At 65.6% G+C, this 41346-nt stretch carries 32 protein-coding genes and 1 other RNA gene (1 of these 33 cut by a window edge); 15 read left to right on the top strand and 18 right to left on the bottom strand.

Features of this window, described 5'->3' with window-relative positions; genetic code table 11:
* On the top strand, window positions 1-1268 hold the 3' portion of the coding sequence (locus XcyCFBP4188_RS13545; protein WP_043910581.1) for a GH39 family glycosyl hydrolase. It extends 304 nt beyond the left edge of the window; the window shows 1268 of its 1572 coding nt (coding positions 305-1572); its start codon lies off the left edge, out of view; it ends in the stop codon at window positions 1266-1268.
* Window positions 1269-1480: 212 nt separating this feature from the next.
* On the opposite strand, the gene XcyCFBP4188_RS13550 is transcribed toward XcyCFBP4188_RS13545, so the two are convergent.
* A complete protein-coding gene (locus tag XcyCFBP4188_RS13550; protein WP_043910584.1) occupies window positions 1481-1753 on the bottom strand; it encodes a metal/formaldehyde-sensitive transcriptional repressor in 273 nt (90 codons plus the stop codon).
* Window positions 1754-1818: 65 nt separating this feature from the next.
* On the opposite strand from XcyCFBP4188_RS13550, the gene dmeF reads away from it, so the two are divergent.
* Entirely contained in the window at window positions 1819-2802 is a 984-nt protein-coding gene (dmeF, locus tag XcyCFBP4188_RS13555) for a CDF family Co(II)/Ni(II) efflux transporter DmeF (RefSeq protein ID WP_104592301.1), read from the top strand.
* An 89-nt stretch (window positions 2803-2891) separates the two neighbouring features.
* Here the strand turns inward: dmeF and XcyCFBP4188_RS13560 are convergent, their stop codons facing one another.
* Entirely contained in the window at window positions 2892-3719 is an 828-nt protein-coding gene (locus XcyCFBP4188_RS13560; RefSeq protein WP_167393549.1) for a ferredoxin--NADP reductase, read from the bottom strand.
* 35 nt (window positions 3720-3754) lie between these two features.
* On the opposite strand from XcyCFBP4188_RS13560, the gene XcyCFBP4188_RS13565 reads away from it, so the two are divergent.
* From XcyCFBP4188_RS13565 to XcyCFBP4188_RS13585, 5 genes are all read left to right on the top strand, one after another.
* Window positions 3755-4774, top strand: a complete 1020-nt coding sequence (locus XcyCFBP4188_RS13565) for an ABC transporter ATP-binding protein (RefSeq protein ID WP_043909068.1) — start codon at window positions 3755-3757, stop codon at window positions 4772-4774.
* Window positions 4771-5574 carry an ABC transporter permease gene (locus tag XcyCFBP4188_RS13570; protein WP_023905597.1) on the top strand — a complete coding sequence of 268 codons (804 nt, stop codon included), beginning with the start codon at window positions 4771-4773 and terminating at the stop codon, window positions 5572-5574. The genes XcyCFBP4188_RS13565 and XcyCFBP4188_RS13570 overlap by 4 nt, the downstream gene beginning before the upstream one ends.
* On the top strand, window positions 5574-6326 hold the full coding sequence (locus XcyCFBP4188_RS13575; RefSeq protein WP_006450845.1) for a DUF3800 domain-containing protein: 753 nt from the start codon (window positions 5574-5576) through the stop codon (window positions 6324-6326). The genes XcyCFBP4188_RS13570 and XcyCFBP4188_RS13575 overlap by 1 nt, the downstream gene beginning before the upstream one ends.
* A 118-nt stretch (window positions 6327-6444) precedes the next feature.
* Window positions 6445-7383, top strand: a complete 939-nt coding sequence (gene panE / locus XcyCFBP4188_RS13580; RefSeq protein ID WP_104592303.1) for a 2-dehydropantoate 2-reductase — start codon at window positions 6445-6447, stop codon at window positions 7381-7383.
* 243 nt (window positions 7384-7626) lie between these two features.
* Window positions 7627-8142, top strand: coding sequence for a hypothetical protein (locus XcyCFBP4188_RS13585; RefSeq protein WP_043889539.1), 516 nt, complete (start codon window positions 7627-7629; stop codon window positions 8140-8142).
* Window positions 8143-8206: 64 nt separating this feature from the next.
* Here XcyCFBP4188_RS13585 and XcyCFBP4188_RS13590 read toward each other — a convergent pair.
* From XcyCFBP4188_RS13590 to XcyCFBP4188_RS13635, 10 genes are all read right to left on the bottom strand, one after another.
* A non-coding RNA gene (locus XcyCFBP4188_RS13590) (sX9 sRNA) lies at window positions 8207-8282 on the bottom strand.
* Between the two features lie 65 nt (window positions 8283-8347).
* Window positions 8348-9046: a single stranded DNA-binding domain-containing protein gene (locus tag XcyCFBP4188_RS13595; protein WP_043910137.1), complete on the bottom strand. Its 699-nt coding sequence runs from the start codon at window positions 9044-9046 to the stop codon at window positions 8348-8350.
* A 68-nt stretch (window positions 9047-9114) separates the two neighbouring features.
* Window positions 9115-9522, bottom strand: a complete 408-nt coding sequence (locus tag XcyCFBP4188_RS13600; RefSeq protein ID WP_006452020.1) for an acyl-CoA thioesterase — start codon at window positions 9520-9522, stop codon at window positions 9115-9117.
* A 385-nt stretch (window positions 9523-9907) separates the two neighbouring features.
* The gene (locus tag XcyCFBP4188_RS13605) at window positions 9908-10234 is read right to left on the bottom strand and encodes a thioredoxin family protein (RefSeq protein ID WP_006452019.1); all 327 of its coding nucleotides are present in this window, start codon (window positions 10232-10234) and stop codon (window positions 9908-9910) included.
* Window positions 10206-10691, bottom strand: coding sequence for a flavodoxin (locus tag XcyCFBP4188_RS13610; protein WP_006452018.1), 486 nt, complete (start codon window positions 10689-10691; stop codon window positions 10206-10208). Before XcyCFBP4188_RS13610 ends, XcyCFBP4188_RS13605 begins: the two co-directional genes overlap by 29 nt.
* A gap of 6 nt (window positions 10692-10697) precedes the next feature.
* Complete coding sequence (locus XcyCFBP4188_RS22630) at window positions 10698-10967, bottom strand: hypothetical protein (RefSeq protein WP_139051519.1); 270 nt, start codon at window positions 10965-10967, stop codon at window positions 10698-10700.
* Between the two features lie 23 nt (window positions 10968-10990).
* Entirely contained in the window at window positions 10991-12034 is a 1044-nt protein-coding gene (locus XcyCFBP4188_RS13615; RefSeq protein ID WP_006448529.1) for a ribonucleotide-diphosphate reductase subunit beta, read from the bottom strand.
* Between the two features lie 176 nt (window positions 12035-12210).
* Window positions 12211-14712 carry a ribonucleoside-diphosphate reductase subunit alpha gene (locus XcyCFBP4188_RS13625; protein WP_006448528.1) on the bottom strand — a complete coding sequence of 834 codons (2502 nt, stop codon included), beginning with the start codon at window positions 14710-14712 and terminating at the stop codon, window positions 12211-12213.
* Between the two features lie 1266 nt (window positions 14713-15978).
* Window positions 15979-17019: a DUF475 domain-containing protein gene (locus XcyCFBP4188_RS13630; protein ID WP_006449433.1), complete on the bottom strand. Its 1041-nt coding sequence runs from the start codon at window positions 17017-17019 to the stop codon at window positions 15979-15981.
* A 106-nt stretch (window positions 17020-17125) separates the two neighbouring features.
* Window positions 17126-19834, bottom strand: coding sequence for a bifunctional acetate--CoA ligase family protein/GNAT family N-acetyltransferase (locus tag XcyCFBP4188_RS13635; RefSeq protein WP_006449434.1), 2709 nt, complete (start codon window positions 19832-19834; stop codon window positions 17126-17128).
* 201 nt (window positions 19835-20035) lie between these two features.
* Between XcyCFBP4188_RS13635 and XcyCFBP4188_RS13640 the strand changes: the two genes are divergently transcribed.
* The 3 genes from XcyCFBP4188_RS13640 to XcyCFBP4188_RS13650 all read left to right on the top strand — a co-directional run bounded on the left by XcyCFBP4188_RS13640 (window position 20036) and on the right by XcyCFBP4188_RS13650 (window position 24357).
* Window positions 20036-20821, top strand: coding sequence for a DUF4198 domain-containing protein (locus XcyCFBP4188_RS13640; RefSeq protein WP_104592304.1), 786 nt, complete (start codon window positions 20036-20038; stop codon window positions 20819-20821).
* Window positions 20822-20962: 141 nt separating this feature from the next.
* Window positions 20963-21874, top strand: coding sequence for an EF-hand domain-containing protein (locus tag XcyCFBP4188_RS13645; protein WP_006449436.1), 912 nt, complete (start codon window positions 20963-20965; stop codon window positions 21872-21874).
* Between the two features lie 143 nt (window positions 21875-22017).
* Window positions 22018-24357, top strand: coding sequence for a TonB-dependent hemoglobin/transferrin/lactoferrin family receptor (locus tag XcyCFBP4188_RS13650; protein WP_006449437.1), 2340 nt, complete (start codon window positions 22018-22020; stop codon window positions 24355-24357).
* A gap of 90 nt (window positions 24358-24447) precedes the next feature.
* Here XcyCFBP4188_RS13650 and mgtE read toward each other — a convergent pair whose 3' ends face one another.
* Complete coding sequence (mgtE, locus tag XcyCFBP4188_RS13655; protein WP_006449438.1) at window positions 24448-25815, bottom strand: magnesium transporter; 1368 nt, start codon at window positions 25813-25815, stop codon at window positions 24448-24450.
* Window positions 25816-26363: 548 nt separating this feature from the next.
* On the opposite strand from mgtE, the gene XcyCFBP4188_RS13665 reads away from it, so the two are divergent.
* Window positions 26364-28181 carry a monovalent cation:proton antiporter-2 (CPA2) family protein gene (locus tag XcyCFBP4188_RS13665; RefSeq protein WP_006449439.1) on the top strand — a complete coding sequence of 606 codons (1818 nt, stop codon included), beginning with the start codon at window positions 26364-26366 and terminating at the stop codon, window positions 28179-28181.
* A 135-nt stretch (window positions 28182-28316) separates the two neighbouring features.
* Here the strand turns inward: XcyCFBP4188_RS13665 and zwf are convergent, their stop codons facing one another.
* From zwf to XcyCFBP4188_RS13690, 5 genes are all read right to left on the bottom strand, one after another.
* Entirely contained in the window at window positions 28317-30143 is a 1827-nt protein-coding gene (gene zwf / locus XcyCFBP4188_RS13670; RefSeq protein WP_167393550.1) for a glucose-6-phosphate dehydrogenase, read from the bottom strand.
* Complete coding sequence (locus XcyCFBP4188_RS13675; RefSeq protein ID WP_006449441.1) at window positions 30140-31939, bottom strand: glycoside hydrolase family 15 protein; 1800 nt, start codon at window positions 31937-31939, stop codon at window positions 30140-30142. Before XcyCFBP4188_RS13675 ends, zwf begins: the two co-directional genes overlap by 4 nt.
* A 130-nt stretch (window positions 31940-32069) precedes the next feature.
* Window positions 32070-32405: a YecR family lipoprotein gene (gene yecR, locus XcyCFBP4188_RS23775; RefSeq protein ID WP_074065949.1), complete on the bottom strand. Its 336-nt coding sequence runs from the start codon at window positions 32403-32405 to the stop codon at window positions 32070-32072.
* A gap of 67 nt (window positions 32406-32472) precedes the next feature.
* Window positions 32473-35793 (bottom strand): ankyrin repeat domain-containing protein, encoded by a 3321-nt coding sequence (locus XcyCFBP4188_RS13685; protein WP_046932945.1) that lies wholly within the window; start codon window positions 35791-35793, stop codon window positions 32473-32475.
* A complete protein-coding gene (locus XcyCFBP4188_RS13690; RefSeq protein WP_043908999.1) occupies window positions 35786-36046 on the bottom strand; it encodes a YcgL domain-containing protein in 261 nt (86 codons plus the stop codon). Before XcyCFBP4188_RS13690 ends, XcyCFBP4188_RS13685 begins: the two co-directional genes overlap by 8 nt.
* Window positions 36047-36264: 218 nt before the next feature.
* Here XcyCFBP4188_RS13690 and XcyCFBP4188_RS13695 point away from each other — a divergent pair, with 218 nt between their 5' ends.
* From XcyCFBP4188_RS13695 to XcyCFBP4188_RS13710, 4 genes are read left to right on the top strand one after another with little or no spacing between them, the layout of a single operon-like run.
* Window positions 36265-37461 carry a beta-ketoacyl-[acyl-carrier-protein] synthase family protein gene (locus XcyCFBP4188_RS13695; protein ID WP_006450745.1) on the top strand — a complete coding sequence of 399 codons (1197 nt, stop codon included), beginning with the start codon at window positions 36265-36267 and terminating at the stop codon, window positions 37459-37461.
* Window positions 37461-38234: a beta-ketoacyl synthase chain length factor gene (locus XcyCFBP4188_RS13700; protein ID WP_006450746.1), complete on the top strand. Its 774-nt coding sequence runs from the start codon at window positions 37461-37463 to the stop codon at window positions 38232-38234. The genes XcyCFBP4188_RS13695 and XcyCFBP4188_RS13700 overlap by 1 nt, the downstream gene beginning before the upstream one ends.
* A complete protein-coding gene (locus XcyCFBP4188_RS13705; RefSeq protein ID WP_006450747.1) occupies window positions 38231-39052 on the top strand; it encodes a glycosyltransferase family 2 protein in 822 nt (273 codons plus the stop codon). Before XcyCFBP4188_RS13700 ends, XcyCFBP4188_RS13705 begins: the two co-directional genes overlap by 4 nt.
* Window positions 39049-40671 (top strand): NAD(P)/FAD-dependent oxidoreductase, encoded by a 1623-nt coding sequence (locus tag XcyCFBP4188_RS13710; RefSeq protein WP_104592306.1) that lies wholly within the window; start codon window positions 39049-39051, stop codon window positions 40669-40671. The genes XcyCFBP4188_RS13705 and XcyCFBP4188_RS13710 overlap by 4 nt, the downstream gene beginning before the upstream one ends.
* The last annotated feature ends 675 nt before the right edge of the window (window positions 40672-41346 follow it).

Consider the following 41346-nt stretch of genomic DNA (forward strand, 5'->3'; position numbering starts at 1 on the left):
ACTGGACCAAGCTGGATCAGCTCTACGACGCGCTGTTGGCCAAGCGCATTCGTCCGTTCGTGGAATTGGGCTTTACCCCGAGCGCGATGAAAACCTCCGAGCAGACGCTCTTCTACTGGAAGGGCAACACCTCGCATCCGGATCCGGCCAAGTGGACGCAGCTGATCGATGCCTACGTGCGCCACATCCGCGCGCGCTATGGCGCCGACGAAGTGCGGCAGTGGTATTTCGAGGTGTGGAACGAGCCCAACCTCAAGGATTTTTGGGAAAACGCCGACCAGCAGGCTTACTTCGCTCTGTATGCGAACACCGCACGCACGATCAAGGCGATCGACCCGCAACTGCGCGTGGGCGGCCCCTCCACCGCCGGTGCCGCATGGGTGCCGGAACTGTTGGCCTATGTGGCACAAAACAAACTGCCGATCGATTTCGTCAGCACGCACACCTACGGCGTGGACGGCGGGTTTCTCGATGAAGACGGCAAGCAGGACACCAAGTTGTCCGCATCGCCGGATGCCATCGTTGGCGATGTGCGAAGGGTGCGCGCGCAGATCCAGGCATCTCCGTTCCCGGATCTGCCGCTGTATTTCACCGAGTGGAGCAGCAGCTACACGCCGCGCGATTTCGTCCACGACAGTTACATCAGCGCGCCCTACATCCTGACCAAGCTCAAACAGGTGCAAGGCCTGGTGCAGGGCATGAGCTACTGGACCTACACCGATCTGTTCGAAGAACCCGGCCCGCCACCCACGCCGTTCCACGGTGGCTTCGGGCTTATGAATCGCGAAGGCATCCGCAAGCCGGCCTGGTTTGCCTACAAGTACTTGAACGCACTCAAAGGCCGCGACATTCCGCTGCGCGACGCACACGCATTTGCGGCGGTGGATGGCCAACGCATCGCCGCGTTGGTATGGGATTGGCAGCAGCCGGTGCAGGCGGTCAGCAATACGCCGTTCTATACCAGGCAGGTGCCCAGCACCGAAAGCGCGCCAGTGGTGTTCCGGATGACGCAGGTGCCGGCCGGCACGTATCAGCTGCAGGTGCGCAAGACCGGCTACCGGCGCAACGACCCGCTGTCGCTGTACATCGACATGGGCATGCCCAAGGACCTGGCGCCGCGTCAGCTGACCCAGCTGCAGCAGGCCACGCGCGATACGCCCGAGCAGGACCGCCGCGTGCGCGTCGGCGCCGATGGCGTGGTGGAGATCCGCGTCCCGATGCACAGCAACGATGTGGTGCTGATGACGTTGGAGCCGGCGGCGCGCTGACAGCCCGCGGCAGCACGCGTTTGTCACGGTCGAGCGCCTGCTCGACCACGGCGCGCATCGTTGATGGTGCATCGGTGCGCGGACCCTAATGAGCACGTGGCGCTACGATTCCAACGCACCGCATGCCTATCGTCGATGGCGGCGTGAGCGGTGTGGATTGGCCGCTCTGCTCGACGCGACAGCACCAACACCAGCGCCGTCAGGCAGGCCTGCTACTTGAGATACGTTTTGAGAATGGCCGCGATGTCCTCGACGGCAAGTTCTCTGTCACCCAATGTCTCCGGCGCCGCCACGTGATGCTTGAGGTGCTCGCTGAGCAACTCGACCATCAGCCCCTGCGCCGCGCCGCGGAACGCCGCAACCTGTGTCAACAACGCAGTGCAGTCCACGTCCTGCGCCAGGGCTTTTTCCAGCCCCTCCACTTGTCCACGGATCCTGCGCACGCGGGCGAGCAGTTTGGATTTGTCCTGATTCAGATGTGCCATTGCCATATACCCCCTAGGGGTATCTGAGATACCATAGGGGGGTATCGTAGCCAGAGCCCCTTCCGATGTCGATCACGCACGCCGCGCCGCACTGCGCGCAGTCGCACACCTTTGCCAGCGCAAACCCGCTGGCCGAACACAGCACCCGCAAGGCTGTCATCCTGACCGTGGTCATGATGGTGGTGGAAATCGTCGGCGGCTGGACGCTCAACTCCATGGCCTTGCTCGCCGATGGCTGGCATATGAGCTCACACGCGCTCGCCCTGGGTCTGGCGCTGTTCGCCTACCGCTTCGCGCGGCGCAACGCCAACGATGTGCGTTTCACCTTCGGCACCTGGAAGGTCGAAGTGCTGGGTGGCTACACCAGTGCGATTCTGCTGTTGGGCGTTGCCTGCCTGATGGCGTTCCAATCGGTGGAACGGCTGTTTTCGCCCAAACCCATCCAGTATCAGGAAGCCACGGTCATTGCAGTCATCGGCCTGCTGGTCAACCTGATCTGCGCGTGGTGGTTACGCGATTCGCATAGCCATGCGCATGGCCATGGTCATCACCATGGGCACGGCCATGAGCACGCGCATGACGGGCATGGGCACCACGATGGTCACGCCGATCTCAATCTGAGAGCGGCGTATCTGCACGTGGTCGCCGATGCCGCGACCTCGGTCTTGGCGATTGTCGCGCTGGTCGCCGGCATGCATTGGGGCGTGACCTGGCTAGACCCGATCATGGGCATCGTCGGCGCGGTGCTGGTCACCGTGTGGGCGTGGGGACTGCTGCGCAGTACCGGCCGCGTGCTGCTGGATGCGGAGATGGATGCCCCGGTGGTGGAAGAAGTGAAGCAGGTCATCGCCGAGCTGCCGCATGCGATCGACATCGGCGACCTGCATGTCTGGCGCGTCGGCAGCGATCGTTATGCTTGCGTCATCAGTCTGGTCACCGCGGCAGACATCGATGCGAAGCTGGTTCGCGAGGCGCTGCAGATTCACGAAGAACTGGTGCATATCACCGTCGAGTTGCAGCGCCCGGCACTGCACGCAGCGCGGGCGTAGCACCGCCTATGCGCAACCGCATGCACGTTGCATGCTGCACAGCGTGCATGCAGCTGCCGGCGCTATCGCTGCGCTGCGGACCTGGTTGCTCAGGTCTTCGAAGGCGCCGGGCTGACGTATTTCTCGCGGCGGATCTGCGCGTTCGGCAGGCCGGCTGCCTTCAAGGCTTCAATGCAGCTGTCCACCATGTCCGGATTGCCGCACAGGTAGGCAATGTCGCCTTGTGCATCGGGCGCGAATTCGGCCAGCTGCTGCTGCACGTAGCCATGCCGCACATCGGCATGCGGCTGGTCGGGCAGCTCGCGCGAGAAACACGGCACGTAGCGGAACTGCGGGTGCGCATCGGCAAACGCACGGAAGTCATCGCCGTACAGCAATTCGGCCGGGGTGCGCGCGCCCTGCAGCAGCACCACCTGCACGCCACGGCTGGCGATCGCCTCGGCCAGCAACGGCAGCATCGAGCGGTACGGGGTGACCCCGGTACCGGTGGCGATCAGCACATAGCGCCGGTTGTGGTCGCCCGGCGGCAGGCAGAAACGGCCATAGGGACCGCTGGCCTGCAACTGGTCGCCGATCTGCAGGCCTTCGAACAGCGCAGTGGCCGAGCCACCGGGCACGAAGCTCACCGCGATATCCACCGCCTCGCCCGGTCCGAACGCGTGGTCGTGGATGGTCGCCAGCGAATAGCTGCGCTTGGTCGGCGTGCCATCGGCGCCGCTGAAATGGATCTGGATGAACTGCCCGGGCTGGAAATCCAGCGGCTGCCCGTCGTCACGCAGGAACTGGCAGTGGGCCACGGTGGGCGCAATCATGCGCCGGTCGACAAGCTTGAGGGGGAATTGAACGGGCACGAACGTATTTAGGACAGTCTGTGATCGGGGCTTGCCCCCGCGGGCTTCTATAATAACGGCCTGCAACTCGCTGCGCCGTCACGCTGACGCGAAGGAACATCTTGAATTCCCCATCTCCGATCACCGCACCCGCGCTGCGTGTGTGCGATCTGCGCAAGACCTACGACAACGGCACCCAGGCGCTCAAGGGCGTCTCGCTGGACGTGGCGCCAGGCGATTTCTTCGCCCTGCTCGGCCCCAATGGCGCCGGCAAATCCACCCTGATCGGCATCATCAGCTCGCTGGTGAATCTGTCCGCCGGCCAAGTGGAAGTATTCGGCACCGATCTGGTCGGCCACCGCAGCGATGCGATGCGGCTGATCGGCCTGGTGCCGCAGGAGGTCAACTTCAACCTGTTCGAAAAACCCTTCGACATCCTGGTCAACTACGCCGGTTTCTACGGCATGCCGCGTGCCGAGGCCGAGCGGCTGGCCGAAGCGGAGCTGCGCCGCTCGCACCTGTGGGAAAAGGCCCAGGTGATGAGCCGCACGCTGTCCGGCGGCATGAAGCGCCGGCTGATGATCGCCCGCGCCATGATGACCCAGCCGCGGCTGCTGATCCTGGACGAGCCCACCGCCGGCGTGGACATCGAGATCCGCCGCGACATGTGGCGCGTGCTCAAGGAGATCAACGCGGCCGGCACCACCATTATCCTGACCACGCATTACCTGGAAGAAGCCGAGCACCTGTGCCGCAACCTGGCCATCATCAACCACGGCCAGATCGTCACCCAGGGCCCGATGCGCGAATTGCTGGCCAAGCTCGATGTGGAAGGCTTTTTGTTCGATATCGACGGTGACCTGCCGGCCGAATTGCCGGTGATCGAAGGCACCACGCTCACCGCCATCGACGGCCACACACTGGACCTGGACATGCCGCGCGCGATGGACCTCAACCGCGTGTTCGTCACGCTCGGCAGTGCCGGCATCCGGGTGCGCTCGATGCGCACCAAGAGCAATCGACTGGAAGAGCTGTTCGTGCGCTTGACCGGTGATGCGCCGGCGCCAGACGCCGCCGCACCCGCGACGCCCATTCCCAACGGCACACCGCCTGCGCAGCCGCGCAGCGGAGGCCAGCCATGAACGAGATCCGCACCGTGACCGAACCCACCAACGCACGCCGCAACTGGATTGCGCTGGGCACCATCGTGCGCCGCGAAGTGCAGCGCATCCTGCGCATCTGGGGCCAGACCCTGGTGCCGCCGGCCATCACCATGACGCTGTACTTCTTGATCTTCGGCGGGCTGATCGGCTCGCGCGTGGGCGACATGGGCGGCTACAGCTACATGCAGTTCATCGTGCCGGGCCTGGTGATGATGAGCGTGATCCAGAACAGCTACGGCAACATTTCATCGAGCTTCTTCGGCGCCAAGTTTGGCCGGCATGTGGAAGAGCTGCTGGTGAGCCCGATGCCCAACTGGGTGATCCTGTGGGGCTACGTCTCCGGCGCGGTGCTGCGCGGGGTCATGGTCGGCGCGCTGGTGCTGATCATCGCGATGTTCTTCACCCCGGTGCGCATACCGCATCCGCTGGTGACGCTGAGCACGGTGGTGCTGGGCGCGATCATCTTTTCGCTGGCCGGCTTCGTCAACGCGGTGTACGCCAAGAAGTTCGACGACGTGGCGATCGTGCCCACCTTCATCCTGACCCCGCTGACCTATCTGGGCGGCGTGTTCTATTCGGTGAAGCTGCTGCCGCCGTGGGCCGAAGCCGCCACCCACGCCAACCCGATCTTCTACATGGTCAACGCCTTCCGCTACGGCCTGCTCGGCAGCTCGGACGTGCCGATCTGGGTCGCCTACGCGCTGATGCTGGGCTTTGTCGCGGTCCTCAGCGCGCTGGCGCTGTGGTTGCTCAGGCGGGGCGTTGGTTTACGCAGCTGATGGTGCAGTTCAGCGACTACATCGTATTCGTCGATGAAAGCGGCGACCACGGGATGGCGAACATCGATCCGGCCTTCCCCTTGTTCGTGCTGTCTTGCTGCCTGATCAGCAAACGCGATTACATGGCTGCGGTGGTACCGGCGATTCAACGGATCAAGTTTGCGACGTTCGGCCACGATGCCGTGGTGCTGCATGAACGTGAGATCCGCCGGGATATTGGGCCGTTTTCGGTATTGCGCGATCGCGAAAGGAAACAGGCGTTTATCGATGTACTGACAGATGCATTGGCCTCCGCGCCGATGACGATTTTTGCCGCCGTCATCGACAAACGCCGCCTTCAGGATCGCCAGCGCGGGGAAAATCCGTATGAAATCTCGATGCGTTTCTGCCTGGAGCGGATGTACTACAAGCTCAGCAAGCAGGGCCAGGTTGCGCAACGCGGCGCACCATTGACCACGCACGTGCTGTGCGAGGCGCGTGGACATAACGAGGATCAGGACCTGGAATTGGCATTTCGCCGGATCTGTGGCGGCGACAATTTTTCTGGTGTCGAGATGCCGTTCGATCCGGTGATCTGCGACAAGAAAAGCAATGCGATCGGGTTGCAGCTGGCCGATCTGGTCGCGCGTCCGATCGGGATGCGGCAGTTGCGTCCCGACCAACCCAATCGTGCGTGGGACGTCATCGAGCAGAAGCTGGACAAGGATGCCACTGGCCGTTATCTCGGCTACGGGTTGAAATGCTTCCCGTAAAAACAAAAGGCCCCGGCGATTCCGCCAGAGCCTGATGCCGACCGAGAATCCCCGATCCGGTTGCGACTTTAACACCTTGCCCGACACGCTCCAACCATCAAGCTGAACGGAGATTCTGATGCATATCCTCATCCTCGGCGCCGGCGGCACCGGCGGTTATTTTGGTGGACGTCTGGCGCAGGCCGGGGTCGATGTCACCTTCCTGGTGCGCGATGCGCGTGCGGCGCAGTTGCAGGCCGATGGCTTGCGCATCCGCAGCCCGCTGGGCGATGCGGATCTGCCGGTGGCGCATGTCACCGCGCAGGACCTGCCGGCGCTGGTGGCGCAGCGGCCATTCGATCTGGTGATCCTCAGTTGCAAGGCCTACGACCTGGACAGCGCGATCGAGGCGATTGCGCCGGCCGTCGGCGAGCACACCACGGTGCTGCCGATCCTCAACGGTCTGCGGCACTACGCAGCGCTGGACGAGCGCTTCGGTGCTGCGCGGGTGTTGGGCGGGCTATGCTTCATCAGCGCCACCAAGGGCGAGCATGGCGAGATTCTGCACCTGGGCAAGCCGGCGGCGATGACCTTCGGTGAGCGCAGTGGCAGTGCCGCATCGGCGCGGGTGCAGGCGTTTGCTGCGGTGTGCGCGCAGGCAGGCATCACCCATGTGGCCAGCGAGCAGATCGCGCAGGAGCAGTGGATCAAGTACAGCTTCCTCACCGCGCTGGCGGCGGCCACCTGCCTGATGCGTGCGCCGGTCGGTGCGATCGTGGCCACCGACGACGGCCGCGCGTTGATCAACGGCTTGTACAACGAATGCCTGTGGGCCGCCGATGCGGCCGGGCAGCCGATTCCGGAAGCTGCGCGCGCCAAGGCGCTGCAGACCTTGTTGCAGGTGGATTCGCCGCTGAAGGCCTCGATGCTGCGCGATCTGGAAGCCGGCCAGGACGTGGAAGCGGCGCAGATCGTTGGCGACATGCTGAAGCGGGTGCGCGAGACCGGGCGTAATGCGCCGCTGCTGATGGCGGCGAATGTGCATCTGCAGGCGTATCAGGTGTTGCGGCATAGCTGAGGCGATCGGGTGTGCGGGTAGGTGGACGTGTGAACCGTACCCCCATCCGCCCTGCGGGCACCTTCCCCCGGTGGGGGAAGGGATTTAGGCGATGAGGTGATGCGTTGAGGTTGCACGGCGTATCGCTGCATGTCATGCGATGCCGCGCGCCGCGCGCGATAGAAATCGGCATTGCCACTGCCTTCGCGCTGCAACGACGCGTTGCACACGATGCTCTGCATCCCCTCGCCCGTCGTGCTCGCCATGAAACTGCTCAGCCACCTGTTCCGTGCCGGTCACTTCGTGATCCTGGCGTTTTTCGTGCTGTGCGCGGCGGGTCTGGTGGCGATGGCCGGGTTGGAGCTATGGCATGGGTTTACGCCCGGCGGCGATATGGTGGTGCGCGATCGTTTCAACGTGGTGCTGGAGGCGATCGGCCTGCTCACCGTGGCGCTGGTCACGCTGGAGCTGGGCCAGACCATCTTCGAAGAAGAAATCCTGCGCGATGTCAAAGTCAGCGGGCCCACGCGGGTGCGGCGCTATCTGTCGCGCTTTTTCGTGGTGATCGTGATTGCACTGGCGATCGAAACGCTGGTGTCCATCTTCGAGCTGATGCACGACGATCCGGCCAAGCTGCCGTACGCGGCTGCGGTTGGCCTGTGCGCGGCGCTGCTGCTGATCGCCTGGGGCGTATTCGTCAAACTCAACCGCAGCGCCGAAGAGCTGGAGCCCGAGGCGATGGAAGAAACCAAGCGCGAGGACCGCGAAGTCGAGGAGTAAGCACTTCGCGCGCGGCCGCATGGCGTTGCGCTATGCCGGTCGACAGGGCCGTCGTTTTTTAGTGGGCTAACAAAACGTAGCGAGTGGTCGTCAGATGGATGCGGACGGCGCGGAGGAACCGGAGTGTACGGGTGGTACATGCCGATTCCGAGCACCGGCCTCGCCCGCCTGGTTGTCGCGCAGTAGTTTTGATAGCCGCTCTTACTCAGGGTCGTGCAATGGCAGCCGCTGACCCTGGAGCACGTAGACGCATCGCCTCGGCGGATTCTTCCGTGCTGCGCTCCGGATCCGTATCGACCAACGCGATCGCAGCCCGGCGCTCGTGGCGCGACAGCAGGGTGATCCATCCGGCCTCGATCGTGGTGATGCTGCCCGCCGGGTCGCCGCGACCGACCTGATGCCCGCTGCTGCGTGGCTGGTCGGCCGCGATGTCCTGCGCGACCTCGGCGACCACACCACGCACCTTGATCCGGTCGCCAGTGCGTACGCGCGTGCCCATGCGCATCGTGTACTCGCTCTCACCGGGTACACCGATTCCGGTGTCATAGCCCTGATCGAGCACGAACACGGCGTCGGAGGTCGCATCCACGCCATCGCCTTCGTCCTGCACAAACCAGCCCACCACCTTGCCGCGATTGCCATCGCCCAGGGTTTCGGCAAGCTCCTGGCCAATCTCGTCGCTATCGCCCGCCAGGCTGCGGGTCACAATGCCTTCGATGGCCACCTTTCGCCCAAGCAGCGGACTGATGTCAGCGCTGCCCTGGATGCGACCGATCAGCACGCGATCCGGATCCATCGGCGCAACAGCCTGATCACTCTGGGCCGGCAGCGGCGCGCGGCACGCGCCGAGCAGCGCGGTCATCATCAGCACCGCCATCCAGCGCGGTGCGCGGATCCTTCGCATCGCATGACTTCCTGTGAGTAAAGAGACCGAGTCTACCGCGCGCACCACTGCCGCCTACCGCAAGCGGTTCAGGCCTGCGGCGCAGGCAACGGCGTCACCGTGGTCGGCTTGCCATCGGCGCCGAGCGCGATCATCACGAAGTGGCCGCGCGTGCACAGCTCGCGCGCGCCACTGAGCAGGTCTTCGGCGATCAATTCCACTTCCACCTTGATCGAGCTGCGCCCCACCGACACCACGCGCGCGATGGTTTCCACCATCTGGCCCTGGCGGATCGGCAGTTTGAAATCCACCTGATCCGAGCGTGCAGTGACTACCGAGCGCCGCGCATAGCGCGAGGCCGCCAGAAACGCGGCCTTGTCCATCCACGCCAGTGCCTGGCCGCCGAACAGCGTGCCCATGTGGTTGGTGTGGTTGGGGAACACGATCTCTGCCATGCGGACTTCGATCGGGGGAGGCGTCTGCGGGCTGTCTGACATGCGGGTTTCCAAAGAGGGGGATGTGCGGCCACTGCGTGCCAAAGCGATTGCAACAGCCGAGCGCGCGCCGGAGATGCCTTCAAGCCGCAACGGCGTCCGCCGGAACGCAGCGCCGCTGCTGTATCGCTGTCCGTTGTGCCTACGCCGGCGCAGATACGCGTTGGAGGAAATGCTGCCGGCTCAACTGCATCGGCCGATGGCTGGCAGTCTGCGTGGCGCATGCCCGCGCACTGCGTTGCGCGCGATATGTTTTTTATCGGGAAGGCGGTCGCGGCCGGGGCCGCTCCTACGAGAGAGCTAGTTCACGTCATCGTTCGCTTGTCGATACGGCGGCGTGTACCGAGATCTTCGATGACGCGCATCGAAGATGGGTTACATCGACGACTCAGAGGCTGCTCTTGACCGCGGTTTCCACCTGCGCCGGCGACTGGAAGCCCGGCAGGCGCGCCACTTCGCTGCCATCGCGATACAGCGCCAGCGTCGGGGTCTGGCGCAGGCCGAGGTCGCGGAAAAATTCTTCGCCCACCACTTCCAGCTTCACTTTCAACAAAGCCACGCCGTCGGCGGCGTCGCTGGCGGCAAACTTGTCCAGCGACATGTCGAGCATGCGACAGCCGGGGCAGTTGTCCTTGTAGAAATCCACCAAAGCGCGCGGATGCGCGGCCAATGTGGCGGTGTAGTGCTCAGGCGAGGTGACGGTAATGGTCTGCATCATGGAATTGATTCTTGCATTGGGCCAGGACCGCATCGGTCCAGGTAGCGATGGCCTGCGCATCGCGCACGCCGTGGGGCATCTGTTCGATGGTCAAACGCGGAAACGGGCTGGCGAAGAAGCGCGCGATGCGATGCACCGCACCGCAAAAAAAATCCTCGCCCCACTGTGTTTCGCCGGTGCCGAACACCGCCACCTGCGGTGGCTTGCCCAGCGTGTCGACCAACTCGACGATAAAGCGTTTCATCTCTGCCGGTGTACGGCCACCGTTGTCGGTCCAGCTACCGAGCAGAACCAGTTCGTATTGGCCCGGCGCGTGCGGCACTTGCGCCAGCGTCTGCACATCGGTTTCCACCCAGGTCACCGCATGACCAGCGGCTTCGCAGCGCAAGGACACACTGCGCGCAACATCACGCGTGTTGCCGCTAAGGGAAGCGAGAGCCAACAAGATCTGCACCTGAAATCACCAGCTAATTCGAATCGTCTTTTTCTCGACGTTGCCATCTTCAACGATTTCAGCTGCATAACCTTTTTCACGCACGGAATTAAGTGCAGCTTGCAACTCTTTATCCGAGACAGCACTAGCCAGGTATTGCCTAGTAATAGACCGCTCACCAGCTTTAGAACATGCATCTAAAACAGAAGCGATATCCGCAATAATCTGCTCAAAACTGACATCAAAACTTGATGAATTTGCACGCGCTTGATCAGCGCTAATTAAATTTGCAGACATCTCATTCTCCGTCGATGTAATTATTAAAGATCATCGAAGCCGTTGTCAGAATTCGTCTTCTTGTAGCTGGCATTGCGCATTTCGAAGAAATCGGTCTTGGTCTCGGTGAAGTTGTCGGCGTAGGCCTTGATCCACGGCATCACGTTGTCGTTGGCGCCTTCGTACAGCTTCTCGATGCCGAGCATGCCGGCCATCTTGTTGGCGCGGTACTTCACGTAGCGGATCATCTCGTCCACGTCGATGCCGTCGATGCCGTCCAGCACTTCGGCGGTCCACACCGTTTCCAGGTCGATCGCGTGCTCGAAGGCCTTGTGCACGTAATCGGTGAGCTGGTCGCCCTGCAGCGCCTGGTTCTCGCCGATGATGGCGCGGATCAGTTCGCTGATGAACTTGGAGTGGGCCAGCTCGTCGCGGTTGATGAAGCTGATGATCTTGCCGGTGCCGGTCATGCGGTTCTGGCGGACCAGATTGTAGAAATACGCAAAGCCGGAATAGAAGTTGATGCCTTCCAGGATCGAGGACTGGATCAGCGCGCGGATCAGCGTTTCGGCCGTCTTGTCGCGCAGGAAGTCGTCGTAGGCGCCCATGATCGGCGCGTTGCGCTTGATGATGGTCGGATGCGTACGCGCGAGCTCGAACACGCGGTTCTGGTCGGCCAGGCCGGTGATCGAGGCCAGCACGTAGCTGTAGCTCTCGTTATGGATCACTTCCTGCTGGCCGATGATCGCGGCATTGGCGTGCGCGGCCGGGTCGGTGATGTATTCGGCGACGTTGTAGATGAAGCGCGTCTGCGGCGAATCCAGCGTGGCCAGCAAGCCGATGATCGAATCGTAGGCGTTCTTTTCGCGCGCCGACAGCTCGTTGTACTGGCGCGCGTCGCCCTTCATGTCCACCTCGTCGGGGATCCAGAAGTTGGTCGACAGTTCCTTGTACGCCCGATAGAAGGACGGGTACGGGATGTCGTTCCAGTTGAGGATGCCGGAGGTCTGGCCATTGATGATGGCGGTGGAGCGGTTGGGGTGACGCGGCTCCAGGATCTTGATGCGCTCAAGCGGTGTTGCGGACATGGGTCTTTACTCGTCTTTCAGGCGTCGCGCGCGCGTGCAGCAGGGACGGCGGCAGCAATCGTTCTGGAGGAAAGCCCCCTGAGTCAGGGGGCGCGCCAAAGGCGCGGGGTGTGGAAGCTGATGAAGCAGGGTCCACGGTTCGCAACGCGAACCGTGGAAGCGAAGCGCGAATGCGCTTAGCTACTGCACCACTCGCATTCGCTGATGTCGATATCGTTGGAGCGCACGTAGTACGTGGTCTTCAGGCCTTCGCGCCAGGCGGTCATGTGCAGATCCAGCAACGTGCTCGCACGGATGGTGCTGGGCACGTAGAAGTTGAAGCTGATCGACTGGTCGATGTGGCGCTGGCGACGCGCGTTCTGGCGCACGCTGGCGAACTGGTCGACCTTGTAGGCGCCCTTTTCGTAGTACGGCCAGGTTTCCAGCGACAGGCCGGGCGCGGCGACCGGACGACGGAAGTCCTTCTTCTCTTCGTAGTAGAACGCGCTGTAGATCGGATCGATCGAGGCGGTGGAGCCGGCGATCTGCGCGGTGCTCATGTTCGGCGCAACCGCCAGCATCCAGGCATTGCGCACGCCATTGACGGCCACCTGTGCGGACAGCTCCAGCCACTGCGGGCTGTTGTAGTCGCGCGCACGGAAGTACTCGCCGGTGTGCCAGTCGCTGCCGCGGAACACGCTGTAGGTGCCCTTTTCCTTGGCCAGCTCCATGCTCGCCTGGACGGTCAGATAGTTGATGCGCTCGTACAGCTCGTCGCTGTAATCCTCGGCTTCCTTGGCGTTCCAGTGGATGGACTTTTGCGCCAGCAGATGGTGCCAGCCGAAGGTGCCCAGACCGATGGCGCGGTACTTCTGGTTGGTGATGGTGGCCTGCGGCACCGGCAGCTGATTCAGATCGATCACGTTGTCGAGCATGCGCACCTGGATCGGGATCAAGCGCTCCAGCACGTCGGCGCCCAGCAGATCGGCCTGGTCGTCCTGCGCGATGATCGCGCGGCCCAGGTTGATCGAAGACAGGTTACACACGACAAAGTCGCCCGCCTTCTTGGTGGTGACGATCTGATTGCCGCTGATGATCTCCTGCATCATCCGCGTCGGGCTCATGTTCTGCAGGATCTCGGTGCACAGGTTGGACGAATAGACCATGCCCTCGTGCTTGTTCGGGTTCTTGCGATTGACTTCATCGCGATAGAACATGAACGGGTTGCCGGTTTCCAGCTGGCTGACCATGATGCGCTTGAAGATTTCGATCGCCTTGACGGTCTTGCGCGTGATGCGCTCGTCGGCGACGACTTCTTCGTACTTGCGACGGAAGCTGCTGTTGGCGTCGCCCTTCTTCTCGTCGTAGAAGTCCTGCAGGTACCAGCCCTTGATCCGCTTCACTTCGTGCGGATCGAACAGGTACCAGTCGCCGCGACGCTCGACCGCTTCCATGAACAGGTCCGGGATGCACACCGAGGTGAACACGTCGTGCGCGCGCAGACGCTGGTCGCCGTTGTTCAGGCGCAGATCCAGGAACGACTCGATGTCGCGGTGGAAGATGTCCAGATAGACCGCGATGGCGCCCTTGCGCTGGCCCAGTTGGTCCACCGACACCGCGGTGTTGTTGAGCTGCTTGATCCACGGCACCACGCCGCCGGACGAATTGGACACGCCGCGGATCGCCGAACCCGACGAACGCACATAGCCCAGGTACGCACCGACGCCGCCGCCGTGCTTGGACACGCGCGCCACGTCGGTGTTGGAGTCGTAGATACCCTGCAGGCTGTCGTCGACGGTATCGATAAAGCAGCTCGACAGCTGGCCGCCGACCTTGCCGGCATTGGCCAGCGTCGGGGTTGCCACGGTCATGTACAGGTTGGACAGCGCCCAGTAGGCCTCGCCCACCAGCTGCATGCGGCGCTCGCGGCTGCCCTTGCCGTTGCCGATCTCGTCCTGCATAAGATACAGCGCAATGGTCAGCCAACGCTCCTGCGGCAGCTCGAACACGCCGCGCGAGTTGTCGGTGGCCAGGTAACGCGTAGCCAGCAGGTACAGGCCGTTGTAGGCGAACAAGGTGTCGCGCTCGGGCGCGATCATCTTGCCGGCTTCGATCAGTTCGTCCTTGGAGTAGCGGCGCAGGATGTCGTTGGAATAGACATTGCGGTCGGCCAGGCTCTCCTGCAGGCCGACGAACGAGCCGTACTTCTGGCTGGCGTCGTAGAACCGGTTGCGGCTGGCGCGCTTGTACAGGCGGCGCAGGTACAGACGCGCAGCGAAGTGCTCCCACTCCGGGGTGGTCAGATCGACGCGGGCCTCGGCCTCGCGGATCAGGTGGTCGACCAAGTCGTCGGCGTTGACGCTGTCCTTGCGGTCGACAAAGCCGAACACCGAACGCTTGTAGTCGGCCACGTCCAGCTGCGGGAATTCGGCATGGATCTGGTCGATGGCGCGCTCCAGGCGCTCCGGCTCGAACGGAATCTTGCGGTTGCCGGCTTCCTTGGTGATCCAGGTGGAGACGGTTTGTTCTTCGATGGTCTGTGCGTGCATTGCAATGGCTTGGCGGGGGGGCGGCACAACATCCGACGGGTCGGTCGATTCAAGCGCGCTGTGACCAGGCGTGCTGACACTGGCGGGAGCGCTGGGGGTGGTGGCTAAGGTACCGGCTGCGATCGCGGCAAGGGTGTCGTTGGTGGTCATGCGTCCTCCATGCGTAGGCACACGAACCCGGCTGGGGACGGGCTGCGGCCGATTCTCCGGACTCCCTGGACAGCGATGGCGGTGGGCGACGACCAGCACGCAAGACCCAAGGTCTGCGGCGGCATCGACATCACCAGCCATCTCCTTTCCGGAGATTCCACGGCCGCCACCGCGCGGTGTGCTGTCGCGCAGTGGTCGGTGGCGAAACAACAGCGGCGCAACGAGACCACGCCGCCTGCTCCAGGCGACGCCCGGATGGCTGTGATCGTTCATTGCCGCCGCCGCGGAGAGGCTTTTGATTGGCAACCTGCTGCAAATCGTGCTCTCGCTGGTCCGGACGCCTTGGGGCGACCAACCACCGACTCCCCCAAGATAGTGGGGTGCTAGGGAGGGGTCAACACCAAATGTGGGAAAAACCCGCAAACCCTTGTGGCACAAAGCACTGTCTGACGAACGGTCGGCGGGAGGCTGCGAACCTGTCCAAGTGGACTGCGCAGTCAAGGCCTAAACCGGCATTTCTATCGACCAGTTGGGTCCGGTTGGGTTGGCTGCGACACCCATCGATACTGAAGCCGGTCACAGTTGGCCGTGACTGCCTCAGGCGGTACCGCACGCTTGGCGCGCCTGGTCTGACCCCAGCGACGGGAGGAACTCGCCACTGCCGAATCCAGGTCGAGGGCGCGGTGCCCTCACCGCTCGCGGGACACGCCGTGAATCCATCCCTGGAGGCTCGGTGGCGGCATCCATGCCGCCACACGGTCCCGCAATCGGCGAGGACACCGCACCAGAAAGTTTGCTGGCTGGTTTATTGAAAGCTACGCACACCGATCAACTCGACTGGTCCTTGCCCGCTCACCGTCGCGGGACCTTACGCGGCATGGATGCNACGGACGTACTTGCGGCGTGTCCCGCGATGGTGGGCGGGCAAGGACCCTGCAGCAAACTCACAGCATCAAGAGCGCAGCGAGGACACCGCACCAGACAGGTTGCTGGCTGCTTTGTTAAAAACCATGCGTACCGATCAACTCGACTGGCCCTTGCCCGCCCACCGTCGCGGGACCTTACGCGGCATGGATGCCGCGTAAGAGCCTACACGGACGTACTTGCGGCGTGTCCCGCGACGGTGGGCGGGCAAGGGCCCTGCAGCCAAGCCACAGATCTAGCAGCGCCGGGTCTGTCAGCAGCACCCGTCCGATAGCCGCAAAGGCGCTGTCAGGCCGCTCTCAAGTGGCAGCGTTACGCCCTGAGCGCGGCCCGAGCGCGGCATCAGATCTCGGTCGGGCCAACGTGGTGACGCTTGCGGTAGCGGATCGACGACCACACCGAGGCGGCGATGAAGGCCACGCCGATCAGGCCGGTCAGTACCTCCGGCACGTGGTACACGGTGCCCACCAGCATGATGATCGCCAGCACGCCGATGGCGTAATGCGCACCGTGCTCCAGGAACACAAACTCGTCCAGCGTGCCCTTGTGCACCAGGTAGACCGTCATCGAGCGCACGAACATCGCGCCGATCGCCAGACCCAGCATGATGATGACCACATCGCGGGTGATCGCGAACGCGCCGATCACCCCATCGAACGAGAACGAAGCGTCCAGCACTTCCAGATACAAAAACGCGGCAATGCCCGAGCGCTTGGCCGGGCCCATACCGTCTTCGCTCTCTTCGGACTCGAACAAGGCATCCACGCTGCCGACCAGCAAGTAAAGCAGGATGCCGCCCAGGCCGGCGAACAGCACGCTCTGGAAGACCGCATCGGGCAGGAACAGCTTGGTGCACAGCAGGACCGTCACCGCCACGATCACCGACATCGCATCGGCCTTGCCCAGCTTGCCGACCAACCGCTCCACCGGCCCGAGCCAGTGCAGCTTGCGCTCCTGGTCGAACAGGAAGTTGAGGAACACCAGCAACAGGAACATGCCACCGAAGGCGGCGATGGACGGGTAGTTGTCGGTCAGCACCTGGCTGTAGCGGTCCGGCTCCTTCAGCGCCATCTGCATCACCGGCACCAGGCCCATGCCGGTGGCCACCGACACGATCACGATCGGGAACACCAGGCGCATGCCGAACACCGCGATCAGGATGCCCACGGTCAGGAACAATTTTTGCCAGAACGCGTTCATGTGCTTGAGCACACCGGCGTTGACCACCGCGTTGTCGAACGACAACGACACCTCCAGCACGCTCAGCACCAGGCATAGCCACAGCGCCTGCCACAGGCCCATTGAGGTGGTGTGGCCCCACCAGGCGGCGACGCCCAGGCAGACGGCTGTAACCAAGAACGACATTCTGAAATCGCGAAACATTGACACTCCCAGGCGGGCCGAGACGACAGCCGGAGCAACGGGCCAGGGCAAGGCCCGGCAGATCCGGCGTGCGGTGGAGGATGGGGGAACGCGGCGTGACGCAACGTCAGGCCGTGCGCGGCTCGCCCATTATAGGGAGTGTCACCGCCATCAGGGTCGCATCGTCGGGATCCGGGCGTACCCCGAAGCCCAGGCTCTGGCACATCGCCAGCATGGTGCGGTTCTCGCGCAGCACCTGGCCTTCGATCTGCTTCAGGCCCAGCCAGCGCGCGTACTCGATCATGATGCGCATCAGCTGCCAGCCGATGCCATGGCCCTTGAGGTCGGAGCGGATCAGGATGCCGTACTCGCCGCCCTCGTAATCGGCGTCGGCATGCAGGCGCACCGCGCCGAGCATGTCGCCGCTCTTGGGGTCGATGGCCACCAGCGCGATCGAGCGCGCGTAATCGAGCTGGGTCAGCCGCGCGATGAATTCGTGGCTGAAATGCTTGACCGACTGGAAGAACCGCAGCCGCAGGTCTTCGTCGGTGACCCGCGCGAAGAAGGCGCGGAACAGCGCGTCGTCTTCCGGGCGGACCGGGCGCACCAGCGCGTGGGTGCCATCGCCGAGCGCGATCTGGCGCTCCCATTCCTTCGGGTAGGGAAAGATCGCAAAGCGCGGATGGCCCCGGCCCTTGTGCAGCTTGCGCGCCGGCGCCACCGCCACGCGCGCGTCCAGCGCGATCACGCCGTCGCGGTCGGCCAGCAGCGGATTGATATCCAGCTCGGTGATTTCAGGGATGTCGGCGGCCAGCTGCGCCAGCTTGACCAACACCAGCGCCACCGCGCGCTCGTCGGCGGCCGGCACGTCGCGGTAGGCCTTGAGGATGCGCGAGACCCGCGTGCGCCCGATCAACTCGTGCGCCAGGCGCAGGTCCAGCGGCGGCAGCGCCAGCTCGCGGTCGTTGATCACTTCCACCGCGGTGCCGCCGCGGCCGAACACGATCGCCGGGCCGAACACCGGGTCGTCGGCAATGCCGGCGATCAGTTCGCGCGCCTTGGGCCGCAGCACGGTGGGCTGCACGATCACCCCATCGATGACCGCGTCGGGCTGCGCCGCGCGCGCGCGTGCCAGGATGCCGGCCGCCGCTTCGCGTACCGCCGCCACGCTGGACAGATTCAGGCGCACGCCGTCGACATCGGACTTGTGCGCGATGTCGTTGGACAACACCTTCAGGGTCACCGTGCGGCCGACAGCTAACAGCGGGTCGGCCAGCAATGCGGCTTCGTTGGCGGTGGCGGCCACCTGCAGCGGCACGATCGGGATGCCGTAGGCGGCCAGCAGCCGGTTGGTGGCGACCGGATCCAGCCAACGGCGGCCGGCGGCTAAGGCTTCATCGACCACCGCGCGGGCGATGCCGGCATCCACCACGAAATCTTCCGGCAGGCTGGGCGGGGTTTCCATCAGTGCCGCCTGCGCCTCGCGGTAGCGCACCAAGTGGGTGAAGCCGCGCACCGCGTCCGATTCGGTCGCGTAGGTGGGCACGCGCGCGGCATTGAGCGCGGCGATCGCCGCATCGTCCTGGCCCAGCCATACCGCAAAGACCGGCTTTTCGCGTTGATAGCGGTCGCGTTGATCCAGCGCGCGGGTCAACGCCTTGGCCGCATCGGCCGAGGAGGTGAACGCGGTGGGCACGTTGACCACCAGCAGCGCGTCGTTCTCGGGGTCGTCCAGCAGCGCTTCGATCGCGGCGGCATACCGCGGCCCATCGGCGTCGACGATGATGTCGACCGGATTGCTGCGCGACCAGCCTTCGGGCAGCGATTGATCCAGCCGCTCCAGGGTGTTGGCCGACAGCTCGGCCAGGGTGCCGCCGCGCAGCACCAGCTGGTCCACCGCCAGCTGCCCCACCCCGCCGCCATTGCTCAAGATGGCCAGGCGCCGCCCCGGAAAACTGCCGAGCCGGCCCAGCGTTTCGGCGGCGGCAAACAACTCGTCCAGCGCGCCCACCCGCAACAGGCCGGCACGCGCGAATGCGGCGCCATACACCGCATCCGAGCCGGCCAGCGCCTGTGCGTGGGTGTCGGCATTGGGATTGATGCGGAACTGGCGGCCGGACTTGACCACCACCACCGGCTTGGCGCGCGCGGCGGCACGCGCGGCCGACATGAACTTGCGCGCATCGCCGATGCGTTCGACATACAGCAGGATCGCGCGGGTGCGGTAGTCGGTGGCGAAGTAATCGAGCAGGTCGCCGAAGTCCACATCCAGCGTGTCGCCCAGCGACACCACTGCCGAGAATCCCACCGAACGTGCCACGCCCCACTCCACCAGGGCCGCGGCAATGGCACTGGATTCGGAAATCAGCGCCAGGTCGCCGGCCTGCGGGCAATGCGCGGCGATGCTGGCATTGAGCCGTGCATGCGGGGCGATCACACCCAGGCAGTGCGGGCCGAGAATGCGCATGCCCTTGGCCCGCGCCGAGGCTTCCATGCGCGCGGCCGGCGAGCCGGGGCCGCTGCCCAGCCCGGCGGTGAGGATGATTGCCGCGGCCACCCCGCGCCGTGCGGCAATCGAGACGATGCGCGGCACGATGCGCGCCGGCGCGGTGATCACCACCAGGTCCGGCACCCAGGCCAGATCGGTCAGGCGCGCCACCGTACGCACGCCGTCGATCTCGCTGTAACGCGGGCTCACCCAACCGATCTGCCCCGGAAACCCGGCCGCGCGCAGATTGCGCACCACTGCGCGTCCGGCCGAGCGATCGCGCGGACTGCCGCCCACCACCGCCACGGTGGTGGGACGAAAGACCTGCTGCAGGTGATAGGTGCTCATGGCAACGACGACGACGGGGGAAGCGGACACGGTACACGTCGGCCCAAGCCGACGTCATCGACCCGAAGGCCGCAGAACAACGACGGCGTCCACACACTTGTTGTGAACGATTCGCATTTTCGTTAATATTGCGTGGTCAGCCAGCTTTCAGCGCCGCCCCGCGCCCATGCCGCCAGCGACTCATTCGGAACAGGGCCCCCCATGAAACTGCTGACCTTGTCGGCGCTGCTGCTTGCCGCCTCTGCCTCTGCGCACACGCCTTATCTGGCACCCAACACCTTCGCCCCCCAGCCCGGTCAGACGGTGACCCTGGACGCGGCCTTTGCCGAGACCTTCTTCGTCCCGGAAGCGGCCTTCGACCAGAGCCACTTCAGCATCACCGGGCCCGACGGCCGCGATGTCGAACCGGCGCGTGTGCAGGCGCTCGACACCCGCACCGTCGTCGAACACACCCTGGGCAAGCAGCCCGGCACCTACCGGGTCAGCACCGGCCTGCGCGTGGGCGCGCAGTTCCGCACCTGGGAACTGGACGGCAAGCGCGAGACCGTGCGCGACCCGAAGGTGGCCATGCCCAAGGGCGCCACGCTGATCGCCAGCTTCCAGTCGCGCACCCTGGCCCAGACCTATCTGAGCGTCGGCAAACCCGATCGCAGCGCGCTGGCGCCGCGCAATCAGGGCCTGGAACTGGTGCCGGTGACGCATCCCAACGACCTGTATGTCGGCGAGAGCTTCGTCTTCACGGTGCAGTACGACGGCGTGCCGCTGGCCAAGCAGACCGTGGACATCAGCGAGGCGGTGTGGACCTCCGATCGCAAGCCGACGTTGATCAGCGTGACCACCGACGCGGCCGGCCGCGCAACCTTGAAGCTGGACCGCGCCGGCACCTGGCTGGCGCTGAGCCGCCACCGCACCCCGGCTCCGGCCGACGCCCCGGTGCGCGAGTACAGCAACAGCACCACGCTGACGTTTCAGGTGCTCGAACAATAGCGCCGCGCAACCGCTGCGGCGGTTGCCTCGCCCTGGCGGCATGACTCCACCGGCGCGGTCCCTCCGCCCGGCATCGCGATCCACCTGCAGGCCCCGCCAACGCTACGGCCCGGCACCGTTTTCCCCATCAAGAGGCAATCCATGAACACTGGCTCCCTGGCCGGCGCGTGCCTGTGCGCGCTGCTGCTTCCTGCTACCGCTCTCGCCCAATCCGCGCCGCGCCCGCTGCTCGGCGGCCACGGCAACAACGTGCAGGCCTTCATCACCCAGCATGACGACGCTCGCGACGGCCGCATCACCGCCGCCGACTTCGCGGCCTTCCGCCGCAGCCGCTTCGATGCCACCGACCGCAACCACGACGGCGTGGTCGACGAGGACGAATACGTGGGCGAGTTCCGCGAGCGCCGCCAGCGTGCGCTGGAGCAGGAACGCAGCGCACAGGCCGCACAGGGCAAGACCCGCTTTGCGGCACTGGATGCCGATGGCAACGGGCAGGTCTCGCGTGCCGAATTCGACGCGGCCGGTGCGCAGGACTGGGCGCGCGGACAGGCGGCGTTGAAGGCCGCTGCCAAGGCTGCGTCGGGCGACACAACAGCCGCCTTCGACCGCGATGGCGGCCGCCCCGGCATGCCCGACAGCGGCTCGGCCGAGGGCTTTCTCGCGCTGTACGACGAGAACGGCGATGGCAAGGTGGGCGAGGCGGAATACGCAGACCTGCGCAAGGCGCAGTTCGCCGGTGCCGACGGCGACCGTAACGGTGCGCTTTCGCTGGACGAGTACAGAGTCGAATTCGAAGACCGCCTCAACCGCCGCCTCACCGCGCTCGAGCTGGCCGACGACCGCCAGGTGCATGTGCGCTTCAAGGTGCTCGACACCGACAAGAACCAGCGCATGAGCTTCGCCGAATACCAGGCCTCGGGCCTGCGCACCTTCGCCCGCGTCGACCGCAATCACGACGGCGTGGTCGATGCCAGCGATGCCGCGTTGCCGCCGCCGGCACCTGCACCTGCAACTGCGCCAGCGCCGGCCGCCACGCCGGCTCGCGCCGACTGACTTTCCCGCCGCGGGCCTCGCTGCCCGCAGCGCCCGGCCCGCCACTGGCGGGCCCTACCCAGCCACGCGGCCGTCCCCTGCCGCCCACAGCCAGGTCCGCGCCCTCCGGCGCCCGTTCCTCTTTCCTGACTGTGGATCCCACGATGACCTCGACACCGACCCTGCTGGCCCTGGCGATCGCCGCCGGCCTGGCGTTCCCGCTGCATGCCGAACAGGCACCCGCCGACGCCACCACCTTCGACCCGGTGGAAGTGAAGGCCGCACGCGACAAGCGCGCCTCCACCAACCAGAACGTCACCACCCTCGACACCGCGCAGTTGCAGCAGGAACAGGCCGAGAGCATGGAAGACCTGGTGCGCTACATCCCCGGCGTGAGCATCGCCGACATGGGCCGCTTCGGCGAAAACGGCTTCAACATCCGCGGCCTGGAAGGCGACCGCGTGGCGATGACCATCGATGGCCTGTCGATGGCCGAAGGTGTGGAGACCGCGCGCGACTACGAGTTCTTCCGCGCCGGCCGCGGCGGCGTGGATGTGGATTCGCTCAAGAGCGTGGACATCGTCAAGGGCGCCGACTCCATCAGTGCCGGCAGCGGCGCGCTCGGCGGCGCGGTGGTGTTCACCACCAAGGATCCCTACGACTACCTCAAGGCGCAGGGTAACGACAGCTATGTGGGCCTGAAGACCGGCTACACCGGCCACAACGACCAACTGCTCGGCAATATCACCATGGCCAACCGCACCGGCATCGTCGAATCGATGCTGACCTACACCCGCCGCGAGGGCCATGAATCGGAGGGCTGGTATTCCAGCAGCGAAATCGACACCGGCAGCGCGCGGCGCACGCCCGACCCGATCGACAGCGAAAGCGACAACGTGCTGGCCAAGCTCGACGTGGTGCCGAACGCGCAGCACCGCTTCGGCGTGGTCTACGAACGCAACCGCTCGCAGAACCGGGTCGACAACCTGAGCCGCGTCAGCGCGCCCAGCTACGCCGAACGCATCGGCGAGGACAGCAACGACCGTGACCGCTACGGCCTGCGCTACATCTGGAACGCGAACAACGCGCTGTTCGACACCCTGGAGGCGCAGCTGGACCGCCAGCAGACCGAGAGCCGCGGCACCACCCGCATCCTCACCCAGAGCGGCACCTCCAGCACCCCGGCCACGGCCGCCACCACCCGCTGCACGGTGGCGTTGCCCTGCCGGCGTGCCGAAGACCGCGACACCGAGCAGACCCTGGACCGCCTCGCGGTCGACTTCGACAAGCTGGTGCATGGCAACGGCTGGTCGCAATCACTGCTGTATGGCGCCGCCTGGCAGCGCCGCAGCATCGATTTCAGCGCGATCGACTACCGCTGGAACAACGCCGGCACGCTGGACACTGCCACCGTCGACCCGGCGCAGGTGCCCAAGACCAATGCCGACACCTGGAGCGTGTACCTGCGCGACCGCATCGGCCTGCTCGACGACCGTCTGCAGCTCACCCTGGGTGCGCGCTACGACCATTACCGCTACGCACCGACGCTGTCGCCTACCTTTATCGACACCACCGGCACGGTGCGCGAAGTGACCTTCGCCGCACCGACCTGGCAGGCCGGCATCAGCTACGCCGTCACCCCGCAGCAGACGCTGTGGTTCCAGGCCGGGCGCGGCTTCCGGGCTCCGACCACCGCCGAGATGTACGCCCCGACCAGCATCACAGCGCTGACCGAGGTCGCCACCGGCAACACCGTCAACGTACCGACCGTGGCCGCCAATCCCGGGCTCGAAGCCGAGCGCAGCCTCAATCTGGAACTGGGCTGGCGCTGGGAGAGCGAGTGGGCGCGCGTGGGCCTGTCGGTGTTCCGCGACCGCTACGACGACTTCATCCAGAGCGAGACCGTCACCGCCAACGCCGGCACGCTCTACCAGACCTGTACCCGCGGCGTGTGCACCACGCGCAACGGCTACGCCTACACCACGCTGCTCAATGTCGGCCAGGTCGAGGTCAAGGGCGTGGAACTGGATGCGCAATTCAAGCTCGGCGACGCCTGGCTGCTGCGCGCGGCATGGACCCACAACCAGGGCGAGCTGGAAGATGGCCGCCCGCTGGACAGCATCAATCCCGATCGCGGCGTGCTCGGCCTGAGCTGGCAGGGGCTGGACGAGCGCCTGCGCGTCACCGCCAACATCACCCATGCGCTGGCCAAGAAGGCCAAGGACGTCAATGTGGAGAACGATATCTTCGGCGTCCCGGCCGAGCCGTTTCTCAGCGACGCCTATAGCGTGGTCGATCTATTCGGCAGCTATCGCTTCAACGCAAACGTGCGGGTCAACCTCGGCGTGTACAACCTGTTCGACGAGCGCTATTCGCAGTGGGCGCGCATCCGCAATGTCACCCGTGGCGATTTCTATCTGTACGGCTATGCCACCGACGACGGCATCGGCCGCTACAGCGAACCCGGCCGCAATGTGCGTGCCACGTTGTACGTGACTTTCTGACCGGCACTCGCCGCCCCGCATCGCTGCACGGCCTACCGTGCAGCGATGCGGAGTGGACCAGGCAATACGGCCTGCCATCACCTCTCCGCGCTACAACAACGTGCCGCTGAGAATTGCGGCAGCAATGCTGAAATAAATCACCAAGCCGGTGACATCCACCAAGGTGGCCACGAACGGTGCCGAGGCACTGGCCGGGTCGAAGCCCAGCCGTTGCAGCACGAATGGCAGCATCGAGCCGGACAGCGAACCGAAGGTGACGATGCCGATCAAGGCCGCACCGATGGTCAGCGCCACCATCTGCCAGTGTGGGCCGTAGTCGTACATGCCGGCGGTCTGCCAGATGGTGATGCGCACGATCGCCAGCAGGCCCAGGATCGTGCCCAGGGTGAGACCGGTCGGCAGCTCGCGCAGCGCCACTTTCCACCAGTCGCCCAGGCGGATTTCGCGCAACGCAAGCGAGCGGATCAGCAGCGAGGTGGCCTGCGAGCCGGAGTTGCCGCCCGAGCTCATGATCAGCGGAATGAACAGGGTCAGCACCACCGCCTTGGACAGCTCGTCCTCGAAGTGCTGCATCGCGCTGGCGGTGAGCATTTCGCCCAGGAACAGCACGCTCAACCAACCGGCGCGCTTCTTGATCATCTGGCCAAACCCGATCTGCATGTACGGCTTGTCGAGTGCCTCCATGCCGCCGAACTTGTGCACGTCTTCGGTGGATTCGGCGATCAATGCATCCAGCACATCGTCCACGGTGACGATGCCGAGCATGTGGCCGTGCGCATCCACCACCGGGATGGCGAGCAGGTCGTGACGACGGATCAGGCGTGCGACTTCTTCCTGGTCCAGCGCCGGGTCCACCGTGACCGGCGGGTTGACCTGCGCCACCTCCAGGATCGGTGCGTCGTCTGCGCCGGTGATCAGCCGGCGCATGGTGACCACCTGGGTCAGCACGCGGCTGTGCGGGTCCAGCAGATAGATCGCATACACCGTCTCGCGGCTGCGCTCCACCTCGCGGATGTGCTGCAGGGTGCGGCCTACCGTCCAGTCGGCCGGCACCGCCACGAACTCGGTGGTCATCAGCGCACCGGCGGTGTTGGGCGGGTAGCGCATCAGCGCCTGGATCGACAGCCGCGCCTCGGCGCTGAGCAGCCACAGCAGCGGCGCGCGCTGGTCGGCGTCCAGGCCGTGGAAGATGTCGGTGGCGCGGTCGTCGGCCATCTGTCCGAGCAAGGAGGCAGCCTGTTCGGCCGGCAGTTGCGCCACCAACGCGCTGGCATCGTGCAGCTCGGGTTGTTCGAGCAGTTTCACCGCACGCGGTTGCGGCAGCGCGGCCAGCACCTGGGCCGCATCGTCGCGGTCGAGGGTGTTGAGATATTCCACCGCATCGGCCGTGTTGCGCTCGGCCAGGGGTGCGATCAAGGCATTGACGCCTTGGGCAAGGCGCAGGGTTTCGTTGTACATGGGGTTCGCCTGGTGACGACCGTCGTCGATGACAGCCGGCGAACCCAAAGCCTCAGGCGCGCGCCAGCTGGGTCATCGACCCGGGTCTAGGGTGACTGTCGCTGGACATGAGAAAGGCTCCGAGAAGTGCGTACCGACCGGTGATCCGGGCGGCGGCGGGGCGCAGTCTGCGCGCCTGAGCCGGCTTGGTCAATGCCTCGCACGAGGCACGTTTAAGCGAGCGTGCAGTCCGCCGATCTTGCCCCCTGCGCAGCATGCGCAGGAGGGTGCGTTTCATCGAGATGGCAGCGAGCGTGGGCCGACGGTGCAGATGCGTGCGGTGGTTGCGACAACGGTGCGCTGGTCGCGGCCTTGAACACGCTTGCCGGCCAGCGCTGCCGAGGGCCACGCTTGGCTCCAGACACGCTGCCACCGACGCGCTGATCGGAAGCAGCAAACCGGCTGTCGCAAACCCGTGGCCGCTGCGCATTGCCGGCGACTCCGGCACGTCGGTGCCAGCTGGTCAGCGGCAGCGCGCGGCATAATGCGCACCTCAACGGAGAGTGCGCATGCATAGCGGCGGTCTGGAACTGGCTCTGGTGCTGATGCTGGCCGCCATCGTGGCGGTGCCGGTGTTCAAGCGCTTCGGGCTGGGCGCGGTGTTGGCCTATCTGGTCGCCGGCGTGGTGCTCGGGCCCGACGGCGTGGGCGTGGTGCAGGATGCCGAACGCATCAGCGGCGCGGCCGAAATCGGCGTGGTGATGCTGCTGTTCGTGATCGGCCTGGAATTGTCGCCGTCGCGTTTGAAGGTGATGCGCCATTCGGTGTTCGGCGCCGGCGCCACCCAGGTGGTGGTGACCACCCTGATCCTGGGCGGCTTGTTGATGCTCGGCAATCTGGGCTGGAAGAGCGCATTGATCGTCGGCGTGGCGTTGGCGTTGTCGTCCACTGCAGTGGGCCTGCAGCTGCTGGCCGAACGCAAGGCGCTGGGCAGCGACTACGGGCGCCTGGCGTTCGCCATTTTGCTGTTTCAGGATCTGATCGCCATTCCATTGCTGGCGGCCATTCCGCTGCTCGGTGGCAGCAAGAACGCCACGCTGGCATGGCCGGACGTGGCCAAGGCGGTCGCGGCATTGGCGCTGGTGATCCTGTGCGGGCGCTTCGTGCTGCGCTATCTGTTCAACATGGTGGCGCGCACGCGCATGCCGGAAGTGTTCACCGCCAGCGCCCTGCTGGTGGTGCTGGGCACCGCCTGGATCATGCAGGAAGCCGGATTGAGCGCCAGCCTGGGCGCGTTTCTGGCTGGTGTGCTGCTAGCCGATTCGGAATTCCGCCACGAGCTCGAATCGCAGATCGAGCCATTCGAAGGCCTGCTGCTGGGGCTGTTCTTCATCTCGGTCGGCATGGGCATCGATCTGAACCGGGTGGTCGCCGAGCCATGGCTGATCGCCAGCGGCGTGGCGATCCTGCTGGTGGTGAAGTTCTCGCTACTGGTCGGTATCGGCACGGTGGCCAAGCTGCCGCTGCGCAGCAGCCTGATGCTGGGCAGCGTGTTGTGGCTGGGCGGCGAATTCGCCTTTGTGGTGTTCAACGAGGCCGATCGCGTCGGCTTGCTGGAGCGCGCCAACCACGACCGCCTGGTGGCCATTGTCGGCGTGTCGATGGCGCTGACGCCGCTGTTGCTGCTCGGCATGCAGCGCATCCTCAACGGGCCGCTGCGGCTGCATGCGCCCAAGTCCGACCGCCCGTTCGACACCATCGATGCGCAAACGCCCAAGGTGCTGGTCGCCGGCATGGGCCGCTTCGGTCAGGTCGTCGCGCGTCTGCTCACCGCACGGCATGTGCCGTTCGTGGCGCTGGAACACAATCCGGACACCGTGGAAGATTTGCGCCGCTTCGGCAGCCAGTTGTACTACGGCGACCCCACCCGCCCGGAACTGCTGCGCGCCGCCGGTGCCGACCGCATCAAGGTGTTCGTGATCGCGGTGGACGATCCGGAAACCAACATCAAGGCGGTGCGGCTGATCCGCCGCCTGTACCCGCAGGCCACGGTGCTGGCGCGTGCACGCAACCGCCAACACGCATGGAAACTGATGGACCTGGGCGCAGAGCCGTTCCGCGAGGTATTCGCCTCCAGCCTGGAACTGAGCGAACGCGTGCTCACCTCGCTCGGCCTGGGCGAAGCGGTTGCCAAGGATCACGTCAAACGGTTCCGCCAGCACGACGAAGAGTTGCTGCATCGCCAACACCTGGTCTATGACGACGAAGCCAAGGTGATCCAGACCTCGCGCGATGCACGCGCAGATCTGATGAATCTGTTCGAAGCCGACGTCAAGGCGGATGTGGATGCCGAACCCGCACCCGCACCGGTAACGCCTGATCGCTGAGCTCTGCGTAGGAGCGCGCTCGCGCGCGACGAGGCGTTACCGATAACGCCTCGTCGCGCGCAGGCACGCTCCTACGGGATTTTCTGCACACACAGCCGCCGCACGATCGCAGCGGCTGCATGTTGACCGCATCACTCAGCTGCGCGGTGTGCGCACTGCGGCCTTGCTGGCCGACTTCTTCGCTGCGCTCTTGCCAGCCGCAGCTTTGCCCACGGTCTTCGCTGCGGCTTTTGCGACCTTCTTCGTCGCGCGCTTGGTGACGGATGTCTTTGCCACCTTGCCGGGCGAACCGGCTGCGCCTTGAGCGGATTTTGCAGCAGGTGCGGCGGCACGTTTGGGTGTCGCCTTGCCCGCTTTCTTCGCGGTCTTCTTGGTGGCTTTCTTGATCGGCGTTGCAGCGCTGCTGCGTGCTTCCGGTGCGCGGCGCGGCGGTGGCTTGCGGCCCGGGGTGAGCGCGCGCCAGGCGTGCCCGCCATTCATCGCCAGCAAGGCATCGGCGGCCGACGGGCCGGCGCTGCCGGCGGCGTAATTGGGGAAGTCGCTTGGCGGTTGTTTCCAGGCATCCAGGATCGGCTGCACGATGCGCCAGGCGGCTTCCACCATGGCCGCATCCTGGAACAGGCCGGCCTCGCCTTTCATGCAGTCCTGAAGCAGGCGCTCGTAGCCCACCGTGTATTCCTTGGGAAACCAGTCGCGGTAACGGAAGTCCATGCGCACCGGTGCCAGCGCGACCTGCGCGCCCGGGCGCTTGACGTCGAACTGCAGCGAGATGCCCTCATCAGGTTGAATGTGCAGCACCAGCCAGTCGGGGCCATAACCGCCCACTTCGGTGCTGCGGAACGGTGCCAGCGGCGCAGGCTTGAAGCGGATCGCGATCTCGGTGGTGCGCTCGCGCAGCCGCTTGCCGGTGCGCAGGTAGAACGGCACGCCGGCCCAGCGCCAGGTGTCGACCTGCAGTTTCATCGCCACGTAGGTTTCGGTTTCCGAATCTTCCGGCACGGTGTCTTCTTCGCGATAGCCCGGCACGGCGCTGCGGCTCACCGCGCCGGAGGCGTACTGGCCGCGCACCACGTCTTCGGGTTTGATCGGGCGCACCGCTTCGATCACTTCGGCGCGGCGACGATGCATCGCTTCGGTGGTGAACGCCGCCGGCGGTTCCATCGCAATCATCGCCAGCAACTGGAACAGATGATTGGGCACCATGTCGCGCAAACAACCGGTGGGATCGTAGAAACGTCCACGGCCTTCCACGCCGATGGTTTCGGCGGCGGTGATCTGCACATGGTCGATGCGGTCGCGATTCCACACCGGCTCGAACAAGCCATTGGCAAATCGGAACGCCAGGATGTTCTGCACGGTTTCCTTGCCGAGGAAATGGTCGATGCGGAACACCTGATCCTCATGCAACACGCGGGCGACGGTGGCGTTGAGCGCGACGGCGCTGGGCAGATCGTGGCCGAACGGTTTTTCCACGATCACCCGCCGCCAGCCCTGGCCCTCGCGCTGTTTGACCAGCCCGGCTTCGCCCAGGTTGAGCAGCACCGGCTCGAAGAAACGTGCGGCGGTGGCCAAATAGAACAGCACATTGCCCTGGGTGCCGTAGCGCTTGTGCAGTTTCTCCAGCACGCCATCCAGCGCTTGGTAGGCACCTAAATCAGTAAAATCGCCGCGCAGATAGTGCATGCGCTCGCGCAGCCACTCCCAGGTGTCGGTGTCGAATTCATCGGTCTGGAATTCGGCATCGCGGCTGCTGAGCAGCTCGGTCATCGACTGACCCATCATCGTGCGCCACGAACGCTCGCTGATATCGCCGTGGTCCATACCGACGATGGCGAACTGCTCGCCCAACGCACCGGCCCGACGCAGGTTGTACAGCGCCGGCATCACCAAGCGCTTGGTCAGATCGCCGCGTGCGCCCAGCACCACGATGATGCACGGCGGAGTGGTTTCTTGCTCATTCATGGACGTGTTTCCTTTTCGCCCATGCGTCCGTGCAGGCGCAATGCCGCATTGACCAGGGCCACGTGGGAATACCCTTGCGGGAAGTTGCCAAGCATGCGTTTGCTGCGCGGGTCGTACTCTTCGGCGAGCAGGCCCACGTCGTTGCACAATCCGAGCAGGCGCTCGAGCAATACGCGCGCCTGCTCGGTGCGCCCGAGCAATGCATAGTTTTCCACCAGCCAGAAGCTGCAGGCAAGAAAGGTGCCCTCGCCGGCCGGCAGGCCATCGGCACTGTCGTCGGCGCGATAGCGCTCGACCAATCCATCGATGGTCAGATCGCGTGCGATGGCATCGGCGGTGGCGGCGATGCGCGGATCCTCCGGCGGCAAGAATCCCACGATCGGAATCAGCAGCAGCGAGGCATCCAGGCGGTCGGAGCCATAGCTCTGCACGAAGTGGCCATCCGGATGCACGCCGTTTTCCAGCACTTCGGCGCGGATTTCATCGGCAAGCCGGCCCCAATGCGCGCGTTTTTCTGCGTCGGCATTGGTGATGCCATCGCGCGCGCCGCAATCGAACGCCAGCCAGGCCATCACTTTGGAATGCACGAAATGACGGCGCTCGTCGCGGATTTCCCAGATGCCTTCATCGGGCAGGCGCCACAGGTCTTCGAGCGTATCCAGGATCTTTTCCAGCAGCGATGCCGACGAGCCATCGTCATCGGACGGTGGCGCCACGCCCTTCTCGCGCGCGTAATGGAACGCACCGATCAACTCGCCATACACATCGAGCTGAAACTGATCCACCGCACCGTTGCCGATGCGTACCGGGCCGGAGTTTTCGTAACCGGGCAGCCAATCCGCTTCCCATTCCTGCAGCCGGCGCTCACCGGCGATGCCGTACAGCGCCTGCAACTGATCCGGCGAACCGGCGATGGTGCGTTGCACCCAATCGCGAAACGCCACGGCTTCATCGCGATACCCGGCCTGCAGCAACGCGATCAGCGTGAACACCGAATCGCGCAGCCAGCAGTAGCGATAATCCCAGTTGCGGGTGCCGCCCAGATGCTCGGGCAGCGAGGCGGTGGGCGCGGCGACGATGCCACCGGTGGGCAGATAGCTCAGCCCCTTCAACACCACCAGCGAACGCCGTACCTGCTCGGTCCACGGACCGACATCGGTACAGCGACGTGCCCAGCCATGCCAGAACGCGGTGGTCCGTTGCAGCGCCTGTTCCGGATCGATCGCCGCCGGCGTGGGCTGATGCGATAACCCATGACTGAGCAGAAACCAGGTGCTTTCGCCCTGACGCAGCGTGAAGTCGGCCTCGGTGCCCAGGTCTTCGCCGTGCAGTTGCTGCGGCGAGCGCAACGCGAGTTGGTCGGGACCGGCGATGGCGCGAATGCCACCCTCGATGCCGGTGACCCACGGCACCGTACGGCCATAGTTGAAGCGAAACGTCAGCCGCATGTGCATCGGCACTTCGCCCTGCACGCAACGCACGATCCGCACCAGATGCTGGTGACTGTCGCTCTCATCGCTGGCGACCATGAAGTCGACCAGTTCCACCGTGCCGGTGTCGGTACGCATGCGCGTGCACAGCACCAGACTGTCGTCTTCGTAGGCGCGTTCGCTGCGAAATGCGGCGACCGGCGACAACGCCCATTGCCCGTGTTGCTCATCGCCCAGCAGGGATGCGAAAAACGCATCGGAATCGAAACGTGGCAGACACAGCCAGTCGATGGTGCCGCAGTGGTCGACCAGGGCCGCGCTGTGGCAATTGCCCAGCATGGCGTGGTCTTCGATACGCACGCTCATCGTAGAGGCGCTTCCTTCGTGCGAGGGAATGCCCAGTCTTGCACGCGCAGTGTCGGGATCGGGTTACGACTGCGCCGGCAGACGCAGCAACGGTGGCACCGTGTGTTCCAGCCGGCGGATCAGTGCCGAACTATTTTTGTTGATCGCCCGGAGCTCCGAGGCATTGGTAAGCCACGGTAACTTGCCTACTGCCGCAGTTGCCAAACCCTCGCCGCGATAAACACGTACTTTCTTCTGAACCAAAGGACTCTGCGCCCTTGTAACCCCAGGCTGCGCACTTTTGTGCGGCCAAATCTTGAGCTTTCTGGTCATCATACGATACCCGCTGAAATTCGTTTCGCTCGTAGGACAGCTTGATAACCCCGTCCGACCGATTAGCGCCTGTGACGAGAAGCTCTCTCTTTGTCGCACATCCGGTGACAACGAGCACGAAAAATACAGATGTCATCAAAAGCATCAAACGCATTTCTTTCCCCTGATGTTCTTTCGGGAAAATTTAACATGCGCCACTTTTTTTGCGCCGCCGCGCTGGCTCAGCGGCCTTCGCGCAGGAAGCGCGCCATCGAGGAGACACCTGGTAATGCGGGCTCGAACTGGCCAGCCACATCGATGAAGCCGCGCATGATCGCGATCTCGCGCGGGGTGCGGTTGAGCGCGTCGCGGCGGTCGCCATCGGCGCCGGCACGCAACAGGCGCTGCACCAGCAATGGCAAACCGTGCAACGCAGCCAGATGCAGCGGGCCGAAGCCGCGTTGATCGGCCACATCCAGCGAGACGTCTTCGTCGAGCAGGCGTTCGACGCCGGCCAGTACCACTTGTTCGTCGCAGGCGGTGCCCGGTTCGGCGCGCGCGCCCAGCAACAGCAGCAACGGGCTGACCCGGCCACCGGCCAGATACTCGGGGTCGGCGCCGGCCAGCAGCAAGGTATCCAGCAAGGCCAGCAGGCGGCTCTTGTCGCGCGCGGTGAAGCCGTACAACGCGGCGCAATGCAGCGGCGCCAGGCCTTGATCGTCGTTGGCGTGCACATCGGCCGCCGCAGTGAGCAGGCGCGCCACGATATCCGGCAGGCCTAGCGCGCAGGCCAGCATCAACACGGTGACGCCGCCGGGCAGGCGATGTTCGATCTGCGCGCCGGCCTGCAGCAACGCGGCCACGATCTCGGTCTGACGCATGCTCACTGCCGCCGACAACGGCGTGGCGCCGCTATTGGCCGCGCGTTGCGGATCGGCGCCGCGCCCGAGCAGATGCGCCACCACGCCGAGATGGCCGCCACCGGCGGCGCGCAACAGCGCGGTGCAGCCTTGCGCGTCGATCGCATCGACCGGCAGGCCGAGATCGATCAGGCGCCGCACCGCATCGGTGTCGCCGGTCATGGCCGCAGCCGGCACATCGGCTTCGCGCAGCGTGCGGTGCGGCAGCGACCAGATGCGCCAGTCGAGCCAATCGGCCAGATCGCGGCGACCGATCGACAGCGCCACGCCCAGCGGGGTCTGCCCGTCGGCCGCGCGCGCTTCCGGCGAGGCGCCTTGTTTGACCAGCAATTTCAGCGAGGCTTCCCGGCCCAGCGCGGTGGCCAGATGCAGCGCAGTCATGCCGTGGCTGTCGCGTGCCTCGCGGTCCACGCCGTGTTCCAGCAACCACTGCTGCAGGCGCAGCCAGCCCAGCCGCACCGCCAGCGACAACGGCGGATCGCCGGCCGCCGACGCGGCGAACGGGTCGGCGCCGCGTTCGAGCAATTCCAGCGCGAACTGTTCCAGCCCGCGCGATGCCGCATCGTGCTGCACACAGGCGCTGAGCAGGCGGGTCAGGCCGCCGGCGCCGGCCGGCGAGACGCCATGGCGCAGCAGCGCCTGCAATGCCGGCACCGCCTCCACACCACGCGAGAGCAGCGCAAACATGGGCACATCGCCGCAGGCATCGCGCACGTCGGCATCGGCGCCGTGGCGCAGCAGCCAGTCCACGGCCTCGGCGTTCAAGGCCAGATGCGCATCGTGCAACAGGCCGCCGAGTTCTTCCGGGCCGCACAGCCTGGCCAATGCGTCCAGACCATCGCGTTGACCGAACTGCAGGCCTTCGCGCAACAGCACCAAGGGCGGGCGATCGGGTAGTACCGCAACGCCGGGGGTATCGCCGTGTCCATCGCTGACGGCAGCCGGCAGCGGATACGCAGGATCGAGCAATTGCACGATCGCCCAGCGCCCGGCTTCGGCGGCGACATCCACTGCGCGACGGCCGTGCGCATCGACGCTGTCGGCCGGCACCTGCAGATCGAGCAGGCGCCGGATCAAGGCCGGCGACACGCGGTCGGCGGCGCAGGCCAGCATCACCGCATTGCGGCCGTCACCATCGATGGCCAGCACATCGGCCTTGCGTGCGACCAGCCGTTCCAGCACCGCGCTGCGTGCCTGCCGCGCTGCGTCCAGCCATGGCGTGCGGCCGAGCAGATCGCGCGCTTCCAGATTGGCACCGGCCGACAACAGCGCCTCGACGATGTCGCCGTGGCCGGCCAACGCGGCTTCGTGCAATGCGCTGCGGCGCTGGCGGTCGCGCGCATCCACGCGCGCCTTGTGCTTGAGCAGCAGTTGCACGCCGGCCGGGTCGTCTTCCTCGGTGCCTGCGGCGGCCAGCAGCACCGGCGCGCCACCGTCCGGTTCGGAATGCGCGCCGCGTTCCAGCAGAAACTTGGCCAGCCGCCAGTTGCCGACCTGGCAGGCCATCGCCAGCGGCGAATGACCTTCGTTATTGAGCGCGTCGAGCTCGGCGGCGGCATCGCGCAGCAGCGCGGCCACGCCCGGGTCGGAACTGCGCACGGCGTGATGTAGCGGCGTATTGCCGTCGTTGTCGGTGGAACGCGGGTCGGCGCCGTTGGCCAGCAGCGTCATCACCGCGTCGGGGCGGCCATGCCAGCTATCGCGCGTGGCGGCCAGCAACGGGGTCATGCCGCGATGCGGCTGGTTGACATCGACACGGCGCACGATCAGCTCGCGCAGCAGGCGCAGATCCGGCAAGACCGCAGCCAGCGCGGGCAGGCTGCGTTGATCGCGCCATTCCGGCAGCGGCATCGCCTGCGGGTCCGCGCCGGCCTCCAGCAACTGCAGCGCGCGGTCCACGCGTCCGCTGCGCGCGGCTTCAAAGATTTCGGGCACCAGCTGATGCTGGGCCACCGGCTCCAACGGGCGCGGTTCGGCAGCGGCTTCGGAGAAGAAATCGGCGGCCTGCCGGGCCACCGGGGTGTCGCTGCGTGCCGGCGCGGCGGTGCGTTGCAGCAGCAGATGGGCCGCCGGCAACAGCACGCTGGCGGCGACCGCCAGACTCCAGCGCAGGCTGTTCGACAACCAGCCCGGCCAGGCCAGCGCCACGGCCAGCGTGCACATCGCCAGCACCAATGCGGCGGCCAGCAGGCCACGCCAGGCATGCAATTCCTGCGTGGCCAGCGCGTGCCACCGCGGCGCCAGGGCGCCGCCATCGCGCTCGACCTCGCCCCACAGCGGCCAGGTGCGCCATAGCCCGAGCAGCGCGGCGCTGACCGCAACGCTCAGCGCCAACGCAGCGGCCAGGCTGCCGCTGTCGCGCAAGGCAGTCAGCGGCCAGGTGATCAAGGCCGCAAGGGCCAACAGACCGACGCCCCAGATCGCCAGCAGCGGCGGCAGCGCCTGCCCAATCGCACGCGGCTGGCTCGGCAATGCGCGCGTGCCACGCGCCCACGACACCGCCAGCGCGAACGCCGGCTGCGCCAGCCACAGCGTCACCGCAGCAACGCTGCCGCCAACGCCGCCCAGCAACGACAACGCCACCCCGGCCGCGCCGGCAAGCGCTGCGGCGCGCCACCGCGCGGCACGGGTGGCCTCAGTCATAGTCGCACTCGCCCGCCAGCACCACCGTCTTGGGCAGTTGCAGGTAGAAACCGTGCTTGCTGAGCGCTTCGCGCACCGTGGTGACGTCGGCTTGCGCCAGGCGGCGCTGCGGCGTCAACGCCACCTCCAGCACGAACGCGAACGGCGCCAGTTGCGCGTGCACGGCGGCGGGAAGACCGGAGAAATCGTCACGCATGGCGAGATAGACAAAGCTGTCCTGCTTGCGTTGGCTTTTATAGACGTAGGCGTGCATGCGCGCGTGGTCGCGCTCGTTTGAGAAGTGTGTCGCAGGATTGTGTCCCAATTGCGCCCATGGCGAAAGCGCGGCCGTTGCGAAAAATCCCAGCAGCGTCAGCGACATGACCGGCACGTTCAGTTGCGCCATCGACGGGCCGCGGACACACCATCGATATACTGAGCACACTCTTTGCCAGCCAGACCACCGTGAGCCACGCGCAGCATTCGTCCCAGATGGCCCCGGTCGCCATCACCGCTTTCACCTCCACCACCGCGCTCGGCGCCGGGCTCCACGCCCAGGCCGCTGCCCTGACCGCCCGCCGCAGCGGTATGCGCCGCAACGATTTCGGCGCACAACCGCTGCCGTGCTGGATCGGCCGCGTCGACGGCGTGGAAGCCGTGGTACTGCCCGAATCCCTGCAAGGCTGGGACTGCCGCAACAACCGCCTGGCCTGGTTGGCCCTGCAGCAGGACGGCATGGCCGCTGCCGTGCAGGCGGCCGCGCAGCGCTACGGCGCCGAGCGCGTGGCGGTGATCATCGGCACCTCCACCTCCAGCATCGGTGCCAGCGAAGAGGCCTATACACGTCTGGTCGAAGATAGCGAGGGCGCGCGTTTTCCGGATGACTTGAATCGCCCGATCGTGCACACCCCGCATTCGCTGGGCGACTTCGTGCAGCACGCCACCGGCCTGCGCGGCCCCTGTATGACCGTGGCCACCGCCTGTTCGTCCAGCGCCAAGGTGTTCGCCCAGGCCGCGCGCCTGATCGACGCCGGAGTGGTCGACGCAGCCCTGGTCGGCGGTGTGGACACCTTGTGCGGCAGCGTGCTGTTCGGCTTCAACTCGCTGCAGTTGGTGGCGCCGGAGCTGTGCCAGCCGTTCGATGCGCGCCGAGTGGGACTGAGCCTGGGCGAGGCCGGCGGCTTTGCCATGCTCGAACGCACCGCCGCCGCACCGGACGCGACGTTGTGGCTGTACGGCTATGGCGAATCCAGCGATGCGCACCATATGTCCGCCCCGCATCCGCAGGGCCTGGGCGCGCAGCTGGCGATGCGCGGCGCACTCGAACGCTCCGGCCTGGAACCGGCAGCGGTGGGCTATCTGAATCTGCATGGCACCGCCACGCCGGCCAACGACAGCGTGGAAGCGGCCGCCGTGGCGGCGATCTTTCCCGACACGTTGCACGCCAGTTCGACCAAGGCCTGGACCGGCCACACCCTGGGCGCGGCCGGCATCGTGGAATCGGTGATCGCGCTGCTGGCACTGCGCGATGGCGTGCTGCCGGGCACGCTCAACAGCGAAGTGCCCGACCCCGCCTGCGGCCCGCAGATCCGTTTCGACAACGCCCATTCCAAGATCGATTACGCCATGAACAACTCCTTCGGTTTTGGCGGCAACAACTGCTCGCTGCTGTTCGGGCGGGCCCGCTGATGCTGGCTGCCACCATCGAAGGCATCGGCTTCTGGACCCAGGGGCTGCCCACCTGGGAGGCCGCCGTTGCCCTCGCGCACGGCGGCGCGCTGCAGGAGACCACGGCACGCCCGGCGCCGCAGTTGCTGGCCGCCAACGAGCGCCGCCGCGCACCGGACACGGTGGCGGTCTCGCTGGAAGCCGCACTGGCCGCCTGCACCGCCGCCGGCCGCGATCCGGCCAGCCTGCCGTCGATCTTCACCTCCACGTACGGCGATCTGGCCATCTCCGATTACATGTGCACCACCCTGGCCAGCGACCCATCGGCGATCTCGCCGACCAAGTTCCACAACTCGGTGCACAACGCCGCGGCCGGCTACTGGACCATCGGCGCCGGGGCGATGACCCCGACCACGGCGATCAGCGCCAGCCGGGCCAGCTTCGCCCAGGGCCTGCTGGAAGCGCTGGTACAGCGCGCCGCCGGCATGGACGCGGTGCTGCTGGCCGGCTACGACGCCCGCTCGGTCGGGCCGCTGGGCCGGGTCGCACCCAGCCAGGGGTTGCTCGGCGGTGCATTGGTACTGGGCGCGCCCGGCCAGGCCGGCAAGCTGCAGCTGCGGGCGCTGCTGGACGACGGCACGCCTTCCCCGGGCGAGGGCCCGCTGTCGCGGCATGTCGCCAGCAACGCGATGGCGCCGATGCTGCCGCTGTTCGACCTGATCGCCGCTGATGGCGCCAGCGTGGCGCTGTACGCCGGCGCGGGCCGGGTGCTGCGCGTGGAGATCCAGCGATGAGCCGGCAGCCATTGAGCCGCGAAGACACCGCGATCCTGGTGCCGGCCCTGAACGAATCGCTGCGCATCCGCGAAGTGGTCAACGATGCGCTCACCTATTGCTCCAACGTGATCGTGATCGACGACGGCTCCGACGATGGCACCGCCGATTGCATCGCCGATCTTCCGATCACCTTGATCCGGCATCCGCAGCGCAAGGGCAAGGGTGCGGCGTTGCGCAGCGGGTTTGCACAGGCGCAGCGGATGGGCATGCGCGCGGTGATGACCATGGACGGCGATGGGCAGCACAAGGCGGCGGATTTCCCACGCCTGTTGGCCGCGGCCAACCGCCATCCCGGCTGCGTGATCGTCGGCGCACGCATGCGCAAACGCGCCACCCAGCCGACCATCCGCCGCATCGGCAACGACTTCGGCGACTGGGGCATCGCCTGGGCCTGCGGCTTCCAGCTGGTCGACAGCCAGAGCGGCCAACGCCTGTATCCGGCCTCGGTGTTCACCCTGCCCAACGTGCCCGGCGAAGGCTTCGTATTCGAAGCGCAATTGCTGATTTCCGCCGCACGCCAGGCCGGCGCGCGCGTGGTCGCGGTGCCGATCGAAACCCGCTACGCCGGCACCTCGCCAGGCACGTTTCGCAAGAGCCACTTCCGCCTGGTGCGCGACCTTTGGGAAATCACCTCGCATGTGGTCGCCCAGGCCTGGAACTACGGGCATATCTGGCGCGAATACCGCCGCGTGCGCGCCAACCCGGTGCTGATCGACGACGCTGACGGTGAGTTTGCTACTGTTCCATCGGTCACCAAGAGCAAGCACTCCCCATGAATGCACAACGCGCAGATGTCGTTATCACCGGTGGTGGCCTGGCCGGCCTGAGTCTGGCCCTGCAGCTGCGCCAACGCGATCCCGCGCTGGCAATCACCGTGCTGGAACGGCGCGCCCACCCCGTGCGCGAAGCCGCGTTCAAGGTCGGCGAATCCACGGTGGAAATCGGCGCGCATTATTTCGCCGACGTGCTGGGCCTGCGCGAGCATCTGGAGACCGAGCAGATCCGCAAGTTCGGCTTCCGCTTTTTCTTTTCCGACAAGCGCGAAGACATCGACCGTTGCACCGAGCTGGGCGTCAGCCAGATCCTGCCGACGCCGTCGTGGCAGATCGACCGCGGCCGCTTCGAGAATTTCCTCGGCGAGCGCGCACGCGCGCAAGGCATCACCTTTGTCGACAGTTGCAGCGTCAAAGGCGTGGATCTGGCTGATGACGATGCCGACCACGCCGTGCGCTACGAGCGCGCCGGCGAGGCTGGCACATTGAGCGCACGCTGGGTGGTGGATGCCAGCGGCCGCGCCGGCCTGCTCAAGCGCAAGCTCGGCCTGGCGCAGGACAACGCACACGACGCCAATGCGGTGTGGTGGCGCGTGGAAGGTCTGATCGACCCCAATGGCTGGTCGCAGGACAGCAGCTGGCTGCAACGCTGCACGCCGCCGGACCGCTGGCGTTCGACCAATCACATGTGCGGGCCGGGCTACTGGTTCTGGTTGATTCCGCTCTCCTCCGGTGCGCATTCGCTGGGCATCGTCTGCGATGCGGCCATGCACCCGCTGGAGACCATGAACACCCACGAGAAAGCGATGACCTGGCTGCGCACGCATCAGCCGCAGGTCGCCGCCACGCTCGACAAAGCCGACTACCGGCTGCAGGACTTCCTGTTCCTGCGCAACTTCTCGTATGGCTGCAAGCAGGTGTTCTCGCCGCAGCGCTGGGCACTGACCGGCGAAGCAGGCTTGTTCCTGGACCCGTTCTATTCGCCTGGCAGCGACTTCATTGCGATTTCCAATACCTATATCTGCGAATTGATCGGCCGCGACCGCGCCGGCAAGGCGCTCAGCCCGTACGCGGAGCTGTATCAGCAACTGTATTTCTCGTTCTACGAAAACACCCTGACCCTGTATCAGGATCAGTACGCGTTGTTCGGCGATGCGCAGGTGATGCCGGTCAAGGTGATCTGGGATTACACCTATTACTGGTCGCTGCTGGCGCCGCTGTTCTGCAGCGGACGCATCGCGCATCTGAGTTTGCTCGCACGCATGAAGACCGACTTCCTGTACGCGCGCGACATCAATCTGGCGATGCAACGCGTGCTGCACGACTGGGGCCAGCACAACAGCGAACAAGGTGTGGCCACCGGCGACGGACGACTGCTGGATCAGTATCTGATCGGTTGGTTCAACGAACTCAATGGCGCGTTGCACGACACGCTGGACGACGACGCCTTCGCCGCACGCATCCACAGCAACATCGCGCGCATGGCGGTACTGGCGCGCGAGATTCTGCTGCAGGCACGTCAACGCCATCCCACACTGCCGGATCACGGCCTGGACGCATTGACCACCAACGCCATCGGCGAGCCGATCCTCACAGCCGCCTGGTACGCCGACGCGGCGTGAGCTTGCTCGAACGCGCCGACAACGGCGCCTTTTGCTTGATACGCGCTTTCTCAACCTTCGCGTGGTGCACGCGAAGGAGCCGATCAGACCGCACCTCAGTGGATGGCTGCACGGCATGCACTGCTCGCAACCTTGCACACCGACCATCTCGACGGGCCCTTGCCCGTCCACCGTCGCGGGACCTTACGCGGCATGGATGCCGCGTAAGAGCCTACAGGGACGTACTTGCGGCGTGTCCCGCGAGGGTGGGCGGGCAAGGGCCCTGCAACCAGGCCGCAGATCAGCAGCTTTACACCTGACGTATCCGCACCGTTCAATTACCTCTCAAGGCGAACGAGATATTGAACTTCAGCGCAATCTGGATGTTCCAAGCCGAGCGGGTCGAGGGCGCGATGCCCTCACCGCCTGCGGGACACGCCGTGAATCCATCCCTGGAGGCTCGGTGGCGGCATCCATGCCGCCACACGGTCCCGCAATCGGCGAGGACACCGCACCAGACAGTTTGCTGATTGCTTTATTGAGCACAGGACACGGGGCCAGCCAGTTTGCTGGATGCTTGTTGAAAACTCCGCACACCGATCAACTCGACTGGTCCTTGTCCGCCCACCGTCGCGGGACCTTACGCGGCATGGATGCCGCGTAAGAGCCTTATCTGTTCGGATTCTGGCAGTTTAG

Source organism: Xanthomonas hortorum pv. cynarae (assembly GCF_002939985.1).
Classification (GTDB): Bacteria; Pseudomonadota; Gammaproteobacteria; order Xanthomonadales; family Xanthomonadaceae; genus Xanthomonas; species Xanthomonas hortorum_D.

Bases quoted from the DNA above. Each gene is read 5' to 3' on its own strand.
- XcyCFBP4188_RS13550 (WP_043910584.1), bottom strand. From the start codon at position 1,753: ATGGCACATCTGAATCAGGACAAATCCAAACTGCTCGCCCGCGTGCGC.
- dmeF (WP_104592301.1), top strand. From the start codon at position 1,819: ATGTCGATCACGCACGCCGCGCCGCACTGCGCGCAGTCGCACACCTTT.
- XcyCFBP4188_RS13570 (WP_023905597.1), top strand. From the start codon at position 4,771: ATGAACGAGATCCGCACCGTGACCGAACCCACCAACGCACGCCGCAAC.
- XcyCFBP4188_RS13575 (WP_006450845.1), top strand. From the start codon at position 5,574: ATGGTGCAGTTCAGCGACTACATCGTATTCGTCGATGAAAGCGGCGAC.
- panE (WP_104592303.1), top strand. From the start codon at position 6,445: ATGCATATCCTCATCCTCGGCGCCGGCGGCACCGGCGGTTATTTTGGT.
- XcyCFBP4188_RS13585 (WP_043889539.1), top strand. From the start codon at position 7,627: ATGAAACTGCTCAGCCACCTGTTCCGTGCCGGTCACTTCGTGATCCTG.
- XcyCFBP4188_RS13595 (WP_043910137.1), bottom strand. From the start codon at position 9,046: ATGCGAAGGATCCGCGCACCGCGCTGGATGGCGGTGCTGATGATGACC.
- XcyCFBP4188_RS13600 (WP_006452020.1), bottom strand. From the start codon at position 9,522: ATGTCAGACAGCCCGCAGACGCCTCCCCCGATCGAAGTCCGCATGGCA.
- XcyCFBP4188_RS13605 (WP_006452019.1), bottom strand. From the start codon at position 10,234: ATGCAGACCATTACCGTCACCTCGCCTGAGCACTACACCGCCACATTG.
- XcyCFBP4188_RS22630 (WP_139051519.1), bottom strand. From the start codon at position 10,967: ATGTCTGCAAATTTAATTAGCGCTGATCAAGCGCGTGCAAATTCATCA.
- XcyCFBP4188_RS13615 (WP_006448529.1), bottom strand. From the start codon at position 12,034: ATGTCCGCAACACCGCTTGAGCGCATCAAGATCCTGGAGCCGCGTCAC.
- XcyCFBP4188_RS13625 (WP_006448528.1), bottom strand. From the start codon at position 14,712: ATGACCACCAACGACACCCTTGCCGCGATCGCAGCCGGTACCTTAGCC.
- XcyCFBP4188_RS13630 (WP_006449433.1), bottom strand. From the start codon at position 17,019: ATGTTTCGCGATTTCAGAATGTCGTTCTTGGTTACAGCCGTCTGCCTG.
- XcyCFBP4188_RS13635 (WP_006449434.1), bottom strand. From the start codon at position 19,834: ATGAGCACCTATCACCTGCAGCAGGTCTTTCGTCCCACCACCGTGGCG.
- XcyCFBP4188_RS13640 (WP_104592304.1), top strand. From the start codon at position 20,036: ATGAAACTGCTGACCTTGTCGGCGCTGCTGCTTGCCGCCTCTGCCTCT.
- XcyCFBP4188_RS13645 (WP_006449436.1), top strand. From the start codon at position 20,963: ATGAACACTGGCTCCCTGGCCGGCGCGTGCCTGTGCGCGCTGCTGCTT.
- XcyCFBP4188_RS13650 (WP_006449437.1), top strand. From the start codon at position 22,018: ATGACCTCGACACCGACCCTGCTGGCCCTGGCGATCGCCGCCGGCCTG.
- mgtE (WP_006449438.1), bottom strand. From the start codon at position 25,815: ATGTACAACGAAACCCTGCGCCTTGCCCAAGGCGTCAATGCCTTGATC.
- XcyCFBP4188_RS13665 (WP_006449439.1), top strand. From the start codon at position 26,364: ATGCATAGCGGCGGTCTGGAACTGGCTCTGGTGCTGATGCTGGCCGCC.
- zwf (WP_167393550.1), bottom strand. From the start codon at position 30,143: ATGAATGAGCAAGAAACCACTCCGCCGTGCATCATCGTGGTGCTGGGC.
- XcyCFBP4188_RS13675 (WP_006449441.1), bottom strand. From the start codon at position 31,939: ATGAGCGTGCGTATCGAAGACCACGCCATGCTGGGCAATTGCCACAGC.
- yecR (WP_074065949.1), bottom strand. From the start codon at position 32,405: ATGCGTTTGATGCTTTTGATGACATCTGTATTTTTCGTGCTCGTTGTC.
- XcyCFBP4188_RS13685 (WP_046932945.1), bottom strand. From the start codon at position 35,793: ATGACTGAGGCCACCCGTGCCGCGCGGTGGCGCGCCGCAGCGCTTGCC.
- XcyCFBP4188_RS13690 (WP_043908999.1), bottom strand. From the start codon at position 36,046: ATGCACGCCTACGTCTATAAAAGCCAACGCAAGCAGGACAGCTTTGTC.
- XcyCFBP4188_RS13695 (WP_006450745.1), top strand. From the start codon at position 36,265: ATGGCCCCGGTCGCCATCACCGCTTTCACCTCCACCACCGCGCTCGGC.
- XcyCFBP4188_RS13700 (WP_006450746.1), top strand. From the start codon at position 37,461: ATGCTGGCTGCCACCATCGAAGGCATCGGCTTCTGGACCCAGGGGCTG.
- XcyCFBP4188_RS13705 (WP_006450747.1), top strand. From the start codon at position 38,231: ATGAGCCGGCAGCCATTGAGCCGCGAAGACACCGCGATCCTGGTGCCG.
- XcyCFBP4188_RS13710 (WP_104592306.1), top strand. From the start codon at position 39,049: ATGAATGCACAACGCGCAGATGTCGTTATCACCGGTGGTGGCCTGGCC.